Origin of the sequence: Alkalihalobacterium alkalinitrilicum, assembly GCF_002019605.1 — a bacterium.
In the GTDB taxonomy this organism is placed as follows: Bacteria; Bacillota; Bacilli; order Bacillales; family Bacillaceae_F; genus Alkalihalobacterium; species Alkalihalobacterium alkalinitrilicum.
Genome location: NZ_KV917368.1, coordinates 204,823 through 262,493 on the forward strand (window position 1 = coordinate 204,823; position 57,671 = coordinate 262,493).

Here is a 57,671-nt window from a genome sequence, read left to right on the forward strand (position 1 = left end):
GATAAGTAGGGGATAAACTGCCAGTAAGTGCTTAATGAACACAGACTAAATGCGCCACGTCCTTTGGCCACATCAGTGTGACCCACATCGTATGGACCTCACTTATGGAAGTTTTACTTTATTAAAAAAGTTAGTAGGGATACCAAAAAGGAAAATGTTAATTTTTCAGTATATTTTTGTAAAAGTGAAGAATAATAAGCTGGAATATTTAGAAAGGGTGGTTTTTTGAAAAAATTAACAATTGGGGTACTTTCGGCACTTTTTTTATCAATGACAGCATTTGGCCCGTTACCAGCTCAAGCGGAATTTAACGATAAACAAGCCGAAATTCAAGAAGTGAAATTAACGAAAGAACAGAAAGAAGAGTTATCCGTTCTACATAGGGATGTGCTTGAAAAGAAAAAAGAAGTGATTTCTAAGTATGTAGAATTCGGTGTGTTTTCTGAAGAGAAGGGAACTGAAATTATTGAAAAATTCGAGAAGCACTACGCTAAACTCGAAGAAAATGAGTTCATCCCTAAATGGGATCACCACAAACATAAAAGAAATTAAAAAAATCGAATGAATAGGGACATTTCAACTTTTTGTGTTGAAGTGTCTTTTTTTATTAAAAATGTATATCTAAATATAAATTTAATAGTATTAATATAATAATTCAATGAATTAAGCAATAGAGGTATTCGATGACGTACAATAGTTTGTGTAAATGATTTGAAACAAAAAAAGAGGTAGGGTACCCTCTAGTTAACCGCTAAACCAACTGAGAGGAGATGCCCTACCTATGAGTACTAGTATAGGACAAAACACACTTGAAAATCAATTAGATTCTATGGTTCGTGAGTTTGTGAAAGAAAAACTTGAGACTATGATGAAAGAAGAAATGAATAGTTTTTTTGAACATGAACATCCAGAGTTAAAAAACCAGAAGAACGGCTTCTATCAAAGGCAACTAGATACCAAGTATGGAAGGTTAGAAGATCTACAAGTGCCTCGCGATCGTGAAAATGCCTTTCAAACAGAGATCTTTTCTCCTTATCAACGACGTGAGCAGTGGCTTGGTGAAACCATTATCACAATGTATCAAAAAGGTGTAAGCACTCGTGAAATTGGTCAGTTTATTGAGCGTATTTTAGGTCATTCTTACTCGGCTGCAACGATTAGTCAAATCACCGACGTCGTGGCAGAGGATATTGAGTCTTGGCAACAACGTCCACTGAAAAAGCGCTACTCTGTCCTTTATTTAGATGGGACTTATCTCAAACTGCGTCGTGATGATGTTGCTAATGAAGTCGTCTATCTCGTTGTCGGCGTCACGGAAGATGGCTTCAGAGAAATTCTGGGTTTCTATGTTGGTGGCCAAGAAAGTGCGCTAGGTTGGAAGACGATTCTTAACGACCTTTATCACCGTGGCCTTGAAGAAGTTCTTCTAGGTGTATTCGACGGGCTTCCAGGTCTTGAGGAAGCTATGAAAGCCGTTTATCCAAAAGCGGATGTCCAGCGCTGTGTTGTTCATAAGGTTCGTAATGCTCTCAATGCCGTCAGAAAGAAGGATCAGTCCGCTGTAGCTGAAGATCTTAAACCTATTTATAAAGCCAATACTCAAGAGGAAGCCAAGGGAAAGTTCCGTGCTTTCAAGGACACATGGCAAAAAAAATATCCAAAAGTCGTTAAAAGCTGGGAACAAGACCTTGATGTTCTGCTGACCTTTTTAACCTATCCCTCCTCCATTCAACCGATGATTACACGACAAATATCATCGAGCGAACGATCAAGGAGATCAAGAAACGCACCAAAACCATGAACAGTCTCCCCACTGAAAAAGCGGCTGAAAAAATCGTTTATCTTCAATCGATGGACTATAATCAACGCTGGGCAGAAAGAAAGTTAAGAGGCTTTAGTAATGCCTACTCTACTTTGCAGGAGATGTTCAAACAGCGATACGGAACCGAGCGCGAATAGGGATGTGGAAATTTTTTCTGGTATGGCCCCCGAGGGGGCCATACCAGAAACTCCCTCCCCTAAGACCTGAGGAAGTACCCTATTGATTTTTACACAAACTTATTGACACTACCAGGTATTCCGACATGTATATATATAAACAAATGGTATTCTCTCTACATAAAGAACATTGATCTTCTTTTGAGCTTCAAGCTGTTGAACGATCAGAAAAGTAAGTAATCTGATAATATCTCGTAGAAGTGGGTGGTTGTTTGGAGCATCTCGATATGAGGAAAAAAACAACAATTATGATAGCTGTCATGGCAGTAATGTTATTTGCTGCTTTAAATATGACCATTGTTGGTACATCATTACCAAAAATCGTCGCTGATATAGGTGGGATGGAATTTTTTAATTGGGCCTTTATGATTTATATGCTTTGTTCTAGTATAACTGCTATTTTAGTAGGAAAGCTCTCCGATATATATGGACGAAAGGTGTTTATTTTAACAGGGATTTGTTTTTTCATAGTCGGGTCTGTTTTATGCGGATTTTCTACTTCGATCATTCAACTAATCATTTTCCGTGGGATTCAAGGGTTTGGTGGTGGGATGATTATGTCATCAGCCTTTACAACGGTTGGTGATTTATTTTCAGCGAGAGAAAGAGGGCGTTGGCAAGGTTTAATGGGTGGTGTATTTGGTGTATCTAGTTTATTTGGACCAACACTAGGTGGCTTTATTGTTGATAATATGGATTGGTCATGGGTATTTTGGATTTTCATTCCAGTTGGAGTGATTAGTTTTTTTATGATTTTAAAGTTGTATCCTCAATCTGAACGGAAAGAAAAAGAAAAAATTGATTTTTTAGGTTCTTTTGTCTTGTCTATTGTCATTATTTCATTACTTTTGGCGTTTAGTTGGGCTGGTAGACAATATGCTTGGACCTCTCTAGAAATTATGGGCTTATTTAGTATTTCGGCTTTAGCTTTCCTGCTATTTATCTATATTGAAAGTAAAGTCAAAAGTCCAGTAGTCCCTCTTTATTTATTTAAAAACAAAGTTGTTTCAATTTCAACTATTGTTTCGTTCTTATCTGGGGTTGGAATGTTTGGAGTCATTATGTATGTACCATTTTATGTTCAAGGTGTATTAGGACGTACGGCAACCACTTCAGGGTTAGTCGAGATGGTCATGACGATTTCAATGGTTTCATTTAGTGCGCTTTCTGGGCAAATCATTACGAAAACAGGTAAATATAAAAAATTAGCCTTAGTTGGCTTTTGCATTATGGCCATCGGTTTTATGCTCAATGCAACGTTAACTCCAGATGCTTCGATAACAAAGCTGCTTATTCATTTAATTATTACTGGGGTTGGTTTAGGTTTGACTATGCCCATTTTCACGTTAACGGTTCAAAATGCAGTTGAACATAAATATTTAGGCGTAGCTACTGCAACATCTCAATTATGCCGTCAACTTGGTGGAACAGTCGGTGTTGCGGTCATGGGGTATATTATGAGTACGAAAATGACTCGACAAATTAAAGCAGAACAAGAATTCCAACAGAACCAAGGCCAGTTTGGAACTGAGTTGCAAAATCCTGAACTATTAATGGATCCATACGCTATTCAAAATATTAGAATGGATATGCCAGAACAAATGCAACCGATGTTTGATCAATTTGTTATAGCATTAAGGGAAGCACTAAATTTTGGATTGACACAAGTGTTTTTATTTAGTGGGATCGTAATATTGTCTGCTTTTGTTGTAACTTTATTTCTAAAAGAAATTCCGCTACGTACATCAAATGAACCGACAGAAAAACAGAAAGATTTGGCTTAAAGGAAACTTCACTCAGTTGGAGTCTTAGCACTGGTTAAACTGGTTAAGTAAGATAGATTTTTAAGTGTCTGCACTCCTAGTTTGGAATGCAGACACTTTGATTCAGTGTAGAAGGAATTAAAACTTAATGGTTTGTAGCTGATTTAATAAATTTGGTGTAATATCTTCAGCTTCTTCTTTGTCAGGGAGATGAAGCGTAAATTTGATGAGTTGACCATTAATTTTTTTTATAACAATGCTTTGTCGAACTTTTGAGTTAGAGCTAATCATATAGAGTTCGGCTCCTTTATAAAAAGGGTGAATATTTTTAAAGTCGGTAACTTGACGAACATTTCCTGTAGTCTTTAAATAATCTTGTGCATTTTTCTTCAATTCAGCGATTTTGGCTTGAGGGTCAACAAGTTCAACTCTTGCAAAAAATCCGGGTTCTTTTTTTGAAAAGAGTTGATATTTTCCTGGTTCCTCTTTCACAAACTGGTAACCGTTTTGTACGGTTAACTTCACTTCTTTATTCATTGTTGATTTAGAGTGATCGGTAACAGGTTTCCCTGTAACGATTAGTTTTTGACCTGGAAATATTGTATTAGATTTTAGATTGTTTAATTTTTTTATATCATTGACTTTCATATTAAATTTCTTAGAAATGCTGTAAAGTGTATCACCTTTTTTCGCTTGATACGCCGTTGATGCAGAGTCTTTAATTTGAAGCTTTTGACCTGGAATTATAATGGTGCTCTTTAAATTATTCATTTGTTTCAACTCTGTCACGGTCATTTTGTTTTCTTGAGCAATCCGAAATAATGTGTCTCCTCTTTTTACTTCGTACATTGCCGCATCGGCCCCGTGAGCAAAGCCAAGTATTGCTGAAACCCCAACCGATAAAGCCATCATTTTTAATCCATTTTTTTTATTAAACATTTATATGCACCTCTTCGTTTTATGTTTTTATTACATAATTGGAATTAAATTTTCCACTTTTCGTGGAACCAACTTTGCACTTAGCGGGGGCCCACCACTTAGTATGAGTTCACTTTAATGTGAATGTCTGTTTCCACAACATTAGACGGAGGGTGATGAAATAAAGTTACAAAGAAACCAAGCCTAAAAACTAATTTTTTTCTCTTTCAATAAAAACGACAAACTGAAACAAGGTTTAAATTCATTGTTCTCCATAACACGGTTGGGAAGAAATAGATTTTTATTACTTTAGGACAGTTTCACATCTTTAGTGAGTTCAAGTAGAGTAAAAACAACACTAAAATATTTCGTTTAGCTTAATTCCTTGTTTCGAGATATAAGCCTACACGCCTCCACTACAAACGCAATAGTATATATGGACTTTGCAAATGTAGGGAGGCTTAAAAAGTGCGTCAGTATCTCGTAATAGCAGCTGTTTATATTTTAGCCTTTGCTTCCTTTTACTTTTTTATAGTAAATGACGGTTATGAACAAACTCTATTATGCGAAAATGGTCAAATTGAAGAGAGAGAAGAAAATGGGAATGGGAGCAACGGAGAAGAAGAGAACGGTGAAGCTGGAGAGAGCAACGGGGAAGATACAAATGGAGACAATGGTGAAAGTAACGGAGAAGAAGCTAATGGTGAAAACGGTGGGAGTCATGGAGAAGACGGTTCGATAAATGGTAACAGTCAGGAAGACGTTGAGATTATTTGGGGTGTTGATTCCGCAAGTTTAACAACAGAAGAGCTATATAGTTGTGTTACGTCAAATTTTGGTGACCCTAAAATTTGGGGGAGATATTTAGAAGATAAGGAAGGCGTATCATATGGTTTAACGACAGATGAAGTTGAATACTTGCACGAACAAGGCGTATCTATTCTCGTAATCTATAATCATTTCACCGATGGAACAACGTATGATAAAGGGGTTGCTGAAGCAGAGCAGGCAATTGCATATGCAGAAGAGATTGGAGTCCCTGAGGAAGTAGCGTTATTTGCAAATGTTGAACCAGAGTACCCGATTGACTCAGCGTTTATTCAAGGTTGGTATGATACGATACAACCTTCGATCTATAACGCTGCGATCTATGGGTTGTTTGATGAAGAAAGTGATGTTTGGGTTGCTTTTGAAGGAGCTGTTAACGAAAATTCAGAAATCGCTGAAAATATGATCGTCTGGGCAAATCAACCTCAAATAGGTATAACAACAGAAGCAAATGCACCAGATTACGGACCTGCCCCACCGAATGATTGGCTGAACTGGGCATGGCAGTATGGTATTGATGCTGAAACGTGTAACATCGATACTAACTTATTCCAATCTTACATTTTAGACTATGTCTGGCAACCAGAATAAGAGTTTCTTAGAGAAACTTATGCCTAGATAAAAGTACGTTCGCAGTGCTCCAACAGTCATTAGATAATAGATATAAAGAACGAGGTTGTTTGTTGTAGGTCAGCCTCGTTCTTTACGTGATTAATGATTTAATATGTACGAATGATGTAAGTCGGATTTAGTAAGGGCAAGATATTTCGGTTAGTTTCGCGGGTTGAACAATCAATTTTTCTACCTATTCCTTTTAGGCACTTATCTACCTTAAACCCATAGGATGTATAGTGAACGTTATTCTTAAATGGGGGAAAGAATTTATGTATGAAGATAACAAATATTTTGAGTATCGTAGTCAAATAAATAATCAGCTGCACCCAATTCCATCATTCAATTTAAATAGAGAAGCAGCAACGCAAATTTTATTAACGGCGAAAAAGACCCTTCAGTTAAGTTTTGAGCAAATCGCTGATCAAATTGGAGGAAGTAAAGAATGGATTGCTGCAGTAATACTTGGCCAGGAATCGATGACACGTGAGGATGCCGTACTTTTAACAAACTTTTTAAGAGTCAATCCTGAAATAGCAACTATTTTACAAGAACCACCAATGCGGGGTTCATTAAACCGAACACTTCCAGTCGATCCATTAATCTACCGTTTCTATGAAATTACCCAAGTATATGGAACTACATTAAAAGCCTTGATCAATGAAATGTTTGGCGATGGTATTATGAGCGCTATCGACCTAGAAATTCACGTAGATAAGCGGCCTGACCCCGAAGACCCTGATGGGGAACGAGTTGTACTTACATTGGATGGTAAGTTTTTGCCGTATAAAAAGTGGTAGAAAATATTTTGAAGAACAGGAAAAATAATCCTTTAAGCGGAATTACCTCCTAATATAATTTATTAGGAGGAACTTTAATGAATAATAAAAGTAAGGAAATTACCATAAAAATTAATCGAAAAAAAGAGCGCAATGGTACCAGAAAGAGGAAGAGAAAAGCACTAAACGAAAAAATAGAGCATGACATTACCGAGGAAGAAATGAGAGCTAACCGAAAAGATAGAGTATAATACTACTAGAAAAAGGAAGAAATGAGAGCTAACCGAAAAGATAGAGCATAATATTACCAGAAAAAGGGACAATTAAGCGCTAAACGAAAAGATAGAGCGTGATATTACCAGAAAAAGGTAGAATTAAGCGCTAAATAAAAAGATAGAGCGTAATACTACCAGAAAAAGGAAGTAATGAGAGCTAAACGAAAAGATAGAGCATAATATTACCAGAAAAAGGGACAATTAAGCGCTAAACGAAAAGATAGAACGCAATATTGTCAGAAAATGGAATTGATAAGTACTTATCAAAAGATAGAGTGTACAACCCACTCATGGTAAAGCCCTAACACCTAATTGTGCAAATCGCACGTACCTAAACAAAAGTCAAAATAATGCTACATCTTTGAGCTTTCGTGTAGTATTAATTTTACAGAAGAAGTAAAATACATATATTATTACGAAGCGTGCGAATGGTAGTTTGGGGGATTTTTTAGATGGCTGTGTTATTTTCATACTTAAAACGATATCGGCTTTTTATGTTCATTGCAATTACTTTAACATTAGTTGAATTAGCTGTTGAACTTTTGCAGCCATTAATTATGGCAAAAATCATTAATGATGGGATCTTACAGGAAGACCTTACCGTTGTTATCTATTGGGGGAGCATCATGATTGGCTTGTCCATTGTTGCTTTTGCTGCAGGGATTACTAATTCATTTTATGCGGCACATAGTAGCCAAGGATTTGGTCATGACATCCGCAAAGGCTTATTTGAAAAAATTCAATCTTTTTCATTTACAAACTTAAATCGATTTTCAACATCATCCTTAATTACCAGGATGACAAATGATGTAAACATACTTCAAATGACATTGTTTACGGGGTTGCGCATTATGTTACGCGCCCCTCTATTAGTCATTGGAGGATTAATTATGGCACTCATTGTAAATGTGAAACTTGCTCTCGTCTTAGCGATGGCGGTTCCACTGAGCCTCCTTATATTAGTCTGGATATTTAAAAAGGGACGTCCAATGTTTAATATCGTCCAGCAAAAACTTGATGGTGTAAATCGTGTCATGCGTGAGAACTTATTAGGGATTAAATTAATACGAGCGCTACTCAGAAAAAACACGGAAGTTAACCGTTTTACAAAATCGAATCAAGAACTTATGGGAACGACGGTTTCAGCGTTACGTTTTATGGAAATTACGATGCCAATCATCTTGTTGTTAATGAACTTTAGTATTTTAGGGGTTCTGTGGTTTGGTAGTTTTCAGGTGAATGCAGGTGGTGCAAATGTTGGTGAAGTCGTAGCTGTTATCAACTATGCCACTCGAATTAGTGGTGCTTTTTCTGTGTTTTCCATGATTATCATCTTTTTTTCTCGTGCAAAGGCGTCGTCTGAGCGAATTGTCGAAGTTCTAGATACTGAAGTGGATTTAGTTGATACAGAACAATCGGCGACCGAATCAAGAACATTTAAAGGCCACATTAGATTTAGAGGTGTTTCGTTTCGATACCCAGAAACAGAAACCGAAGTTTTAAAAGGTATTTCATTCGAGGTGAAAGCTGGAAGTACAGTTGCTATTATCGGGTCAACAGGTTCGGGTAAATCGTCTCTATTTCATCTTATTCCGCGTTTGTATGACGTGACCAAAGGTGAAGTTCAGGTCGATTACAAGGATATTCGTGAAATAAAACTAGAACATTTGCGTAGACAAATCGGTTATGTTCCTCAAGAGACATTGTTATTTACTGGGACAATTAAAGAGAATATTGCTTGGGGTAAAGAAGATTCTTCGATCGAAGAAATAATCGAAGCGGCTAAAAAAGCACAAATCCATGAAACGATTTCTAAGTTTACAAACGGGTATCAAACAGTACTCGGTCAGAAAGGTGTAAATTTATCTGGAGGGCAAAAACAACGACTCGCCATTGCGCGAGCGCTCGTTCGGAAACCAAAAATTTTATTGCTTGATGATAGTACAAGTGCTTTAGATTTAAAAACGGAAGCGAACATTTTAGAGAGTCTACAAGAATTTTATTGTACGACGTTGATTATTACTCAAAAAATTAGTACTGCTGCTCAAGCGAATAAAATCCTGATTTTCGATGATGGTGAACTAATAGCTGAAGGGACACACGAATCGTTGTTAGCGAGTAGTCCCCTGTATCAAAAAATATATGTGTCTCAGTTTGGAGAGGAGGCGTTATACGTTGCTAAGGGAAATCAGTAAGCCTTTCCAACATAAAAAAATAGTCATTCAATCCTTAGAAGAAGACTATCAAGGAACAAAAAAGAAAGCAAAAAATTGGTCGGGAACGTTAAAAAGAATATGGGGATATTTAGCTCAAAATAAAAATTCATTACGGATTGTCTTATTGTTGGTTACCATTAGTTCTATTTTTGCTTTATTAGGACCATTTATAGTTGGTATGACAATCGATAAATATATTGTCAAATTGAATTTTGATCAATTAATCTATGTGATCTTTGGTTTAGTTGCAATCTATGTTATCCATTCCGCATCGGTTTGGGGTCAAAATTTTGTCATGATTAAAATTGCTCAAAAAACTGTTTTTTCAATGCGTACCGACTTATTTAAGCGGCTTCATCAGCTGCCTATCTCATTTTTTCAAAAAAGGCAGCATGGTGAGTTAATGAGCCGTGTGACAAATGATATTGAGAATGTCAGTTCCACGCTAAACAGTTCAGTTATTCAACTAATATCAAGTGTTCTGACCCTCATCGGTATACTCGTTGTTATGCTTTACCTAAGTCCTTTATTAACATTAATCACTCTTATTATTGTGCCATTAATGGTTTTCGGAATGAAGTGGATTACCAAACGAACTGGGAAGTTATTCAAAGAACAACAACGAAATTTAGGAGAAGTGAATGGCTTTATCGAAGAGACGCTTTCAGGACAGTCCATTATTAAAACATTTTCGCAAGAAGAAAAAGTGATGGCTGAATTCATGACGAAAAATCAGCGTCTTCGTGAAGCTGGCTTTTGGGCTCAAACGATTTCAGGGTTTATTCCAAAGCTGATGAACGTTCTAAACAATTTGAGCTTTGCGATTATAGCACTTGTTGGGGGAATATTTGTAATTAACGGGATGGTATCAATTGGGGTAATCGTCATTTTCGCTGAATATGCAAGACAGTTTACACGCCCCCTAAATGATTTAGCCAATCAATTTAATACAATACTCTCAGCAATTGCTGGTGCTGAACGTGTGTTTGAAGTGATTGATGAAAAAGCAGAAAGTGCAGATGAAACTCATGCTATAGAGTTGACCGATGTCAAAGGTGAAGTCGAATTTCAAACGGTTTCTTTTGCTTATGAAAGTGATGACATTACGTTAAAAGATGTTAGTTTTTCTGTATCTGCAGGAGCAATTGTAGCATTAGTAGGTCCTACAGGAGCTGGAAAAACAACGATTATAAATTTACTTTCTCGCTTTTATGATGCCAATCAAGGTAAGATCCTGATTGATGGATATGAAATGACAAACATCAAAAGGGAAAGTTTACGCCAACACATGGGGTTTGTATTCCAAGACTCTTTCTTATTTGAAGATACAATCCGAGAGAACTTACGTTACGGAAGGTTAAATGCGAGTGACGGTGAAGTAGAAGAAGCGGCCATACTTGCAAATGCGCATTCTTTCATCATGAAGTTGCCAGATCAATATGATACGGTATTAAAACAAGATGGTAGTGGAATCAGTCAAGGACAACGGCAGTTATTATCCATTGCTAGAGCCATACTAGCTGATCCAAAAATCTTAATTTTGGATGAAGCAACGAGTAATATCGATACGATTACTGAAGTGAAGATTCAAGAAGCTCTGCAGAGATTAATGAAGGGGCGAACGAGCTTTGTTATTGCCCATCGATTAAATACGATTCAAAGAGCTGACCAAATTATCGTGTTACAAGACGGTGAAGTAATTGAAAAAGGGAATCACGAAACTCTAATAAAAAAACAAGGGTTTTATTATGAATTAAACGAGAGTCAATTTAGCAAAATTTGAGAAAATCATTCATAATAGAACTAGCTTTAAAAAGTGCTTTTAACTTATACAATTATTAAAAAATTGGGGAGGGTTACAATATGGCGAAACATATTCAAGACACTACGACATTACATAACGGAGTTAAAATGCCTTGGTTAGGTCTAGGTGTTTGGAAAGTAGAAGACGGCTCACAAGTGATTGACTCAGTAAAATCAGCGGTTCAATCAGGCTATCATAGCATTGATACGGCGGCTGTTTATAAAAATGAAGAAGGCGTAGGGCAAGGCATTAAGGAATGCGGTGTTCCACGAGAAGAGTTATTCATTACAACAAAAGTCTGGAACTCGAACCAAGGCTATGAAACAACACTCCAAGTTTTCGATGAAAGTATGAAAAAGTTAGGGTTGGATTATTTAGACTTATATTTAATTCACTGGCCAGTAGCAGGGAAATATAAAGACACTTGGCGTGCTTTAGAAAAATTATATGCAGATAAGAAAGTTCGTGCTATTGGGGTAAGTAACTTTCATGTACACCATTTAGAAGACTTGCTAGAAACGGCGGAAATTAAGCCGATGGTCAATCAAGTTGAGTTCCACCCACAATTAGCTCAACAAGAATTACGCGCATTTTGTAAAAAGCATCAAATACAATTAGAAGCTTGGTCGCCATTAGCGCAAGGAAAATTGTTAGATGATCCAACATTAAAGGCAATTGGTCAAAAGTACGGTAAATCAACAGCACAAGTTATTTTACGCTGGGATCTACAATGTGGTGTAGTGACCATTCCGAAGTCGGTAAACGCTGAGCGAATTGCTACGAATGGAGATATTTTCGACTTTGAGTTAACTATTGAAGATATGGATAAAATCAATGCTTTGAACAAAGACGAGAGAGTCGGTCCAGATCCAGATAACTTTGATTTTTAAAAATATAGTTAGAAAAAGCCAAAAGCTAAGTATTACTCAGCTTTTGGCTTTTTTCGGATAGCGACGGTACAGCGAGAAATACATACCAAATTCTCGGTTTCGTCCATTATTTTAATATCCCAAACCATTGTCGTTCGTCCTTTATGTAATGGAGTAGCTATGGCTGTCACAATACCATCTGTTTTCGAGCGAAGGTGATTGGCGTTAATCTCTAAACCAACAGCAATTTCATTTTCTTGGTCAACAAGGTTCCAAGTTCCCATACTAGCGACTGTTTCAGCTAAGACAACTGATGCTCCTCCATGAAGCAATCCAAAAGGTTGGTGAGTTGGAGAATGCACAGGCATTGTCGCAACAACTTTTTCTTCTGAAACCTCAGTTACTTCTATTCCTAGTGCACCTAGTATTGTTTCTTCTACAGGTTTAATATTCACTTGACGAGCACTCCTTTTCACTTCTATATCTAATAATATCTAATAATTAGAACTATTCTCTATAAATTGAAAAAGTCCTCTAAAAAATATAGAAGTTTAGCGAAAAAAGGAATAATTTGTATTACTTTCCGAAAGGACTCGTGCCGTCTTGAATGACTGTTTTCATAACGTCCAAGTTAGGATAGTCGATCTTTTCATATTGAGCAATAACGGTTTTAGTATCATAAGGGACTCGCTGAATGGCAACACTAAATTGATCTCCTTTTTCTTCCACAATTACATAGGAGGAGAGTGGTTGGCCATCAAAGGGTAAACCAACACTGCCTAAGTTTGCAATGCATTTACTATTAAAATAACGAACGTATGGAAGGTGGATATGAGCATAAATGTATAAGTTAGCATTTGTAGATGTTATTAATTTTTCAGATAGAATAGACGTGTCAGTATCAGGTAAAACAACATCAAACAAACTTGTCGGTGTCGCGTGAAACGCGTATATATTTGTTCCATTCGGTAAGGTAATTTCTAAGTCGGTTGGTAGCTGCTCTAAATAAGATATGTCTTGATCATCCAATTGAGAAATACACCAATCTCTCTCTTTGTTCATCATTTCAAGTAAGTGATCAGGGACTTCGCCTTCATTAATTCCGCGAACAACCCACTCATCGGCATTTCCTTTAATTACTTTTGCATTTAAAGCTTGAACAAGTTGAAGTGCGCGTTTTGGCTCTGGACCACGATAACAAAGATCTCCTAAGACAAAGATTTCATCAACATCTTGCATTTGAATATCGTGTAAAACAGATTCAAGTGCTACTGCATTGCCATGGATATCAGAAAGGAAAGCATACTTCACGTTTTTCTCACCTCGAATTAGTCTATTACCAAAAGTATAGCAATCGTATCTTGGTTTGGCAAAAATAGGGGATAGACATTTTTTAATGAGGAATTTAGTTTAATTACGCTAAAACGATAGAGCAATAAGAAAGCCCTCAATTACTGTTATATCGTAATCGAGGGTTTCATAAAATGGGATTTTTATTGACGTAAAACTGGGAGTGTACAGCAGCGGAAAGACCCTCCAGATTTAATAATTTCAGATATATCCACTTCAATGATGTCAAAGCCACGTTCACGAAGCTTTCCATTAATTTGCTTATTAACAGGTAAGCTTAGGATTTTTTTATTTCCAATCGATAAGACATTTGTTCCCAAAGTAAACTGCTCTTCCTTTGATACTTCTATTAATTCATATCGAGAAGCCAGAATATCAATTTCTTTTTGTTCGAGTGCTTCAGGAAAGATTAACGCTTCATTTGGAGAAATGACGTTAAAAACACAGTCAAGATGAAGAAATTTTTCAACAAATGGAACAGTAATAACCTCAAATTGCGGTAGTAAGTTTCGTAAATGTTCAATTGATGCTTCATTTGTTCGATTACTTAATCCTATATATATTGTAGATCGATCAATCAGGACATCTCCACCTTCAATTTGATCACCAACCAGGTTATAATAGGAAATCTTTTCATTTTTTAACCACGTTTTTAAAATTTCTTCTTCTCCCTTTCTCACGTCATGGGCCATTTCAGCAACAAATATCGTTTGTCCTAGAGTAAAGCCAATATCTCTTGTGAACACTTGCTCTGGGAATTTAGCATGAGGTGAGAGTAAAACTACGTCAATACCGTGCTTCAACAATGTTTCAACGAATTGCTTGTGTTGTTGTAAAGAACGTTCAATATGAATTCCTTCATCTTTGAAATGTTTTTGGGTATCATTAATCACTTCACGAATGGTCATATGTTGTGGTTCACACAATATCACTTTTCGTAATGTGTCATATTCACTCATACAAAATGTATTTTGTTTGGCTTTAGCTTCTGTAGACATATAAATCCTCCCAGTTGTATCATTTCTTATAGTATTGCCTTTAACCAGCTCTGTATGTGTGAAAGGTACAGATGACTAATTGATTCATGATTTATGTCGACTTATGAGGTGGACTTGTATTATTATGTAAAATAAACTAATAAATAAAATATAGGGGTGGATTAGTTTGACTAGTGGTACTGATTGATCATTTTTGTAAATGTAGTATTGCCTGCACTATTAATATTTATGGTAGGTTTTCTTGTTCAAAGATGGAAAAGGATGGATTTAAGATCGATCTCAACACTTGCTGTCTATATTTTAACGCCAGCTTTAGTGTTTAATACATTTTATGATGTTCAATTAGATCAACAATATTTATTAATAACCGTATTTTCTCTTATTCTACTATTTGTGATTATTATTATTAATAAAGTTTATTCAAAATTTCGGAAGTATCCGCGGGATGTTGAGAGTGGACTTATCTTGTCAACTGCGTTTATGAACTCAGGTAATTATGGCGCACCTATCATTTTGTTTGCTTACGGTGAAACGGGATTTGCGTATGCTGTTTCATTTATGGTTTTACAGTCCGTTATTATGAATTTTTTTGGGGTATACTATGCAGCGAGTGGGAAATTAGGGTTTCGAGCCGCGCTCAGAACAATATCTGCTATGCCGCTAACGTATGCCATGATTATAGCGATTGCTTTTAACCTTTTTAATATTCCGCTTTCTGCCAATTTGTATTCTGCAATTGATCTTGTCGGCCAGGCAACGATTCCAGTCGTTATGCTTATACTAGGGATGCAATTAGCTGAATTAAAAGTGGATAAAGTCGTTAATAAAGAAAGACTTATTTATGGTACGACGGTAAGAATGTTTATCTCACCATTAATTGCATTTATCTTTATATTATTGTTTCCTGTAGATCCGCTATTAGCAAAAGTACTTATTGTATTAACGGCAATGCCTACGGCAGTCACAACGACAATGTATGCTTTGCAATTTAATACAACACCTAAGCTCGTTTCATCAATTGCACTTGTGACGACATTAGTAAGTGTAGTAACAATTTCCATTCTGTTAACGATTTTAGGGTAAACTAGATTCATAGTATGAGACTGAAAGGAGAACATAACATGGCAAAGGCATTAACAGGAAAAACAGTAGTTCTAGCTGCTTCGCGTAAAACAGAAGAAATGTCAACTTTGATTCAGAAACAAGGGGGAACCGCGATCGTGCGTCCTCTACAAGGAACCGTTTTTTTAGCTGAAGAACAAGTCGAGCCCGAACTTAAACAGTTAATTGAAGATGGTACCGATTGGGTGATTTTCACAACAGGAATTGGGACAGAAACGTTATTAAATATTGCAAAACAAAATGATTTAGAAGACCAATTTTTACATATAATTCGTCAAGCGAAGGTGGCTGCAAGAGGATATAAAACATTAAATGCTTTAAGAAAAATTGCAATTGAACCTGTTGCTCAAGATGATGATGGAACTACAGAAGGTCTTTCGCGCGCTCTCGCGAATTATGATTTCACAGATCAACGCGTTACTATTCAACTTCATGGTGAAACAGCACCACGATTAACCAGTTTTCTAGAAGGAAAAGGAGCGACGGTAAATCACATTCTTCCTTATCGACATATTGCCCCTGAAGAAGAAACAGTGAAAACATTGTGCGATGAAATTTTCGCAGGTGACGTCGATGCCATTTGTTTTACAACAGCTATTCAAGTTCGCCAACTTTTTCAGTATGCAAAGGAAAAAGAGAAATATGAAAAACTGAAACAATGCTTTAATACTCAAATCGTTCCAGTTGCTGTTGGTAAAGTGACAGCCGAAGCATTCAGAGAAGAGGACATCCACAACTATGTATCCCCTGAGCTAGAAAGAATGGGTGCGATGATTATCGAACTTGCTCGCTATTATGAAAGTCAAAGTGAAGCAAAATAAACATAGAGGCTGGAAACAGTCTCTTTTTTCATAAATGAATGTTTATTGAATAGTTTTATAAGGAGCATATAGTATGTCTATTGATGGTTTGCGTATATTTGTAACTGTGGTTGAACAACGAAATTTTTCAAAAGCGGCTAAAATCTTAAATTTATCCCAACCCAATGTAAGTTTACACATTCGTAATCTAGAAAATGAGTTTGGCTCAGTGTTATTTCATCGCTCTCCAAAACAAGTCAAAGTGACAGAAGAGGGTGAAATTCTTTATGTTCGAGCGAAACAAATTCTTTCACTTTATGATGGAGCAAAACAGGAGCTAAATGACCGAAAACATATTGTACAGGGAACAATAAAAATTGGAGCTAGTTTTACGATTGGAGAATACATATTACCAAGAATTTTAGCTAAATTCGCTAGCGATAATCGAGGAGTCAAATTTGAAGTTACCGTTGGTAATACAGAAGAAGTTATTGAACGAATTCGCGGAAATGATCTTGAGATTGGATTAGTAGAAGGGGAAGTTCCAAATATCGATATGAATGTGCAACCTTTCATGGAAGATGAAATGATTATGATTGCCCCTGCTCATCATACATTAGCTCAGTTAAGAGTGGTTAAGCCTGAAATGTTACAAGATGAAGTTTGGATTTGGCGTGAAACGGGTTCTGGAACTCGTGCCTATAGTGATCGATTTATGAATGAATTAAATTTAAATGTAAAGCACTCGTTTATTTTTAGTAGCAGCCAAGGGATTAAAGAGGCTGTTTCGGAAGGGTTAGGGATTGCTATGATTTCAAAATGGACCGTGCGTAAAGAAATCCAAGCAGGAACCATTAGAAAATTAAATATTAACAATCGTAAGTTCGTTAGACCCTTTTCCCTCGTTCAATCTAAAAATCCGGGTTATTCTAAGGCACACCAATTATTTATTGAAGAGATTGAAAAAGCACCAAGTTATTTTGAATAGATTCAAAATCATCTAAATATGTAGTTAGGTATGAATATGAATGGTCGGTTAGTGAATGATAAACTGAAAAGAAGAGCTTGGTCACTATCCAAGCTCTTCTTTTTAAAGAAAAGGATTTTAATTAGTTTCTAAGTATTTTTCAATGATATTTGCAATTTCAAATGTTGTATGAGAGAGCTCATAGTTTTCAACTGCATATTCACTATTTTCTTTATAAGCCATATCTTCGTTATAATGCTCTATATGGTTTTGAATGACTTCATCTGAATCACCACGTCCATATTGCCGTCTTTTTACGGTTTCCTCATCCGCATATACGAAAATACGGATCACTTTATCACCGTACATATCTTTTAAAATTTCGGCGCCTTCTTTATTCAGTACGACCCAAATACAGCCTTTTTTCTTGAATTTCTCTTCAATTTCTTTTTCTTTAATTCCATAAAGGTTGCCGTTAATTTCTACTTTCTCTAAAAATTCATCATTTTCGTAAGCTTTAAAGAAGTCGTCCTCATTTAAATAATGATAATCGACACCTTCTGTTTCATATCTTCTTTTTGATCTTGTTGTATGCGAGACGACACCGTTCATATGGAAGGTTGCACCAATAAGTTTTGCAATCGTCTTTCTCCCTGAACCATCTGGACCTGTAAAAACAAAAATTCGTTCACTCTCTTTTAAGTTATACATGCACATTCACTCACCTTTCATATGTATGGAATTACTTCTTTATTTTACCTCTTTTTTAAAAGAAAATCGAAACATATCTGAGAACTTTTTGTGCTTAATGGATTTTATAGGTATTTTAATGAACTTATTTCAAAATAATGTTTACCTTTTACTGTTAGAGTCTAATAAAGGGTAGAAGAATAGTTGTTCATTTCACGAATGTTAAATAATTTTCATGCGTAAAAGTTCGTAATTAAGCAAATAGATTCTTGATAAATTGTAATTTCTAAGTTAATATGTTCGTGTATAGAATGAAATTAGGGGGAATTATGTGATGTTTGGTGCACCATTAGGAGAAAATAAGAAAAAAATAATGTTACTAGGTTCTGGTGAACTTGGAAAAGAGGTTGTGATCGAGGCGCAACGTCTTGGTGTCGAGACAGTTGCTGTGGATCGTTATAAAGAAGCACCAGCGATGCAAGTAGCACATCGTTCTTATGTCATTGATATGTTGAATAGTGAGCAACTTCGTCACATTATTGAAGAAGAAAATCCCAATTATATCGTTCCTGAAATTGAAGCAATTGCGACTCATACATTAGTAGAATTAGAAAAAGAAGGGTTTAACATTGTGCCTAAAGCGAGGGCTACACAATTAACTATGGATCGGGAAGGTATTCGTCGGTTAGCGAGTGAAGAACTGGGACTTCCTACAGCAAAATATGCATTTGCAAATACGCTTGCTGAACTTGAAGAAGCAGTAAAGGAGATCGGTTTACCATGTGTCATTAAACCGATTATGAGTTCATCTGGTAAAGGGCAAAGTGTATGTCGCTCAATAGAAAGCATTGAGAAATCATGGAATGAAGCAGTTGAAGGGGGACGAGGGAAGCATTCACGAGTTATTGTTGAAGAGTTTATCCACTTCGAATCAGAAATTACGTTATTAACCGTCCGCTCGATGTCAGGTACTTCATATTGTGCTCCCATTGGACATGTTCAACAAGACGGTGATTATATTGAATCGTGGCAACCACATGCGATGACTAAAGAACAAATCGTCGAATCCGAGAAAATTGCAAAAGAAATAACTGATGCACTTGGAGGGTTTGGCCTCTTTGGAGTAGAGTTGTTTTTAACGCCGAATGGAGTTTATTTCAGTGAAGTTTCTCCGAGACCACATGATACAGGAATGGTAACATTAGCGACGCAGCAGTTATCTGAATTTGCTTTACATGTTCGTGCTTTTTTAGGATTGCCAATCCCAGAAATTCGCTTACTTTCACCTGGTGCAAGCCATACGATTAAAGCTTGGGAAGAGCATAAGGGGTATAAAATAGCAGGTGTTAAAGACGCTTTAATGGAGCCTGATACACAGGTTCGTGTGTTTGGAAAACCTGAAACAAAAGTTGGTCGAAGAATGGCAGTTGTGCTGCATACATCAGACTCAGTGGATATCTCAAGAGAGAAAGCAAAAGAAGCTGCTGAAAAAATTACTGTTACGTATTAAAAAAAGTACCAGGCCCCCTTACTATAAAAATAAAGCAAAGGTGTGTGTCCTGGTACTTTTTTAGTGTATATGCGCAAAAAGCTGTTACCCATCGCTATAAAAAAAGTAGCGCTACGATCGTTGAAACGGTTAGCCCGATAATGACAGGAATAAAGCTTTTTCGAACTAATTCCATAACAGGAATCTTTGCAAAACCTGCAATGGCAATTATCGGGGACCATGCAATTAACGTACCGCCCCCTACCCAAATGGCACCCATTTGTCCAATGGAGGCAAGAGTAGTTCCTTCAACAGCAAGATTTTGACTTAAAGCATCTGATAAAGAACCAATAAGAGGTAAGGCTGAAAATCCTGATCCGTCTAAGCCTGAAATCATACCGAGTAAAAGAATGCCAAAGCCTGTAATAAAGGCATTTTCAGGGATAGCGTGCTGTCCTGCTTGAACGAGATCAAATAAAAATGCGGGCGCTTGTTCAGGGTCTTCTAACTTGAAGATTTTTGCGGCGAAGTCGCCACTCCCAATAAAGAAAAACCCTGCAATTGGGATCACAACCCCCATCACTTTAAAGGCAAACATAAACCCTTTTGTAATATGGTCAGCAACATTTTTTAGTGACGATTTTATATTTTTAGCGAATGCAGCTCCAATAATGAGAATAACGGCGATACCACCAATCAGTGAGGCTCCAGCTCCACTTTCAATAGAAGGTACAGCATTGGAAAATGTTGCGAGGATAACATATGCAATGATCGCTAAAAAAGTAAGAGGAACGATTAGCGCAAATAGGAAACTATATTTTCTATTTACTGGTGCGTTTTGTTGTGGAGGACTAATCGCCTGATTTTGTTCTTGATCGTCTTCATCTGTTTGTTCCCATTTGATTAAGTTTTCTTTTGAAGGTTTTATGATTGACTTACGGATCATAAAATAGGCAATCGAAAGTGCGACCGCACCTGTTATCAGAGAAAGGATAAACGTTTTATCCGTAATTGCACTAACGTCTAAGCCTGCGGATGAAGCGGTCAACCCTGGTGCGACTCGAATGACAAAATCAGAAGACAACGCCATCCCGTGTCCTGCTAATGAAATAGCAATAGCAGCACCGATCGGAGGTAGACCTGCACGGATGGCTACTGGAATAAGGAGGGCGCCGATAAGTGGAACTGCTGGTGCTGGCCAAAAAAACAGGGAAAGTGCATAAGTTACAAAAACGAGTATCCAGAAGGACAAATGTCCATTTTTCATTACTTTTTGAAAAGGTACGATCATTTGTTCATCGGAGCCTATGGCTTTTAATGCGTGAAGAAGTGCGGTCATAATCGCGATGATGAGAAAAATATTAAACAGCTCTGCTGCCGCTGTTAAACTTGCGTTGAAGATGGATTGGACCCCCGTTAAAAATGAACCACTATAGATCCATCCTACGAAAAAGGTCATTAATAAGGCTGGAACAACGACGTTCTGCCTAAAAAGCATAGTGATGATAATAATACATGTACCAATCAGATACATCCAATGAGCTGCGGTTAATTCCATGAAATAGTGACTCCTTTCTAGGAAGGTAATCGTCAAACATTTTCATGGAATACTATATGTAAACGAATAGGCAAAGGTGCTAATTCCCTTTGTTGCATTAAAGAAATAAAGGGAATTAGCACCTTAATTAATTTCAACTTTTACTTTTATAATTCGGCGTTCTTCAGCTTCCTTAATGGTTATACTTAAATGTTCGTACTGAAGTTGCTCACCAACAGATGGAACTTTTTGAAACGCTTCAACTAACCATCCTCCCAACGTGTGATTGGTGCTATCGGGTAGTTCAATTTTCGTTAGTCTTGCGAAGTCATCTAGACCAAAGTCACCGTAAAATTCGTAAATATTTTCTTCTAATTGGTCTACACCTCGTACTTTATCGTCATGCTCGTCCCATATCTCGCCGACAAGTTCTTCTAAAATATCCTCTAACGTAATAATTCCAGATGTCCCACCGAATTCATCAATTACAACGGCCATATGTACTCGATTTTTTTGTAAAATCGGTAAAAGCGTTGAAACCGTTAATGTTTCTATCACGAACATTGGTTTTCGGGCGATTTCTCTAATGTTTACTTCTTGATGCTTAATAAGGTGAGAGAGGAAGTCACGTTCCGATAGGATACCAATGATATTATCAATATTTCCTTCGTATACTGGAATTCTTGAAAACCGTTCTTCTAATAATAAGGCTGTTACCTCATCAACTTCCATTTCAACATCGATCGCAACAACATCTGTTCGAGGTGTTAAAATTTCTACTACTCTAATGTCATTAAAAGCTAAAGAATTATGGAGAAGTTCTTTTTCATGATTTTCGATGACGCCTTCTTCTTCACTAATCGTAACCATTTCTTTTAATTCTTGCTCTGTTATCGAAGGGGTCAAATCCTGCTTCGTAACTAATACTGAAATTCTTTCCTTTAATCGGACTAAAATCCAAGTAAGTGGTTTAAATAATTTCATAAGAAATGTTAAAATACCAGCAATCTTTAAAGCAAATGGTTCCGCATTTTCTTTTGCGAGTGATTTTGGTAGAACTTCACCAAATATGAGGACAAGGATCGTCATAACAATTGTACTGACTAAGAGTCCAGTGTTAGCTCCAAATAAAGTTGTCGCAATTTGAGATGAAATGGTAGCTGCCGCTATGTTGACTAAATTATTTCCAATCAAAATAGTTGATAGTGCATGGTCAAAGTGCTGTGTAATAAAATAGGCTTTCTTTCCTCCAGAACGATTTTCTTCAGCATAACCTTTTAACCGAATTTTATTGGCGCTCGAATATGCTGTTTCGGCTGAAGAAAAAAACGCGGATAAAAATAAAAGAAAAATAAGAAATAGTAATAATTCAATAGGAATAGCAGACAACATGATCGCTCCTAATATGAAAGATATATTTTATAATTTGCCCCAAATCATGAATTTGATCATAAATAAAGGAAATTTATCTATTTTTTTAGAGAGATCAGAAAGGTATATCAACAATTTTTATGTCGTTGAGTAAATTACAATTAAGTGTTTCATTCGAAATTCTAGTATAGGAATTGATATAATGGATGAGGAATTAAAACATGGGGACTTATCATTCCTGCACTTTTCATTGTTACGATAGGCTAAACATAAAAATTGTTTATACATAAGAGGTGTCAAGATGGATTGGAAAATGAAATCGTTTGAAGAACTTACAAATTTAGAAGTACATAATATTTTAAAAGAACGAACGAACGTATTTGTCGTGGAGCAAAGCTGTGCGTATCATGAAGTCGATGGTTACGATCTTCTTTCTCACCATTTATTTAAAGAAAATGCTGGTGATGTTATCGCCTATTTAAGAATTCTACCAAGTAATTCCAAATATGAGGAATGTTCCATTGGTCGAGTCATTGTAAAAAAAGAATATAGAGGAACAGGACTAGCGAAAGAGATGCTTACACGTGCCATCGAAATAATCGAAAACGAGCTCAAAGAAACGAAAATCAAAATTCAGGCCCAACAATATCTTGAACACTTTTATGGTACATTTGGGTTTAAGACAATTTCTGAAGTGTATATGGAAGATGACATAGCTCACGTAGATATGGTTTATTCAAAAGCATAAGTTGTTTCAAGTTGCTAATATAAAGTGGAGAAAAGGCTGTCCTTTTTCACTTTATCTATCTAAAGTAATAAAAAAACAAACACCGCTATGCAAGTCAGCGGTGTTTCCAATTCAACCTTGGAATGATTTTCGTTTTTGTAGAAACTTCGGTTCAAGCCGCAGAAATAATTTGGATTTCGCGAGTGAAAAAATGATTAAAGCAATCCAAATAAATAAGAATGATCCAAAGTGAGCTACTGTAAATGGTTCTTGGAATAACATAATCCCAAGGAATAGCATGATAGTCGGTCCAATATATTGAAGAAATCCAATGAGTGATAAGGATATTCTTCTAGCAGCACTTGCAAATAACAACAGTGGGATTGCGGTTGCAATTCCAGCTCCAATAAAAAGTAACATGAGAATGGGAGAATCAAGTGTGAATGAACTAGTATTTGCTCGACTTATATACACTAAAAAGATTAGTGCAAATGGTGTAATAAATAAGGTTTCAAGTGTCAATCCTGTCATCGCCCCCACTTTAACGACTTTTTTACATAGTCCATAAAGGGCAAAACTTACAGCTAGTGTCAATGCCGTCCACGGAATGCTACCAAATTGAAACGTCATATGTAATACACCGACGAACGCTAATAGTACAGCAACTGCTTGCCAGAATGATAGTTTTTCTTTGAGAACGAGCACGCCAAGTATTACATTAACAATTGGATTAATATAGTATCCAAGGCTAACTTCAATTACGTGATCATTATTAACTGCCCAAATGAAAAGAAACCAATTGATACTAATGAGGAAGGATGCGAATAGGATATTAATCAATTGTTTTCGTTGCGAAAGGATCCCCCGAACTTCTTCTATGAAACTTTTAAACTTTCCAAGAGCAAATAAAATGATAAACATGAAAACTAAACACCATACAATCCGATGGGCAAGTACTTCTTGAGCTGGTACGGCGTCAAGTAACTTCCAATAAAGGGGTAAAATTCCCCAAAGTAAATAAGCGCCAACTCCGAATAACACGCCAAAAAGATGTTCTTTTGAATTTTCTTTTTCCAACATTATTTCCTCGATTCCAATTTTAGTAATTTGTAAGATTATTTTATGGCGGCTACTGGGAAAAAGCAAGACTTTTAGTTACTCGAAGGAAAGAAAGGATGATTGCTCTAAATAATATGAGTGATAAATGAAATGGAAATAACCGTTAAACATCAAAAAATAAACTTGCTTATTCCTAATACAATAAAAATGAAACCTGGTAAAACAGCAAGATAACGGGTGATAAACCTGTTTTTAATTGTACTTCCTTGAACAACACCGAACACAATTGCAAAAAAGAGAAAGATCCCGACAAAAAAAGCAAAACTATAAGAACGTCCAGCCAACCCAGCTTGTACTCCGTAAGCTAGTCCGTCAATATTAATAATAATGGCTAAACGAATTAAAAACGACGGTTGATAAAGGGGAGGGTCACTAATTAATTGATAGGTTCCTATCGTAATGAGCAATATCCCTGAAAAGACTTTTATTGCATACGTTGGAATAAGTTCTCCGACAATATTACCGAAAAAAAGAGCAATGAGCATAACAAATGCAGTAAAAATAGAAATGATAGTTAACGTAGAAATAGCAATCCGAATTTTTTTTAAGCCGAAAATAAATCCAATAATAAAGCCGTCAATACTAAGTAAAAACAATGAAAATATAAAAGCGAGTGCGTCCATCTTGAATTCCTCCTACCACTAATCATATTGTTAAATGGTAAAGTTTATTATCTACTTTTCTTAAATCAGACAAGGTACCTAGGAGGATGCTAGGTGCTGTAACTTTCGTATATACTTAATGGTGGAAAAACCGTAAACTGATACATGTCAGTACTAACGATCATGAACAATAAATGTGTGAGGTTAAAAGATGGAACTTATTATTGCCGAAAAACCTGATCAAGGTTTAAAACTAGCATCACCTTTTCAATATAAACGACGGGATGGGTATATTGAAATAGCGCCTAATCCAATTTTTAAACAAGGGGCTTATTGTACGTGGGCTGTTGGTCATTTAACGGAATTATGCCCACCTGAATTTTATAAGCAAGATTGGAAAGCGTGGGCGATTCAAACTTTACCGATCATTCCAGAAAAGTTTCAATATAAGGTAACAAAATCAAAATATAAACAATTTAATATTGTTAAACAATTATTAAAAAATAATGAAGTGACACGTATTATTCATGCTGGTGATGCTGGTAGAGAAGGTGAGTTGATCGTCCGCAATATTATCCAGTTAAGTGGTGTGAAAAAACCGATGAAACGGTTATGGATTTCATCGCTTACAAATAAAGCCATTATGGATGGGTTTACTAATCTGTTAGATGAGTCGGATACAAGAACAACGTACTTTGAAGCTTATTCAAGGGCATGTGCGGATTGGTTAGTCGGAATGAATGCCTCACGAGTGTATACGTTGTTATTACAGCAAAAAGGTATTTCTGATGTTTTCTCATTAGGCCGTGTTCAAACGCCAACACTAGCATTAATTGTAAAACGAGAAAAAGAGATTCATAACTTTAAATCTAAGCCGTTTTGGGAAGTTATGGCAACATTCAGTTTCAATGGAAAAACGTATCGAGGTAAGTGGCATAAAAATGGAGAAACTCGCTTAGATGAGGAAGCGATGGCAGAGAAGATCCGTCAATTTTGTGATGGTAAAGAAGCGCTTGTTCAATCGGCTGAAAAAGAGCGAAAGGAATATCACCCACCATTTCTTTTTAATTTATCTGCGTTACAAGCGACAGCGAACAGCTTATATAAATTTTCACCACAAAAGACGCTCGAGGTTGCACAAAAACTATATGTAAAGGGAATTATTTCGTATCCAAGGTCTGACTCCAGTCATGTGACGAAAGAAGAAGCGAAAACATTTCCTGAAATATTAGAGAAGCTGAAAAATTTTGAGGATTTAAAGCCATTTTTCCCAGTGCCGATGCCGTCCATTATGAATAACAAACGATATGTTAATGAAAAAAAGGTAAGTGATCATTATGCGATCATACCAACTGAGCAAGTTCCTTTAATAGCAAAGTTGAATCCGGATGAACAGAAAATTTATACTCTGATTGCGAAACGTTTAATTGCAGCGCATTACGATCAAGCGATATTTGATTATACGACCATTCATACGGTTGTGGATAACCGAGCGACATTTATCTCAAAAGGAAAGCAGCAAATCCAAGAAGGATGGCGCAAAGTTATTTATAGTGAGCAAAAAAAGCAAAAACAAGACGAAGATGAGCAAGACCTACCTCTTGTTCACGAGCAGGAACAAGGAAAGGTGAAAGATGTAAAAGTTAAAGAGGGCAAAACCGAGCCACCCAAACGATATACGGAGGGGCAGCTGATTACATTAATGAAAACCGCGGGGAAACATTTAGATGACAGTGAGTTAGTTAAGGTGTTAAAACAAACAGAGGGCCTCGGAACAGAAGCGACTCGCGCAGGAATTATTAAAAGCTTAAAAGATCGAAAATATATTGATGTGAAAAAAAATCAAGTATCGGCAACAAATAAGGGGATTTTGCTTATCGATTCGATAGGGAATAGTCTCTTATCCTCGCCAGAAATGACTGCCAAGTGGGAACAAAGACTTCACGAAATCGGTGAAGGAACAGCATCTCCGAGCGATTTTATGAACCAAGTAAAAAAGCTATCAACCAAATTAATTGATGATGCTAAATTGCAAAGTGAGTCGTGGAATTTTACAGGTTATAATCTTGAAGAATTTAAGAGGCAAAGAAGAAAAGGTATGAAATCAAGAAAGTCCCTATCGACAGGTACAAAAATCGGGCCATGTAAAAAATGTAATGAAGATGTCGTCGATAAAGGAACGTTTTACGGTTGCTCGAATTACACGGCGACAAAATGTAGTTTTACGATTTCGAAAAAAGTATTAGGGAAAACGGTATCGCAAACAAATGTGAAAAAATTACTTAAAGGTGAAGAGTCAAACGTAATTAAAGGCTTTAAAAAAGGTGACAAGACGTTTGATGCAAAGTTAGCATTAGTTGAAGGTAAACTAAAGTTTGTATATTCTAATAGAGAAAATTAGCTTTTTAGTTTAACTAAAATTGAAATAATATTGAGAAGGTGAAAAAATTTGAGTACAAAAAGAGTAGGAATCGTTGGTTTAGGAGTGGTAGGGCAACGACTCATTAAAGAGTTTAAGTCTAACTCTCAGATTGAAATAGATGCAGTTTGCGATGTAAATGAACAATTGGCGCAACAAACGGCTAGTGAATGCGTTGGTGTTATAGCTCTCACAGATTATCAGGAATTAGTTTCACGTAAATCAGTGGACATTGTCTATGTCGCAGTTCCACCAGCTCATCATCACACTGTTGTTCTTTCTTCAATCGAGCATGGAAAGCATGTTTTATGCGAAAAACCGTTAGCCAACTCGCGACTTGAGGCGCAGGAAATGCTAAAAAAAGCGAAGCAAGGAAACATTGTTCACGCGATTCATTTTCCATTACCTTATAATGCTCCCTTTACAACGATGAAAAAGCTAATCGAAAATCAGGAGTTAGGTGAAATTCTGAGAATTTCTATAAAAATGCATTTTGATGTTTGGCCACGAGTATGGCAACAAACCCCTTGGATCGGTACTAGAGAACAAGGTGGTTTCATTCGTGAAATTATGCCACACTATCTACAAATGATCGTTCACTTCTTTGGAAAAGTAGTAGACACCAAAGCGCATGTTGACTTTCCAGATGACGTAGAAAAAAGTGAAACGGGCCTAATCGCAACTTTAACATTAGCAAATGGTCTTCAAGTGTTAGTCGATGGTCTTGTTGGACAAGCTGAGAAAGAAAAAATAGCGTTCACCATCCACGGGACAGAACAAACGATCTCACTAGAAGATTGGCGAGTTGTGAAAAAAGCTCATCGCGGGGAAGAGTTAACAGTTGTTGAACCCGCGGATCTAATTCCGTCTAATGTTAATTTGATTGATGAATTTGTAAAAGCGACAACTGGTGAAGAAGCGTTTTTAATCGATTTTGAAGAAGGGCTACTCGTCCAAGAAGTGTTAGAGACATTACATAATTCGGGTAATCAAGCATAGAAAATATCAACTAGAAGGAAGGCTGTATCCAACTTAGTAGGGGGTACGTCTTTCTTTTTATCATTTTATTTAACCAATTACTTGTTTAAAGATACATTCATATGACATAAAGTAACCGCCCCAACAACCATTAATGATAAAAAGAATAAAAATCAGCGCTTTATTGTGAATGAAAACGTATATTCGATAGTAATGTATAAAAAATGGTAATATTCAATAATAGAAAAAGCTCTAAATGGGATAAATATTGAACCTATAACGAAAGATAAGAAGTAGTACTTTTCGTTTGAAACGAGTGATTACTAGGAGTGGGGTTATGACGGAACAAATTCATGAATGGAAAATAGAACAAGCACGAGTTAGCAATGTGATTGATAAAATTAATGAACGCATTCAAGAACTAAACGATCAACTCGGTGATATTAAAGTAGATGTCGTCGACATTCGCAAGAAGTTTTGGGATGATGTGACAGTGAATTTAGATAATGCTGAGGAAGCAGCTGAAACGTATGCAAGTATTAAACAAAAAGCTGAATTGCTTTCCGAACGTGAACGAAGTCATCGTCATTCGATAAACCAATTACGTAACTTAAATAAATTGAAGCACTCACCATATTTTGGTCGCGTTGATTTTTTGGAAACCGGTGAAAATCAGGCGGAGCGAGTGTATATTGGAACTTCTTCTTTTGTCGATAAAAACGGAGTAGATTTTTATGTTTATGACTGGCGTGCGCCGATTTCGAGTTTATATTATGACTATGGTCCAGGTACTGCACAGTATGAAACACCAACAGGTCTCATTAGTGGAAAGATGGAAGGAAAAAAGCAATATATCATTCGTAATGGTACGCTCTTACATATGTTCGATACTGGAATTACGATTGGTGATGAGATGTTACAAACAGTCCTCGGGGCCCAAGCAGATGCTCAAATGAAAAGCATTGTTGCGACCATCCAGAAAGAACAAAACCAAATTATTCGTAATGAAAAAGGAAAGCTATTAATTGTTCAAGGTGTAGCTGGCAGTGGGAAAACATCAGCAGCATTACAGCGAGTCGCCTATCTTCTCTATCGACATCGGGACACATTATTAGCTGAAAATATCGTATTATTTTCACCAAACTCAATGTTTAATAGTTATGTGTCTAGTGTCCTACCTGAACTTGGGGAAGAAAATATGCAACAGACGACGTTTCAAGAGTATTTGCAGCATCGACTAGGCAGTACGTTTACGATTGAAGATCCGTTTTCACAAATGGAGTTTGTTCTTATACGATCGAAAGATAAATCATACGAGGTTGGTATTGCTGGAATACAACTAAAATCATCCGTATTATTCATGCAAATGATTGATCAGTATCTTCAAATACTTAAAGATGACGGAATTATTTTCAAAGGTTTAAAGTTCAGAGGCCAAGTTTTATTTACAAAGGCGATGATCAAGGACTATTTTTACTCTATAGATCAAAAATTATCGATACCTAACAGGATGAGTTTAACTGCAGAGTGGCTATTAAAAGAGTTGCGTATATTTGAACTAAATGAACGGAAAGAAGAATGGGTTGAATGTGAAATGGAACTTTTGGATAAAGAGGCGTATTTAAAAGCATATCACAAGCTTCAAAAAGCAAGCCAAAATAACAGTGAGTTTTACGATTTTGACCGAGAAAAAGAAATACTTTCAGCGATTATTGTAAAAAAACGATTAAAAAAAATAAGAAAGTATATCGAAGAACTTAAGTTTATTGACGTTCGTGCAACGTATTTGCAATTATTTAAAAAGATCGAGTTTGTTAAAAGCTTTCAGGAGTTATTGCCACAACAATGGTCAGATATCTGTGTTTCAACAATTGAAAATATTGATCAGTTTCATCTTCGTTATGAGGATGCGACTCCATTTCTTTATTTAAAAGGTAGGCTCGAAGGATTACAAGTGAATACGTCTATTCGCCATGTTTTTATTGATGAAGCCCAAGATTATTCGCCATTTCAATTTGCATTTATTAAAAGTTTGTTTCCTCGTGGAAAAATGACGGTATTAGGTGATTTAAATCAATCGATCTATGCGCATTCATCCGTCAATAGTTTTGAAGCGCTACAATATTTATTTAATTCTGACGAGATTGAGCAGTATCAATTGACTCGCAGTTACCGTTCCACCTATCAAATTGTTGAATTTACTAAACATATTATGAATGCTAATATCGATCCGTTTAATCGACAAGGGGGGCAACCAACGATTCAAAGAGCACAAAACAAAGAGGAACTACATTTAAATATTATTCAGAGGATTAAATCCTTACAGGTAAAGGGATTGGAAACGATCGCTATTATTTGTAAAACAGCTGAAGAAACGGAAAGTGTTCATGAGAATTTAAGCAAGGTTGAATCGATAAGAATGATCACAAAGCATTCAACAGGGTATGAGGCGGGAGTACTCGTAATTCCTTCTTACCTCGCCAAAGGGGTTGAGTTTGATGCGGTTATTATTTACGATGCTTCTAGTGATAAGTATAGTCGTGAAAGTGAACGGAATTTATTTTACACGGCCTGTACGAGAGCGATGCATTCTCTTGACCTCTTCTATATGGGGAAAAAAACACTCTTTCTTCAAAACATTCCTGCACACACATATATCGAAAAATAAATTTTAAGTTCAGGCACCTTTGCGTCTTAGTTAAGGTGCCTGGCTCTTTTTACAAGGCACTTTTCTCAGACATTGTTGCTATTTGCTTTTGGACCTGAAGCCAAGTGGGTGACGCTTTCTGATAATTAATAAGATGCTATTTAAAGAATGTAAAAAAGACTCCTAATCTTTGGGGAAGTATCATATATATGAATGACCTAATAACTTGGAGGTGATAGAAATGATTTCAGCCACTTTAATTAAGATTGCGTTGATCATTATCGTCATTCGCTCAGGTTATGTTGCCTTGAATTTATTTATGACACGAAGTAATATTAACATACTAGATCTTTTATACCATATATCGATTATTATCATCGTTTTATCGTTTTTAATCTAGGTTAATATATAGTAAATAATTAGTAAGGACTCCTCATTACATGAAGCAAACTGTTTTCTATAATAAGTAGATGCATTTAAAATCTTAATATAAAAGTGTAAAAGCAATAAAGGTTTCGAATAAAAGGTGCAAAAAAGTAAACAAAGGAGAAAGATAATGGAATATAGATCAAAGCAGCAGTCTTCGTTACTTACTGCATTAATTAAACCACAATCAATAAAGGATTGGGCGCTTCTCATTGGCATAGTTGCTTTAGGCGCAGCATTCTTAATTGGAGCACTATGGAATGAAATCATTTTCCGTTTATTTGTTATTTTATTCCTAGTGGCTATGGGCGTTTCAATCAATCGTAAGTTGAATAATGTTACTACAACACAAGTAGATACTGTCACCGTCCCTGAGGAACAAATGGAAAAAGAACCTGTTGTAATTACAGATCTTGAAGTAGAAAAGAAACAAAGTGATTTAAAAAAGGTAGATCTTGACCGGACCTTATTACTTGAAGAACTCTTTTCAAAAGCAGCCTTAAGTGATATGGAAAAACAGCAATACCGTCAAAAAATCAAACAAAAAGATAACGAGATTTCAACGATTATGCAAGAAATGATGAATGCAAAAAACAAAATACAGCAAGCAGTATTGGAGACAAAAAAGTACTTTATTAAAGTTGATCCAATCAAGGAAATTGCAGCTTCATTAGATAAAGAGTCCGTATTAAATGGAACGATATATGATTTGAATTGGGCACTTGAAGAGATTCGCTCATCATTGCCTGAAGATGTGATACAAGCTCTTGAGAAATCAAGTTATGTTGACAGTGACTTTAAGTTAACACGAAATGGCTATAAGGCGTTAGTAAAGGAAGTTGGAAAGAAGAATGAAGATGAGCTTGAAGAAGTAAAATAAGAGATAAAAAGGCGGACTTTTACACAAGTCTGCCTTTTTATCATTCGTTTGTTTGCATATGATTTAACAGCATGATTTCTTTCAAAGGGACTAATTGTTTATGAGACATTACCCAACGATATTAATGCATTGGTACTTGTCGATTAATTTTCCCATCGATACGCTCAAAAATGTCTTCTAAGCTTTTGCCCGTAATAGTTAAGCCGTGATTTTTGAGACCGATTACAGCTTGAGTAGGGTTGTCCGATTCTCGGACAAGCTGTGCTACAGTTTTCGCTAGTTCGACAGTGCCGCATGGGTAGTTAATTTCTGTTGCTTGGATTCCGTCCATCCATGCGTGAATATGAACGATCGCACCGACTTCAGGGTGTTCCTTATAAATCATCCAATGCTCTATTGCGTCAACTGAAGCCCGTTTTGGTGTTACTTCTGGTGGAACACTTACTTCAATTTTATTGTCATCAGAGTTATATCCTTTAATAAAAAGAATATCTTGACCTATCTTGTTCATATTTGACTTATCAATTCCACTTGCACTCATCCAAAAATGGTTTTCATCTTGGCGTGCACTTAAATTTCCATAACTTAATCCGCCAATTCCATACAATTTATGTAAGTGTCTCATATCTCTAGGTGTTAAATATTCGTCAATAGGAAAAGGAGCAGGAAGAAGATTCATTTCATCGAGCTTCTTACCTGAATGTTTTAACTGCTGACTTACGTCGTCCCCATTCCATAATGGTTCAGGTAAATCAAAGTGAAACTCATTGTCGATAACAAGTTGTGAAGAAGCGAGTGGCTCTAGTCGATCGTATATTTTTTGAAATAATGTTGCTTCATTGTCACCTTGTTTATAGGCAATTTGGTAACACCCTTGTTCAGGTGTTAAGAAAAAGAAGGTAGTGGTTTCTTCGTGATGGTTGATAAACATCAAATGGTTTGAAAGTGATCGAATTAAATAAGGGTATGCTTCTTTAAATACATTTTCAACAGGCCCTCCTTTTTCTAAAACGGAAACGACGAATGTAGCTTGGGCTTTTCTTCTAAATGGTCGGCATTTGTCATGGTTCGTAAAGTTGAGGACGAGCTGAATGTTCTCATCGACCTCCTCACAAAGTGAAAATCCATTGTGAATGAAAGTATCTTTCATTCCTTTTTCTAGCCATTGCATAAACGAAGTTTCACAAGCTCCATTCATTAAAAATGTACTCATGGTGAAGTCCTCCTTAGTTGCTACTGTTTTAGTGTTCAAATACGACTTTCATGACGGAACCTCTACTCTTATTTGTTGCTGTATTAATAGCTTCCTCATATTTTTCTAAAGGAAAGCGGTGTGAAATCATGGGTGATAAATCAACCTTTTTCTGACGAATTAATTCAATTGCGATCTCGAGTGTACGCATTGTTTTCCCTTCAAATTCACCAGTGCTGTAGGCGAAGCTTCCTTTCACCTCAAGTTCGTTTAACCAAACGGCTGTCCAATCGATTCCGTCAATGATACTCGCTAAACCGAGTAGAACAACCTTCCCGCCACTTTGGGTGAAGCGGAGGGCATCGTTTATACTTTGCTTTTTTCCGACACATTCATAGACAATATCAGCGCCACCTTCAATAACAGGTGCACCGTAAATGGGCTTTAATACTTTGGCATTTAAAGTATTAGCCGTTTCATCAATATATGTTCCGTTTCGCGTAAGATAGATGACTTCGTCAGCTCCGAAGGTATGAGCAAGTTCACCTTGAAAGGGGTGTTTAACAAGCGCTGTAATATGACAGCTAATATTAAGAGCACGTATGGCCGCGATTACGGAAATACCTATCACCCCTGCTCCAATGACAAGGATGCGATCTTGTGGTTTAGGTCTGTTTTTTAGAACGGCATGCAGTGCACAGCTAAATGGCTCAATCAGCACTCCGTTTAAGTCATCAACTTCATCAGGTAAAGGTAAAATTTGAGTTTTGTGAGCAACTAGTGAAGGTCCCCAGCTTCCACCTGTATCTTTACAAGCCCCTATAAGTAATCCTGGTGATACGTCTCCTTCAGTCATATGACTACACAAACTATATTCACCGCGCTCGCAAGCTTTACATGGAGTGGAAAAGCCACGGCTCATACATGATAAAATAGGATCGATAACGACACGGTCACCCTTCTTAAGGTGACTAACGTTACTGCCAATTTCTGAGACTTTCCCGACAATTTCATGGCCAATCGTAAAGGGAAATGATGCATAAGGTGATGTTGCTGGACTATCATTTAAAAAAATTAAATTTATATCACTTCCACATATCCCCCCATAAGTAACGTCAACTTTCACCCAGTCGCTTGTAGGAAGTTTCGGTTCTTCGACCTCACGGAGTCGTAGGCAAGATAAACGCGGATGCCAATAGAGAGAAGGTTTCCACTTTCCAACGACCTTACTAAAGACATAGCGTGGAATACTATAATCAAACTGTAGAGACTTCATTTCAAACCCACCTCCTGAGAAGTATGGATATCATTTCCTGAGTATCATATATTTTTAACATTTCTCCCAATTTTATGCAGTTCTGCGAGTAAAATTTACCAATTTTCGTATGAAGTGTAACTTCTTACGAAAACTTAAATAAAGAAATATGAAAGCGCCTGCCTAGCTAAATAGAGGTAATAGAATAAAAGGTTAGATGAGTGAGTTGCTACAGAGAAAGTGGTAGAAGTGATGGTTTATCCCGTAACAACTAAATGAACACAAATGCGCCACGTCCTGTTGCAAAGTCTGTCTCACCCGCATCTTGTAGGCGTCAACTAACCTTCATTAGCAAAGAGGAAAACCCTCAGGATCGAAGTTTCATTTTATGAGGTTATTAAAAAATAGGGTAAGTAATGTGGAGGGGAGTTCATCATTTATAGAGGGGGAATGAAATGAACTCCACCTGTACTCGTTAAATAGGAGGGGGAAGTAAGAATTGGAAAAAATGTTCTTACAGCTTAGCGGTTGAATCATTTTGTTGATTATAAATTGCATCATCGTAAAGAAGGTGTTCATACTCTAACTCAAATAGCGCGATGAAAAAAGTAGTAATTTGTTCTAAAAACTTATTCAAGTTGATTACCTCCTCTAAATTATTCTTAATAATTTGTGTAAAAAAAGAAAATTTATACATAAAAATTGTGGTATTATGAATATTTAAGAATGTTAATTAAGTGAAGAACACGTATTTTATTTTTAGAATAAATAAAACTGAACCGATACTATTTTGAAGGGAGTATCTATGCGTTTTATACAAGTTATTATTTTTTATGTACTGTTGGGTGTAATAGGTACCTTAACGGCGTGCCAATTAGAAAGTGAGCAGTTAGCACCAGAGGAAGTGTTGAAACATTCAATTGAGGTTATGAGAGAAGTTCATACGTATGCATTTGAGTTAGATTCAATCTCCAGTGAATCGGATATGGGTACGATGACCGCTCATATCAGTGGATCTTCAACAGTGAGTCCATTGCATGCCCATATCAAACGAACTTCAAGAGTCGCTGCTTCGACAATGAAAACAGAAGCATATATCATTGAAGACGAGACCTACTTTTTAATGGATGATGATAAGGATCTGTGGATCAACGTGTCACCTGAAGTAGGTACAGTTGACCTTGTAGAAGAAATGGAACTTATTTTAGAATATATTGATTTATTTCATTTTACGGAAGATAAAAATGGCTACCGTTTTTCAATTTCTACGGACGAAGAAGAGATGAATACTTTATGGACAGGACTTTTTCCTTTTTTCTATGTATTCGATGACCCCTTGTTTCACACAATGATGCAAGTCATTCGTCTAGAAAGTGGTCCGTCGTATTTAAACTACGAGATGGTGATTGATAAGGAAAGTTTTTATCGAACATCAGCGATGATGGAATATGCTTATGATATGAACCTTACAGATGATGGTTCTGAAAATAAACTAACTGAAACCCTCTATATGACTTACCATTCGATGAATGAAGTTGATGAAGTTATAGTACCGAAGACTGTTATTGAAAATGCAAGAACGTATGGTGAAATCCTCTTTGGCAATCACGAAGCAGAAGAAGAACAAAAGCTATTTACGCATGAAAAAAAGGGGAACTCGGACGGTAATCATATGAATGGTTCTTACTTTGCCACCGATGGAGTAAATATCTATTATTCTAATTGGATGCAAGAAAGTGGAATATACAAGTTAGCTGATGACGGTATAGAGAAGGAACTTATTTCTGACGTATTGGCCGTTGATTTAAATGTAACTGAAGATTGGATTTACTATTCTGATGAAAAAGACGGGTTTAATGTTTACCGGATGAGCAAAGACGGTTCCGATGTAGAAAAGATATCTAGCGATTATGCGATCGATTTACGTGTAGTCGATGAATGGCTATTTTATAAAACAAATAACCCTTTAAATAATAACCAGCCATTGTATATGGTTCATTCTAAAGATGGTGTGAAATTACAAATCGTTGACAACCTATTCCGTTATACCGTTTATGAAGATCAAGTTCTTTACCAAAAAGAGCCACAAGGTAACCTTTACCTCTTAGAAATTGATGAAATGAGACAAACTTATCCACAGATGCTTGATTACTCAGTTAGAAGGTTTATCGTTGAGGCAGGTTGGATTTATTTTGAAAGTGCTGTAGATGATGGCAAAATATATCGTGTACGTTTGGATGGAACGCAAGTCGAACAGTTGACCAGAGATGAGAGTCAAGGATTTAATGTAGTGGATGAAACATTATATTTTACTAATGTTTCAGAAGGTCACAGCCTTTATCAACTAGATTTAAATACACTAGAAAGTGCAAAACTTGACGAAAGAGGCTCACACATTCACATAATCAATGACCGTCTTTATTACTCTAAACATATTAGTGGATTAGAGCTTGGATGGTTTCAAATGAATTTAGATGGCTCCAAAGCCGAACGCGCTCCATTTTAAATGAACATCTATAATGCCAAGTAAAATACGCTGTGTATTGTGCTTGGCATTTATTTATTACTTCGAATTAATATAAAGTTTTAAGGCGCTGATGATACAATACAAGTATTAATTGGTATAAGTGGAGGAAGTACAATGCCAGATTGGTCTTATCATGTTATTTTTAAACCACTACTTTCACGGCTATCACCTTTTCACTCAAGGGAATTTATACATAGAGGAATGAATCGGATTGCGTCATTTCCTGGTGGACATCATATTATTCATTTTCTAGGTAGAGAAGAGTCATCAAATTTATTAGAAAAAGAAATAGATCAGTTACATTTTTCCAATTCAGTAGGGTTGTCAGGTAAAATTGACCCATTACTCTCAGGAACAAAAGCCTTTGCTAATTTAGGGTTTGGATTTATTGAAATAGGGCCAGTGACCTTGCAGTCGAGAGCCGATGGTAATAGGCCTATTTTTCATCGTAACGAAAGGTTCATAGAATTTCCTGAAAAAGGTGAATCAACTGGTCTAGTAAACACGATTCAGAAATTAAAAAACGGGAAATGGAAGCAACCAATCTTTGTTCATTTAGCAGGAAGTGTAAGTGATCAGCTAGAAATGATAAAATCCCTAACTCCATTCGCAGATGCTTTTATCACAACTCATCTTTCAATTCCTAACGTAATACAAAAAGAGGAAGACATTGAGTTACTTCAACCGATTTATTTTTCAATTCCTGCAACCGAAATCATAGACGAACCATTAAAAGAAATTAAAGACTGTTTTTCTGGGATTATTTTAGAGGAACAACCCAATAAAGATGACCAAACTAATCTCTTGAATCATCTAAAATTGATCCGATATTTAAGAGAGTGCAATTTTACTAAAACGATTATTACTGTAGGAGGAGTACAAGAACCTGCAGATGCCTTGCAATTATTTAATGAACAAGCCGAATGCATCATGCTCTCTGGAGGATATATTTATTCTGGACCTGGTCTTCCAAAGAGAATTAAAGAAGCACAATTGGACCTAATAGAGATAGATAAAAATCCACATCAGGGATGGGGTTGGTATTTTTTATTTGCATTATCCATATTCATAGGTGGTTTAATCACGTTATTGATTAGCATGACAGCAATAATTCTTCCGTACGATGAGTACTTTTTAGAAATGGAACGGCAAGCTATTTATGTATTTAATGAACGAATTTTGTACTTTATGGCACATGACCGAATGACCCTTGCGGGAACGATGATATCAGGTGGTATCCTTTATTTGGCGTTAGCCACGTTTGGTGTTCGTCAAGGATTAAAATGGGCTAAACAAGCCATTGATATAGGAGCTATTACTGGATTTCTTGGTATATTTTTGTTTATAGGGTACGGATATTTTGATTGGCTTCATTTAATCTTTTGGCTCGTGTTATTACCATTTTATGTAACGGGTTTTGTAAAAACAAGAGGGATCAATGGGACACCCACGTCAACTAATCGAAGAAATCATAACCTTTGGAAGCGTAGCTTGTTTGGTCAATTAGCATTTGTCATACTTGGTTTTTCTTTTGTGTTAGGTGGTCTCATTATTTCCTACATGGGGGTCACAAGTGTTTTTGTTGCTACTGATCTTCAATATATCTGTATGCCTCCTGAGATGATTCAAGCGTTTAATGACCGTCTCATCCCAGTAATTGCTCATGATCGTGCAGGTTTTGGCGGGGCGCTATTAAGTGTTGGATTGCTTATTCTTGTGATCGCATTATGGGGATTTCAACAAGGAAATAGCTGGGTTTGGTGGACGTTATTTCTCGGTGGCATTCCCGCATTTACAGCTGGAATAGCAATACATTTTGCGATTGGTTATACGAATTTTATTCACCTATTGCCTGCTTATTTTGCCCTGATGTTGTATGTGGTCGGCCTTGTTTTTTCCTATTCATTTTTGAACCAAAAAAATGAGCTCTAAACCTCTTATTTGCATTCTACTTCATGTTGTTAGAAAATTAACGTAGTCTACGGAATGTCAAAGGAGGAGCTATTTTGAAACTTGAAGGAAAGAAAATTATTCAACTCGTAAGTGATGACTTCGAAGATTTAGAATTATGGTACCCAGTTTTACGATGCCGAGAAGAGGGTGCGACTGTTCATATTGTCGGGGAAAAGGCGAATGAAGAATATATCGGAAAGTATGGAGTACCGATTGTTAGTGATTTTGGTTTTGATGAAGTAGACGCAGAAAACTATGATGCGATTCTTGTGCCAGGTGGATGGTCTCCTGATAAATTAAGACGGTATGAAGATGTATTACAAATGGTTCGAGCTCTAAATGAACAAAATAAGCCGATTGGCCAAATCTGTCATGCGGGTTGGGTATTAATTTCAGCCAAAATCTTACAAGGTAAAACCGTTACAAGTACACCAGGGATAAAAGATGATATGGAAAATGCAGGGGCTATATGGGTAAATGAACCTGTCGTCGTTGATGGAAATCTTGTATCGAGTCGTCGACCACCAGATTTACCAGATTATATGAGAGAGTTTATAAAAGTTTTTTCTTAAAACAAAATCAATAAGCTTTAGAAGCAGCTCTAGTTCTGACTTACTGGAGCTGTTTTTATATATGGCAGATTTGTATGGAATGAGCAAAATTCAAATATAGGAACTCCCCTCAGTCATCCTACACAAATGACACCAAGGAGAAAGAAATGAAGATAGCCAGACGATTGCTCAATTGATTGGTGTCGACTTGAAAAATTACATAATAAACTATATTTAAGATAACCAACCAGTCATTCGAGTTGCTGTTTGTACAATTTCAGGTAAACTAATGCTTTCATGAGGAGAATATATTATGGTTCAATTTTTAGAAGGAGGTGCAGGTTAAGTAAAGCACAATTAAAAGGGACCGACCTACGAGGAGCCAATTTAGATGGAATTGATTTTAAATCATTAGATGTAAATGGCGCCCGTATGGATATAAGTCAAGCGGTTGCATTTTTACGATCATATGGAGCAAAAGTTGAGTGGTAGGTCATAAGCAGTATCCTTTACAGAGATATGGGCAAAAGACTAAACTAAACGTAAGGAAATTTATTGAAGGGCGTGACATGCTATGCAATTAAAACCATTGAAAGGGCAACATCACGTTTCAGCCATTACTGCAGATGCGAAAAGAAATTATGAATTTTTTACGAAAACATTAGGAATGCGATTGGTCAAAAAATCGATTAATCAAGATGATTCATCTGTGTATCACCTCTTTTATGCGGATGAAAGAGGCAATCCAGGTACAGATTTAACTTTTTTTGAGCTACCTTATGCAGGACAAACACGATACGGTACAAATAGTATTAGTACGACCTCGCTTCGAGTTCCAAGCGATGCATCATTGGACTTTTGGAAAAAGCGCTTTGAACAAAACCAAGTAGATCATGATGACATTTCCGAGCATACTGGCAGAAAAACCTTAGCATTTCGTGATTTTGAAGGGCAGCGTTTAATGCTTGTTTCAGACGAGAATAATGTTGGGGTTGCTGGGGGTAAACCTTGGGATAAGAGCGCTGTACCTTCAGAACATGCCATATATGGATTAGGGCCTGTCATGTTAACTGTTGCAAAAGCAGAAACTTCAGCGCAAGTGTTAACTCAACTTTTAGGTTACCGAGAAAAAGGCTCTTACCGATCTATATTTCCAGGGCAGCCAGATGTTAGGATATTTGAAACAGGAGAAGGAGGAACAGGAGCAGAAGTTCATCTTGAGGAACGTTCGGACCTTCCTGTTGAAACGCAAGGGCGGGGGAGTGTCCATCACGTTGCATTTCGCGTCGAAAGTGAAGAAGAACTACGTAGTTGGGCTAATCATTTAAAACAAATACGTATCCCAAATTCTGGTTTTGTAGAAAGGTACTATTTTAAATCACTTTATTTCCGTGAAGCGAATGGAATTTTGTATGAACTAGCTACGGATGGCCCAGGATTTGAAGGAGATGAACCGTTTGAAAGTCTAGGAGAAAGACTTTCTTTACCGCCGTACTTCGAGCATCAACGTGCAGAAATCGAAGCGAAATTAAAGCCGTTAGATACGAAAGAGTAAAGAAAGAAACTAGATAGATAATGCACCATGTTATTATTGAAGAAACTAATAAACAAGTACTTAAGTCAGTATTACTCCTGTTTTAGGAGTATGAGGGAATGTACTAGAAAATGGAATGCACACTTTTTTCGTCGTTTGCATGAAGGCTGTCATGAATTAACAAAACAAGAAGTTGCTATGACGAAGAATGCATTGACCAACAATATAAATGGTAAAAGGCGGCTTGGATAATTATGTTTCAAAACGTGTTAAATTCTTTAAATGTTGCTCTTGATGATTGGGGTATGATGCAACAAACGTCTGGTGATGAAGGAGCAGAACATGCCGAGCGGTTTGAACGCCATTTCTATAATTTTATTGATGAGTTTGAAAAGTGGTTTCGTACGCTCGATCCACAGCCAGAAGAGTTGGAGGACGCGGAAAATTTAGTGGAAGTCAAACAGATTGAAGAGCTACTACCTGGACCGCTGCATCTGAACTTTACGATGGAACTTGAACGGATCTTAGATGGCTATCAGACGACTCGGTTTGATTAAAAGGCAATAAAAGCATAAAGCGTAACAAGTCACAAGTCCTACATTATCGTTGTAGGACTTGTTTTATATTTACTTAGATGGAATTTTAAGTTGAGATCCAATCTGTAATATGTAAGGATCTACATTAGGGTCTGCTTCCTTGAGTTTGTTTAGGAAAATCCCGTGTTCTTGAGATATTCACCATAATGTGTCACCATTTTCAATTTCGGTTACTGATGAAGCTTTGGGTGATAAATAAGTAACTCCACATTTTAAAAGAATAAGAATTCTTGTTGAAAAAAGTAATTATTTGTGGTGAATTGTCATTTTGTAACTGTGTCTAGTGTAAATGTAGAAAGATTATGATTATAAGTAACTTTTTACGAGCAGGTATTATTTTAGCGCTCATTCCTTTTCCTGATCCTACTATGATCATTATTGCATCGTTTTTAATAGGATTTGTGAATAGTAGTTATATGGTTAGTTTTAGTGCGGAGATACCACAAATTTTTGGTGAGAAGAATACTCTTCCCACCAATGCGTTAGTTGCAAGATTAACGTCATTTGCTCTAGTAGCAGGTTTCTTAGCTGCCGCACTCATTACAGATTTTCTTGGCTATAAATTAACATTATTTATTGATGCGACATTATACTTAATTGCGGGACTGGTTCTCCTACGAATTAAATGGGAGTCTCCTATGACTCGAACGCTAGAGGTGGCCAGCGGGGTTAAGGAAAAATTAAAATCGGTTTGGATCGATCTAAAAGAAGTGTATTCATATTTACAAGTCGCGCCGATGTTAATGTTTGTAAATATCGTATTTCTTGTTAGTGCTTTTGCAGGAAGTTCTCATAATATGGGAATTCCATTGTTGGCTGAAACACTAGACCCATTGAGGCAAAGCTTTTATTACGGTATGATTTGGGCCGTTTGGGGTGTAGGTTCTATTTTAGCGACTTTTACATTACCTAAATTGCTGTGGCTCAAAGACCAAAAAGTCTATTTTACTTGCTTTATATCGGCTATTTTAATGTCTACCGGTTTTATTATATTTTTATCAGGTTTAAATCTTTGGGTCATCATGATCTTTGCCTTTTTTACTGGAATTTTTGATGCTGCATTTAATACATTGCATGCAACGATCTTACAACGGGTAGAAAATCATATTCGTGGGCGGATCTTTGGAGTTGGAATGTTGTTAAAATCACTCGGTTTCGCTGGGGGTTTCCTCGTTGCACCGTTTTTTCCTTTCGCACATGACGATGCCCCAAATGGTTTGGCTCATGCACGGCGCCTTAATAACGGTTACTTTAATTATCATGGCATTTGCCATTAGTTTTGTTATGCGAGAAAAGAAAGTACTAGAACCGAAAAAAGCTTCTTAATAGCTATTTAATTCGTTTTATAAAAATAAAAGTTGGGCTGACCCATAAAAGTGTCCTATCATCACATCTTAGGATAGGTAGTAACCTGACCAAGGGGCTACCGCGGTGATGAGTGGAATGCATTTTTTATTGGGCTAGCTCTTTTTTTATTACATAATTTTTTTAATTCTTGTTGTGAACCAGATCGCCAGGTTCTCAATCTAACGTATAGAAAGAAAGGAGGAACGTAATGAATGAGGTAAAAGTCGTCAAAAAAGCTCAACAAGGAGATAAAGAAGCATTTGTACAATTAATTGAACAAAATCGTAACAGCATGTATCGTATGGCAATTACGATTGTCCATTCGAAAGAAGCATGCGAGGACGCCCTATCAGAAGCCATTATGAAAGCATACGAAAAAATAACAACGTTAAGAGAACCGAAATAATTTAAAACATGGTTGATGAGAATTGTCATGAATGAAAGTTACTCTATTGTTCGGGAGCGTAAACGTGTCGTTAAGTTAACGGAGTGGAACCGAGAAGTGGTTATTGAAACGATGACCACTAACTTTGAATTAGAAGAAGTCATTCAACAACTTCCAGAAGATTTAAGAGTAGTGATCGTTCTATTTTATATAGAGCAATGGACGATTAACGAAATGAGTGAAGTATTAAATGTAGCTGAAGGAACAGTGAAAAGCAGGTTGCACCGAGCACGAAAAAAATTAATGCCATTATTAGAAACAAACGAAAAGAGGTGTTCTACAAATGAATGATTTGGACAAACAACTTTCAGAACGATTACGACAAAATATGAAAGAGCCACCAGCTTCAGTCGTTAATCGTATAAATAAAACCCTTAATTCATTGCCAGAACGAAAAAAACGACCACCAAAGAATTAGAGGCCACTGAAAAACTTCCGTTTTTCAAGATGAAAGAATAAACACACAAAAAAGAGACGTTCCTATATCCATTAAATGGATAAGGGTGTCTCTTTTTGCTTATAATTTAAGTCAATCCCATACTATAGTTATCCAATTAACTTCAGAATTCTTTTCAAATTCACCGTAAACATAGCCATGGCTCCCTGAATCTCCATGCCAACGAGACCCGAAGATGACGCTACATCATACCCGTGCCGGTGTTTTAATTCACTATTTTTTGCTTCTATTTTATAACGCTCTGAGGATTTTTCTTTAAAGTAATCACTTTCTTGAAAAGCTATTTGTTCTGTGTGTACATCCGATTTAATTGTAACAGAATATGTTTTGGCTTTTGCTCCTTCCTTATAACAGCCATCTTTTAATGGACACACCTTACATTTTTCTATATCAAAGTAATATGTGTGTTTTTGGTTTTTCGCTACACCTTTTTTTCCAGTTCGTGCTTTCCTGATAGCCATGTGTCCAGCCTTACAAACATACATACCAGCATCTTTATTAAACTCAAATTCATCTTCTTTTTTTCGATTACCTTGAGTGACAACAGGGTTGAGTTTAGCTACTAACTTCATTTCGTTTGTTTTTGTATATTCAATATTTCCTTTTTCCGAATAAGCTGCATCACCAATCACAGTATCAACTTCCATACCTGCTTCCATACTTTTTTCAATTAAGGTTTCTAGTTGCTTTCCGTCATTCTTTTCTCCTGTTGTGATAACTGCTGCAGTAATAATTCTTTCTTCACTTAAGGAAATGTGTGTTTTATAACCAAAAAATGCTGAGTCCGATGTTTTATGTCCTGTTTTAGCATCTTCATCTTTGGATAATTGTAGATGTTCAATATCATCAGCTATCGTTTCTTTAAGTAGGTTTAATGTTTCTTTCACCTTGGGGAATTCACAGATAGTCTCTTCTTTTTCAATGACTTTAATTAGCTTTTCACAATACTCAATTTGATCTTCTAATACATCTGATGTTGTTTTGGTTGGGAATTTACTTTTCATTGTTTCATCTATTTGATAAATGGTCTTTCTTAGATTTTTAGAGCGATCAATCAGCACTTCTTTAGCTGATTTTTGGTTGTAACGAGACTTAGTATGGGTAGCATCTACAATGATAGATTTACTTTTTATAATTTCTTTTTCGATTGCGATCTCAACAGTTTTATTGATTAGCATGTCTAATAAATTTACATCCTTTAATCGCAGTTTTCGAAACTTCGTTAAGGAACTTGGATCAATCACTGGATCTTCTGGCGCCATATCTAAAAAATATTTGAATGACATATCATATTTTGAGCGTTCGACAATATCAATATCTGATACGTTGTGGATACATTTTAATAATAAGTATTTGAACATGCGAATAGGATGGATCGCATTACGTCCATTATCTAGGCAATATTTATCTACTAATTCTTCATATACAAAAGAAAAATCGACTAAGTCATTGATTTTTCTTAAAACATTATCCTTCGGTACTACTATGTCATAAATCGCCATATAAGGACTTAAGTTTACTTGTTGATGTTGAATCATCGTATCCACCCACTCAAATTTGATATTTTAATTATACAGCAAAAAAGATATAGCACTCTCAAATAATTGAGGTGCTATATCTTTTATTATTTCAGGTACTTTTTCAGTGGCCTCAAAGAATTACAAGGTGATTTTCGGTATCGCTGCTGCTACCTTTTTAGTGATAATTATTTCAATGCCGATGTTGCAGTCTGTTGTTCCACAAGGAGTTCAGGAAAATTCGTTAAAGGAAAGTATTTTTCAGTTAGTAGGTGAGGGAGGGCTCGAGCAGCTGAGTGAAAAAGGGTTAACGTTTCCTATGAATTTATCAGCGACGAGTAACGGCATCACGTTAGAAATTACAGAAGCGATGTTCGACGGTACGAGGCTTTATTTCGGCTTCATCGAAACACATCCACAACCTATTGAACTCGTTGCTGTTCCTGAAGAAGATCTAATGTTGAAAGAGTCGCGTTTTTTTATAGGTGATCGTGGCGACTATTATAATATGCTTGGAGGCAAACCAACAAGACAGCTTTCTGGAACGAAACTTGCAGGAGTATTTGGGTCGCCATATGTGGGTGATATTGATCAGCTAGAGGATATAAATATAACGGTTTATCGAGGAGGGGACTACTCAGATGAATGGGAATTTTTGATCGATGAAATACCAGTGATCGAAGATGTAAGCACGTCTATTGTTGACGAAACGTATCTAATTGACGAGAAGTATGAATTTTATGTAGAAAAAGTGGTCCAAACCCCAGTTACTATTGAAGTTTATTATTCTTTTGACTATGAATACGACTCTTTCACTCAGGAACATGACTACTATGAAATGACGCTACGTGATTTAGAAGGAGAGCCTTATGAAGGACTTTATATCGGTGGTTTTGACCAGAACAAGATTTATAGAGTTTTAACAGACGAGCAAGATAAAGGAATTCATTTGCAATTTAATAAATTTATGAATACGGATGATGGAGACAACAACGATATAGTGCAAATTCAGAAGTTAAATGAAGAAGCTGTTTTAGATGTAGTCATTGAACTTGATTAATAAAGGTGCCAAGCACCATTAGCGCAGTAAAGCACTAGTGGTGCCTGGCGTAGTTAATTGTAGTAAGTTCAAAAGTTTATACAAATATTTTGAAAAAATGGTAATATGATTATAGTAATAAAAGTTTTCGTAATTTTCAAATAAATTAACAATAGTAATACTAGAATAAGTAAAGTGTCAACAGGTGGTCTATTTAAATAGGTCAGGGTATATGAAAAAAAAATTAAGGAAGGTGTACATGTGAGGAGAAGCTCAATCATTTTTTATTTAGTTTTTTTAATGACTTTCTTTTTATCATTTCAGTTGTATCGTTCTGCTTATAACTACTATATTCCTTTCAACGGGTTGACCAACTTACTATCTTTATTACTATTATTACTTTTGGTTATTTCTTCCTTATTAGTTTCTATGAAACTAACTGCATTTCTTATTAGCAAATAAGAAAATCATTATTATGATAGAAAATGCACTATTAATAACAGTAATAGTCTAGTACTTATTCATTTACATGAAGTGAAAAAAATCGGTTGGGCTCATATTCCTGCTGATTTTCTTTTTTACTTGAAAGAAATGAGTTTGCTTGTAATTAAGGTAGGCATCAGGTAACATATTTAAAATAGGAGGCGATACAAATGTTAAGTGAAAAAATGTTAAATGCATTGAATGAACAAATGAATTTCGAATTTGAATCAGCACATACATATATGGCCATGGCTGCTTGGTGTTCAGCACAAAGTCTTGATGGCTTTGCAAATTTCTTTTTAGTACAAGCTGAAGAGGAACGATATCATGCGATGAAGTTTTATACGTACATAAATGACCGTGGGAAACGAGCGATTATTACGGGTTATGAGACACCTAAAAATGAATTTGATACGATATTGGATGTTTTTAAGGATGGCTATGCCCATGAACAGTTAGTAACAAAAAACATATATAAACTCTCAGACATCGCGATGGATGAGCGTGAACATGCTACTATCCAATTCTTAAAATTCTTCCTAGACGAACAAGTAGAAGAAGAAGCGATGTTTGACAGTATTATTGAAAAGCTTAAACGAATTCAAAACGATAACAACGCGCTGTTTATGCTAGATGATGAATTTTCAAAACGAACATTTACACCAGAAGAAAATTAAAAACGGAGAACGAACAGTTAGGGACTGTTCGTTTTTTTTTTGCGGATATATCCTATTCTAGTGAGCTTCTTCACATATTTTCCATTTATTTAGGGGAAATTAAGGAAAATGAAATATGGAGGAAGATTATGACAGTGATTAATGAAGACAAAAATAACAAATTTCCGAAATTTCCTGAACCTTATTGGCGTGACGATTTACAGTTCCCTTCATTTCCTACGTTAGAAGAAAATATTGCTGTAGATGTTGGAATCGTTGGAGCAGGTATAACAGGTATTACAACAGCTTATTTACTTAGTCAAGCTGGAGTTAAAGTTGCTCTTTTGGACGCAGGAGTAATACTAAATGGAACGACAGGCCATACGACAGCGAAAGTAACCGCCCAACATGGTTTGATTTATGATGAACTCATCGAACATTTTGGAGAAGAGAAGGCAAAACAATATTTTGAAGCAAATGACAAAGCAAAAGAATTTATTATAGATACGGTAACTTCATTAAATATTAATTGTGAATTTGAAGAGCAGGACGCATATATTTACACAAATTCCGAACAAGAGTTAAATAAGTTAGAAAAAGAAGCAAGGGCATACGAGAAACTTGGAATTCCAGGTTCGTTAGTGAAGTCAATGCCACTACAAATTCCGATGAAGAATGCGGTAGTAATGTCCAAACAAGCTCAGTTTCATCCATTAAAATATCTAGTTCCTCTTGTTGAAGAAATTAAAAATGCAGGTGGGCTTATATTTGAAAATACGACTGCAGTGAATGTTGAAGAAGAAGATCATCCTAAAATTATTACGAGAAATGGCCATCATATTACATGTAAATACGTCGTTTCATGCTCTCACTTTCCATTTTATGATGGGATGGGCTTTTACTTTGCAAGAATGCATGCAGAACGTTCATATGTTGTTGCTGTTAAGTCTAATCAACCTTATCCTGGTGGAATGTATTTAAGTTCTGAGTCACCAACGCGGTCAGTCCGTTCCACACCATTTGGAAACGAAAGCTTACTTCTTTTAGGTGGGGATGGACATAAAACGGGTCAAGGCGTGAATACGATTAAACATTATGAGGCGCTCGCCCAATTTGGAAAAGACGTTCTTGGATTAACGGATATTCGTTATCGTTGGTCTGCTCAAGATCTCTATACATTAGATAAAGTCCCTTATGTTGGGCCGATTACTTCAAGTAAAGAAAATATCCTTGTCGCGACGGGTTATCGTAAATGGGGAATGACTAATAGTACAGCAGCTGCAATGATGTTAAAAGAGCTTGTGATAGATGGGAAACATCAAAATGAAAATGTCTTTACACCATCACGCTTTAAAGCAGATCCGAGTATCAAAGAAATGGTTGTCCAAAATACTGACGTAGCCGTAGAGTTAGTGAAAGGGAAGTTGAAGAACGTTCATAAATTTCCAGAGGATGTTAAAGTTGGTGAAGGCTCACATGTAAAAGTAGATGGCAAAAAGGTTGGCGCATATCGAGATGAAGAAGGAAAGCTATACTGTGTTGACACAACGTGTACTCATATGGGCTGTGAAGTAGAGTGGAATGCAGGAGAACGAACGTGGGATTGTCCGTGTCATGGATCAAGGTTCTCCATCGAAGGTGATGTTATCGAAGGACCAGCTGATCAACCGTTAAAGAAGCTAGAGGTGGATGGATAAACGTTTTAGACTGTAATAATGACAACAATCAGATTAAATACCTACTAAGTTGAAATGAGGATTGATTAAAGAATCTACACAACTCATAGTGTTTAATAGACAAATGATGAGAAAGAAGCTAGGATTACAACAAAATAACAACAAAAAGTCTTTCCTACTTTAATTATATAGAAGGGAAAGACTTTTTTTTTGTAAAAGCAAGCTGTAACGAGTATTCATTTAATGAAACTTGTTTAATACATAAAGGAATTTAGAAAAAGTCGTCGAAATCACTTAATTATACATAAAGAAGGATTACCTTCTTTAGTGGTTTTAACTAAGTAGACACCGATTACGCCAAATTTTAGTGATAACCCGTGAGAAGTACATGGTAAGCAAGGGGTGGTGGAATGTCTGAAATTTATGATAAGCAAGATGCGCTCGGGATGGCTGAGCTTGTTAGAACTAAGCAAGTACATCCTAAAGAGCTTTTAGAAGAAGCGATACATAAGATCGAAACCTTGAATCCATCATTGAATGCAGTTATCCATAAAATGTATGAACAAGCAGAAGTTACAATTGAAAACATAACGCTTGAAGGACGATTCGCTGGTGTACCAATTTTATTAAAAGATATTACACAAGAAGTTGAAGGGGAACCGATTACTTCTGGGTCTAAAGCATTTCAATCTTATCGAGCGAAAAAAGATAGTGAATTTGTACGAAGAGTCCGGAACACGGGCGCTGTTTTTTTAGGTCAAACGAATACACCAGAATTTGCTTTAATGGGAATTACTGAACCTTCGTATTACGGTCCGACTAGAAATCCGTGGAATCCTAATTATACACCAGGAGGTTCAAGCGGTGGATCTGGAACAGCTGTTGCATCTGGTATGGTTCCTATAGCAGGAGCAAATGATGGTGGTGGGTCGATCCGAATTCCTGGTGCTTACTGTGGACTCTTTGGTTTAAAACCGACGAGAGGCCGTACTCCAGCTGGGCCACTGTTAGGAAGGCATTGGCAAGGTGCATCTTCTGATCATGTCTTAACGAGGTCGGTCCGAGATAGTGCGGCAATGCTTGATGATATCAGTGGAATTGAAAAAGGCGCAGCTTTCTATGCTCCACCTTTTAATGGAAGTTATCTTCAATGTGTAAATCAACCGATCGACAGAAAGTTAACAGTGGCTTATTCAACCGATTCTCCAATAGGTACCGATGTTCATCAAGAGTGTATAGATTCTGTCTTAAAAACAGTTAAGCTCTTAGAAGAAATGGGTCATCACGTTGAAAAAAAAGATGCCCCTGTAGACGGTAGAAAAATTGCGACAAGTTATTTAACGATGTATTTTGGTGAAGTAGCTGCCACCCTTTCTTCCTTAGAAGAATTACTTGGACGAAAAGCAAAGAGTAGTGATGTTGAACCACAAACATGGTTATTAGGATTACTCGGAAGAGCGACGACTGCAGAAGAGTTTGTTTTTAGCCTAAGAGAGTGGGATAATGCAGCATTTGCGATGGAAACATTTCATGATACGTACGATCTATATATTACGCCTACAACAGCTTATCCACCTGCAAGAATAGGTGAACTCGAGCCTAAGCCGATGGAAAAATTATTAATAAATACGATTGGAAGTATTGGTTTAGGAGGTTTACTAAAGAAAACAGGAATGGTCGATCAAATTGCGGAACAAAGCTTAATGCGTACACCATTCACTCAGCTAGCTAATTTAACAGGACAACCTGCGATGACAGTCCCAATGCATATAACAAAGGACGGGTTACCTTGCGGAGTACAAATTATGGCAGCAAGAGGTAGAGAAGATCTATTATATCAATTAGCTGGTGAATTGGAGCAAACCGATCATTGGATGGATATCAAGATGTTAAAAGTAAAAGGCTAACTTAATCATTGGCTCTTTATACGATGGTAATTTCATCGTGTTGAACCGTGAGTTGAGTCAGCCTGTTTTTTCATTTTTATCCTTTAAAATATTCCTTTTCAAGTGATTGGAGCATTTCAATTGATTTATTTGCCCAGGCACTTTGATCTGACTCAAGTTTTGTGTACTGTTGTTTTAAGGCTTCCTTAAGTGATTCTTCGTAGGAGGGGACATCATCACTATAAGGTTTTACATAGACTTTTGGAATGTTCGTTTGCTCTCGATAGGCAAGTGCACGTCGTTCGTGAAACAGTTCAACATCTGTTTCTTTAGGGTTATGTAAGTCACCTTGATCAGGGTGCTTTAATACGGCAAGGACTCTGACAACATATTGTTCTGGTCGGACGTTTGTAATTTCACCAATGTACTTCCCTGTTTTATAGATCCCTGTAACGGTTTGACCAATTACTAATTGTTTTTCCATGTTAAAAAACACCCTTTTCTTTCTTTTTTACTAATGATATCATATCTAAGGGCTTTGTTCGAAGCGTACATAATTGAACCACTACTTATATACAACACATAGTATGTACAAGCTCTAATGAAAGGAAATTGTTACTTATTTACATGTAATATAATATGCGTTAACGCCTGTTGGTAGAGCTTATTATTCGTAAAGTGTGTAGAATGTTTAGAAGTAAAGGGGAAATACTTTTAGTAAAGGGGGAAGAAAAATGACAGAGGAACAGGAATCGCATGTAAATGTCGGAGATATTATTTTAATTAATAAGGGGACAGAAAAGGGAGAACAAGCAAAAGTTATTGCTGTTTATACAAATTCTGTTGCCGTAGAGCTAAACAGGAAAGAAAAGAATGGAAACCTAGCACGTACAATCGTAAACCATAGTAAATATGTTGTGAAATCATAATTTTATTACTAAAAAGCAACAACGTTGATAAGCGTTGTTGCTTTTTCGATTAGCTTCGTTTAAAGCCTTCTTCATCTAAGTATGCTACGGCTTCGCCGTAAGAATTAAACGTACCGTCTAAGTTCAAGCCTGCATAAACATTCCACATATCGTCTTCAAAGATTAGGACCAGTGATTGTTTATCACGGTTTATCCATGTCTCTTCTGTTATTTCATTGACTTCTTCTTGGGCGGGTTGGATCTCAGCATCAAGTGAATGGATGGATTTCTCAATAATAGTACGGAGTTCTTCTTCTGTGTAATCACGAATATTTACCATGCCTTTTTGGTCAGTCTTATAGCCTTTTAGGTGACCAGCAAAAACAAAACCATTTCCATTTGGGTGTAAATGATAGACGACATTTTTCTTCTCAGATTGACTTTCCTCATATTGAAAGTTGACTCTGTTAAGAGATACATCTTTTCTTGTTAGTAGGTTATAGGACTCAATGATGGCTAATTTTTCTTCAAATGTTAACATAATTCCTCCATGGTGTTATATGTAGTTTCTCCATTATAGCATAAGGAATTCCTTTTCATAAAAAAACAGGAAGAACTTGATTTTGTGCATGCTTTTTATTAAACGAAGAGAAACTAAACCTTGAAAACAAAACAGATATGGAGGGTTATACCATAATGAAACGAATTCAAGCTGTTATTGTTGCAGTTGTACTTATGGCATCACTATTTTCTGTACAACCAGCTGCAGACGCTCAAATTAAAATGTTTAAAGAACCGCCATTTTCTCATTACAAAGTTTCACGTGGAGACACATTCTGGTTTATCGCCCAGAGATATGGCCTTGATTATCGAGAATTAATGAGACTTAATCCAGATGTTGAACCAAGAAACATGCATGTTGGTGAAGTCATTCGTTTAAAACCAGATGCGGCTCACCATAGCGCGTTTGAAGATCAAGTAGCAGCACTAGTTAACCAAGAACGTCAAAAAAATGGATTGAGACCATTGCAGCATCGAGCAGATGTAAAAAATGTTGCACATAAGAAAGCGGAAGATTTAATTAACTCTAATTATTTTTCGCATAACAGTCCAAACTACGGTTCCCCATTTGATATGTTGAGAACGTTTGGCGTAAGTTATCAATCGGCAGGTGAAAACATTGCGAAAGGACAAAGGACACCACAAGAAGTAATGAATGCTTGGATGAATTCGCCTGGTCACCGCCAAAATATATTAAACCCAGATTTCGATACAATTGGAGTAGGCTTCTATCACGGTGCTTGGGTACAGATGTTTATAAAAGCAAGATAAATAAATTAGTGAAATAGCCTGACAAAATATAAAAGGGTTCAGGTTTAAGAGGAATACTGTTAATTACATGGCTATATAACATAGTAATGGGTCATTAATTAACTAATTTGCAAAAGAAAACGCTCGGATTTTTCCGAGCGTGTTTCACTTTGTGTATAAACTTTTCTTGTTTCATTAAAACTACTCTGCTGACAAAATTGTTGGTCTCTTTTCCCTTAAAAATTTTAGATATTTCCTATTTTTCCAATACTATGTTATACTTAATATACTTTGAAAGGGTGATTAAATGAAAAAGTATACAATTCAATTGCTTCAAATGGTGAAGGATTCTAAAAGAGCCATTTCTTATGAAGGAGCTGCTAAGAAGTTAAAAGCAAGTAACCCGCAACTCAAAGACACGAATAACAATACGCTTGTAACAAGAAAGATATTAGAAATGCTAGTTGAAAAAGGACAAATTAAAAAAAATAAAGCTGGAAACTACCGATAACCAACTTCGTATATTTTATGGTATAAATTGTCATTGCCAAAAGGTAGGAAGTTAGAAAATATAGATTGAAATCGATAGTAAGTAAAACAAAAAACTCATCCATAATGCTAAATAAATATGGAGTACGAATTAAATTTAATTCGTACTCCATTTTTTTGCCTCTCTAACAGATACACTTCAGTTACATGTGTTACTAATAGAAAATAGAGATTTGTCAATGGAATCTAAACCACCTATATTGCATTAATATCGATAGGAGTTTCAGTTTTATTGAATTTAGAGAAGAAAAGTTGGAGGCTTTACGCAGCATCTAACTCTTTTTTTAGTTCGTCCCAATCTTCAGCTGGTAAAATTGATGCAGCCAGTTCACAGGCAGCTTGATAAGCTTCTAGAGGTGCAAACTTTTTCATTCCTACTAGCATTTCCACACGTTCAAAAATATTTTGGCCAGGAATCATATATTTAAAATAATCCATTAATATGTCTTGAGGTATTGAGGAACGAATAGCAACCGTCAATTCCATTAGTTCTTCTACTGATAATTTTTCCCAGAGTACGCCCATTACGTCCACTTCTTCTGTTTGTAAATGATTTAAATAGGCAGCCAAAAATTTATTATATCCATATACAAATTGAATACCGAGTTGTCTACAATTGGCGATATCACTATTATTAATTTCATTCATTAATTTTTCTAGTTCAATTAAAAGGTAATCTGTAGATTGGTGTTCTATTTCCATTTTTTCAGCTATTTCAGGAGCGTACTTTTCGATAACTGGATGTACGTGTTCATCTTCATGTTCCGCGTGAGAGTGTAATACAGCACATAGAGTGTGAAACTCGATTGTGAATTCTGTTAACTTTTGTTCATTTTCAAAGTTTAATTGATTTGCATGATTTAAAAGGTTCCCTAGTGCGAACCTAAGTCCTTTATGTACGGGCATAAATAATTCATATTTTTCCATATTTATTCCTCCTTGTGAAATAATTACCACTAAATTATACTACATTATACCTATAGGTGATACCTGTGTTAATAAAAATATAGAATAAACTGTACTTTATAGAGGAAAAAGTCCCTCTATATGTAGAATGAAATTAAGAGACCAGTGAACCGATATAATTTTTTGTAAATAAAGTATAAGTATGATATGACGAAATAGGGGGCTGGAAAATAAAATATGCTATTTAATTTTGTACTGGGTTTATTATTCCCTTGGATTTTATTATTATATGTTCTTCGTAAACATACGAAGTATATCATTCTTTTTGCACCGATTGGAGCTAGCTTAGCTTTCTTTTTTAACGAGTTAGGTTTTCAATATTTTTGGGGTATGAAACCTATTTACAAGAATATTACCTTTTCTGCGTTACCATTAAATCTAGGGATATATCCAGTTTTGAGTAGTTTTATTGGTTATTTTTTTACTAAACGAAAGGTACATCCGTTTGTTTGGATTTTAGGGTTTAGTTTAACCCTGACGATTTTTGAGTGGCTTTTCGAAGTATATGGTATTGTATTTTACATTAATGGCTGGAATATCTTTTGGACATATGTAAGCTATGTACTCGCATTTGCCTTAATTTATGGATATTATCGGCTTTTAGTTAAATACAGTATAATAAGAGTGGATGATTATAAATAATGATCTCTTTTTACTCATTCAAATTGTGTAAGCGAGCATCATTAAAGTTTTAGTAGCGACATTCTTAGAAGGATGTGGAATAGGGTATAGTGAAACTTTTTTATTTTCTATAGGAGGAGATCGTATGGAAGAAAAAGATCGTGTCATACGTCAGTTTAATGAAACTTCAGATGGTTACCTTACGAGCAACGTCCATGCAAAAGGAAAAGATTTAGCGTGGATTGGGGAAATTGTTCAGAATGTGAAACGCAAAAAAGCATTGGATGTTGCAACTGGTGCTGGTCATACAGCTCTTTTATTAAGTCAATCAGTCGATTATGTAGTCGCAATGGATATTACACCAAATATGCTTCAACTAGCAGAAAGTCAAGCAAAAGAGAAGGGAATAAACAATATATCATTTACTTTAGGCGATGTTGAGAATTTACCCTTTGTAAATGAAACTTTTGACGCTGTAACTTGCCGAATTGCCGCACATCATTTTCCGAATTTATTAAAAGCCGTAGAAGAAATGCATCGTGTGCTATCTAAGGATGGAGTACTTATTATTGTTGATAATTATATCCCTGAGGATAATAGTAATATGATTAATACAATTGAAAAGTTACGAGATCCTTCTCATCATGAATGTATTACTTTATCAAAGTGGAAAGAACTTTTTAATAAAGCAAAGTTCACAAACATCAAATGCTATCAAAAGTGGACTTCTACGATGAACTTAGAAGAGTGGGTAAATCGTGCGAAACCAACAATAGAAAATAAAACGAAAATAAATGAATTAATTGAAAAAGAAAACCTTAATTGGATAAACAAAAAAGAAGTTCATTTAGAAAAAGTAATGTGGGTATGCACGAAGTAGTAGTTTAACGATTAGAAATGGTGGGAGTTATATGTTATTGATGTTGCTGAACAAAAAATAATGAAAGAATAAGGTTGTAATCGTTTGAGGAAAGAGTATAATAGTAATGTTGAAATTTCTATGATAATATAATAATGTTATAATTCAATAGAAATTCCGATTATTATGATCGGTAGAGGTTCTAGGTCAACCCTCTATAAAAAACTAAGAAGAAACAGGACTTCTTAGAGGTGCTGTTTTTTCATATGTAAAGGAGCCTTAACATGATGAAAAATGAAAAAGCAATTGTCGTATTCAGTGGTGGGCAAGACAGTACGACTTGTTTATTTTGGGCATTAAAACAGTTTAATGAAGTTGAAACTGTAACATTTGATTACAATCAGCGTCATGATTATGAAATAGAATGTGCAAGAAAGATTTCGAAGGAATTGGGTGTGAAACACCATGTTCTAGACATGTCGTTGTTAAACCAATTAGCGCCAAGTGCTTTAACTCGAGATGATATAGAAGTAAAAGCAGGAGAGAATGGGGAACTCCCGTCGACTTTTGTCCCAGGGCGAAACTTGATCTTTTTGTCGTTCGCTGGTATTTTAGCAAGTCAAGTTAACGCTAAGCATATTATTACGGGTGTTTGCGAAACCGATTTTAGTGGGTATCCGGATTGTCGAGATGCATTTGTAAAGTCTTTAAATGTCTCTATAAATTTGTCAATGGATCAACAATTTGTTATTCATACTCCACTCATGTGGCTAAATAAAGCTGAAACATGGAAGCTTGCTGATGATTTAGATGCACTGGAATTTGTACGAACTAAAACATTAACTTGTTATAATGGGATCATTGGTGATGGTTGTGGTGAATGTCCAGCCTGTCAATTACGCTTGAAAGGCTATGAAGAATTTTTGCAGATAAAAAGGAGGAGCGAGCTTAGATGATACAACAATTTTATCCGCAAGTACAACATGATTTTCGTTATGAATTAAATAAAGATTTTAATTTTTCAGCCGCTCATTTTATTCCTCATGATGAAGCTGGTCAATGTAAAAATGTTCACGGTCATACGTATTTTGTAAATGTAACTATTGCTGGAGATACGTTAAATGAAAGTGGGTTTCTAGTTAATTTTCAACTCATTAAA

55 protein-coding genes, 2 pseudogenes and 1 riboswitch (1 of these 58 running past the window's edge) are annotated in these 57,671 nt (G+C 36.1%); of the genes and pseudogenes, 41 read left to right on the forward strand and 16 right to left on the reverse strand.

Annotated elements, in window-relative coordinates:
• Positions 1-225 precede the first annotated feature (225 nt).
• From BK574_RS01000 to BK574_RS01010, 3 genes and pseudogenes are all read left to right on the forward strand, one after another.
• Positions 226-552: a DUF2680 domain-containing protein gene (locus BK574_RS01000; protein ID WP_078427111.1), complete on the forward strand. Its 327-nt coding sequence runs from the start codon at positions 226-228 to the stop codon at positions 550-552.
• Positions 553-781: 229 nt separating this feature from the next.
• Positions 782-1,959 (forward strand): annotated as a pseudogene (locus BK574_RS01005) (IS256 family transposase).
• A gap of 251 nt (positions 1,960-2,210) precedes the next feature.
• On the forward strand, positions 2,211-3,782 hold the full coding sequence (locus tag BK574_RS01010) for an MDR family MFS transporter (RefSeq protein ID WP_078427112.1): 1,572 nt from the start codon (positions 2,211-2,213) through the stop codon (positions 3,780-3,782).
• A 117-nt stretch (positions 3,783-3,899) separates the two neighbouring features.
• Here BK574_RS01010 and BK574_RS01015 read toward each other — a convergent pair whose 3' ends face one another.
• Complete coding sequence (locus BK574_RS01015) at positions 3,900-4,700, reverse strand: LysM peptidoglycan-binding domain-containing protein (protein WP_078427113.1); 801 nt, start codon at positions 4,698-4,700, stop codon at positions 3,900-3,902.
• Positions 4,701-5,147: 447 nt separating this feature from the next.
• Here BK574_RS01015 and BK574_RS01020 point away from each other — a divergent pair, with 447 nt between their 5' ends.
• The 6 genes from BK574_RS01020 (at position 5,148) to BK574_RS01040 (ending at position 12,083) form a co-directional block, all read left to right on the forward strand.
• Positions 5,148-6,098, forward strand: a complete 951-nt coding sequence (locus tag BK574_RS01020; RefSeq protein WP_078427114.1) for a glycoside hydrolase domain-containing protein — start codon at positions 5,148-5,150, stop codon at positions 6,096-6,098.
• Between the two features lie 293 nt (positions 6,099-6,391).
• Positions 6,392-6,919, forward strand: coding sequence for a cyanase (cynS, locus tag BK574_RS01025; protein WP_078427115.1), 528 nt, complete (start codon positions 6,392-6,394; stop codon positions 6,917-6,919).
• Between the two features lie 77 nt (positions 6,920-6,996).
• On the forward strand, positions 6,997-7,149 hold the full coding sequence (locus BK574_RS27240; RefSeq protein ID WP_158211471.1) for a hypothetical protein: 153 nt from the start codon (positions 6,997-6,999) through the stop codon (positions 7,147-7,149).
• Positions 7,150-7,625: 476 nt separating this feature from the next.
• Positions 7,626-9,368 carry an ABC transporter ATP-binding protein gene (locus tag BK574_RS01030; RefSeq protein WP_078427116.1) on the forward strand — a complete coding sequence of 581 codons (1,743 nt, stop codon included), beginning with the start codon at positions 7,626-7,628 and terminating at the stop codon, positions 9,366-9,368.
• Positions 9,349-11,172, forward strand: a complete 1,824-nt coding sequence (locus BK574_RS01035; RefSeq protein WP_078427117.1) for an ABC transporter ATP-binding protein — start codon at positions 9,349-9,351, stop codon at positions 11,170-11,172. The genes BK574_RS01030 and BK574_RS01035 overlap by 20 nt, the downstream gene beginning before the upstream one ends.
• 80 nt (positions 11,173-11,252) lie before the next feature.
• Positions 11,253-12,083 carry an aldo/keto reductase gene (locus BK574_RS01040; RefSeq protein ID WP_078427118.1) on the forward strand — a complete coding sequence of 277 codons (831 nt, stop codon included), beginning with the start codon at positions 11,253-11,255 and terminating at the stop codon, positions 12,081-12,083.
• Between the two features lie 32 nt (positions 12,084-12,115).
• Here the strand turns inward: BK574_RS01040 and BK574_RS01045 are convergent, their stop codons facing one another.
• The 3 genes from BK574_RS01045 to BK574_RS01055 form a co-directional block, all read right to left on the reverse strand.
• Entirely contained in the window at positions 12,116-12,517 is a 402-nt protein-coding gene (locus BK574_RS01045) for a hotdog fold thioesterase (protein ID WP_075386249.1), read from the reverse strand.
• 121 nt (positions 12,518-12,638) lie between these two features.
• The gene (locus BK574_RS01050; RefSeq protein ID WP_075386250.1) at positions 12,639-13,373 is read right to left on the reverse strand and encodes a metallophosphoesterase family protein; all 735 of its coding nucleotides are present in this window, start codon (positions 13,371-13,373) and stop codon (positions 12,639-12,641) included.
• A gap of 182 nt (positions 13,374-13,555) precedes the next feature.
• The gene (locus BK574_RS01055; RefSeq protein WP_078427119.1) at positions 13,556-14,410 is read right to left on the reverse strand and encodes a dimethylarginine dimethylaminohydrolase family protein; all 855 of its coding nucleotides are present in this window, start codon (positions 14,408-14,410) and stop codon (positions 13,556-13,558) included.
• Between the two features lie 207 nt (positions 14,411-14,617).
• On the opposite strand from BK574_RS01055, the gene BK574_RS01060 reads away from it, so the two are divergent.
• From BK574_RS01060 to BK574_RS01070, 3 genes are all read left to right on the forward strand, one after another.
• The gene (locus BK574_RS01060) at positions 14,618-15,493 is read left to right on the forward strand and encodes an AEC family transporter (RefSeq protein ID WP_338020624.1); all 876 of its coding nucleotides are present in this window, start codon (positions 14,618-14,620) and stop codon (positions 15,491-15,493) included.
• Positions 15,494-15,531: 38 nt separating this feature from the next.
• Positions 15,532-16,353 carry a uroporphyrinogen-III synthase gene (locus tag BK574_RS01065; protein ID WP_078427121.1) on the forward strand — a complete coding sequence of 274 codons (822 nt, stop codon included), beginning with the start codon at positions 15,532-15,534 and terminating at the stop codon, positions 16,351-16,353.
• A 73-nt stretch (positions 16,354-16,426) separates the two neighbouring features.
• Positions 16,427-17,320, forward strand: a complete 894-nt coding sequence (locus BK574_RS01070; protein WP_078427122.1) for a LysR family transcriptional regulator — start codon at positions 16,427-16,429, stop codon at positions 17,318-17,320.
• Positions 17,321-17,437: 117 nt separating this feature from the next.
• On the opposite strand, the gene BK574_RS01075 is transcribed toward BK574_RS01070, so the two are convergent.
• A complete protein-coding gene (locus BK574_RS01075) occupies positions 17,438-18,010 on the reverse strand; it encodes a guanylate kinase (RefSeq protein WP_078427123.1) in 573 nt (190 codons plus the stop codon).
• 313 nt (positions 18,011-18,323) lie between these two features.
• On the opposite strand from BK574_RS01075, the gene purT reads away from it, so the two are divergent.
• Positions 18,324-19,499, forward strand: a complete 1,176-nt coding sequence (gene purT, locus BK574_RS01080) for a formate-dependent phosphoribosylglycinamide formyltransferase (protein WP_078427124.1) — start codon at positions 18,324-18,326, stop codon at positions 19,497-19,499.
• 94 nt (positions 19,500-19,593) lie between these two features.
• On the opposite strand, the gene BK574_RS01085 is transcribed toward purT, so the two are convergent.
• Together BK574_RS01085 and BK574_RS01090 are read right to left on the reverse strand one after the other, a co-directional pair.
• Positions 19,594-21,036 carry a hypothetical protein gene (locus BK574_RS01085; RefSeq protein ID WP_078427125.1) on the reverse strand — a complete coding sequence of 481 codons (1,443 nt, stop codon included), beginning with the start codon at positions 21,034-21,036 and terminating at the stop codon, positions 19,594-19,596.
• Between the two features lie 123 nt (positions 21,037-21,159).
• On the reverse strand, positions 21,160-22,404 hold the full coding sequence (locus tag BK574_RS01090; RefSeq protein WP_139313821.1) for a hemolysin family protein: 1,245 nt from the start codon (positions 22,402-22,404) through the stop codon (positions 21,160-21,162).
• A 283-nt stretch (positions 22,405-22,687) separates the two neighbouring features.
• Between BK574_RS01090 and BK574_RS01095 the strand changes: the two genes are divergently transcribed.
• On the forward strand, positions 22,688-23,134 hold the full coding sequence (locus BK574_RS01095) for a GNAT family N-acetyltransferase (RefSeq protein WP_078427126.1): 447 nt from the start codon (positions 22,688-22,690) through the stop codon (positions 23,132-23,134).
• Between the two features lie 111 nt (positions 23,135-23,245).
• Here the strand turns inward: BK574_RS01095 and rarD are convergent, their stop codons facing one another.
• The gene (gene rarD / locus BK574_RS01100; RefSeq protein ID WP_238457504.1) at positions 23,246-24,190 is read right to left on the reverse strand and encodes an EamA family transporter RarD; all 945 of its coding nucleotides are present in this window, start codon (positions 24,188-24,190) and stop codon (positions 23,246-23,248) included.
• A gap of 152 nt (positions 24,191-24,342) precedes the next feature.
• Positions 24,343-24,855, reverse strand: coding sequence for a manganese efflux pump (locus BK574_RS01105; protein WP_078427127.1), 513 nt, complete (start codon positions 24,853-24,855; stop codon positions 24,343-24,345).
• Positions 24,856-25,045: 190 nt separating this feature from the next.
• Here BK574_RS01105 and BK574_RS01110 point away from each other — a divergent pair, with 190 nt between their 5' ends.
• The 5 genes from BK574_RS01110 to BK574_RS01125 all read left to right on the forward strand — a co-directional run bounded on the left by BK574_RS01110 (position 25,046) and on the right by BK574_RS01125 (position 32,184).
• The gene (locus BK574_RS01110) at positions 25,046-27,235 is read left to right on the forward strand and encodes a DNA topoisomerase III (protein WP_078427128.1); all 2,190 of its coding nucleotides are present in this window, start codon (positions 25,046-25,048) and stop codon (positions 27,233-27,235) included.
• 48 nt (positions 27,236-27,283) lie between these two features.
• The gene (locus tag BK574_RS01115; RefSeq protein WP_078427129.1) at positions 27,284-28,252 is read left to right on the forward strand and encodes a Gfo/Idh/MocA family protein; all 969 of its coding nucleotides are present in this window, start codon (positions 27,284-27,286) and stop codon (positions 28,250-28,252) included.
• Positions 28,253-28,568: 316 nt separating this feature from the next.
• Entirely contained in the window at positions 28,569-30,899 is a 2,331-nt protein-coding gene (gene helD / locus BK574_RS01120; RefSeq protein ID WP_078427130.1) for an RNA polymerase recycling motor HelD, read from the forward strand.
• A gap of 220 nt (positions 30,900-31,119) precedes the next feature.
• Positions 31,120-31,278 carry a hypothetical protein gene (locus tag BK574_RS27245; protein WP_158211472.1) on the forward strand — a complete coding sequence of 53 codons (159 nt, stop codon included), beginning with the start codon at positions 31,120-31,122 and terminating at the stop codon, positions 31,276-31,278.
• 156 nt (positions 31,279-31,434) lie between these two features.
• The gene (locus BK574_RS01125) at positions 31,435-32,184 is read left to right on the forward strand and encodes a hypothetical protein (RefSeq protein WP_078427131.1); all 750 of its coding nucleotides are present in this window, start codon (positions 31,435-31,437) and stop codon (positions 32,182-32,184) included.
• Between the two features lie 121 nt (positions 32,185-32,305).
• Here the strand turns inward: BK574_RS01125 and BK574_RS01130 are convergent, their stop codons facing one another.
• The 3 genes from BK574_RS01130 to BK574_RS28655 all read right to left on the reverse strand — a co-directional run bounded on the left by BK574_RS01130 (position 32,306) and on the right by BK574_RS28655 (position 35,268).
• Positions 32,306-33,397, reverse strand: coding sequence for a class II aldolase/adducin family protein (locus BK574_RS01130; RefSeq protein WP_078427132.1), 1,092 nt, complete (start codon positions 33,395-33,397; stop codon positions 32,306-32,308).
• A 28-nt stretch (positions 33,398-33,425) separates the two neighbouring features.
• On the reverse strand, positions 33,426-34,652 hold the full coding sequence (locus tag BK574_RS01135; protein WP_075386267.1) for a zinc-dependent alcohol dehydrogenase: 1,227 nt from the start codon (positions 34,650-34,652) through the stop codon (positions 33,426-33,428).
• Positions 34,653-35,145: 493 nt separating this feature from the next.
• Positions 35,146-35,268, reverse strand: coding sequence for a hypothetical protein (locus BK574_RS28655; protein WP_274379385.1), 123 nt, complete (start codon positions 35,266-35,268; stop codon positions 35,146-35,148).
• Between the two features lie 168 nt (positions 35,269-35,436).
• Between BK574_RS28655 and BK574_RS01140 the strand changes: the two genes are divergently transcribed.
• From BK574_RS01140 to BK574_RS28660, 11 genes and pseudogenes are all read left to right on the forward strand, one after another.
• Positions 35,437-37,137, forward strand: coding sequence for a DUF6612 family protein (locus tag BK574_RS01140; protein WP_078427133.1), 1,701 nt, complete (start codon positions 35,437-35,439; stop codon positions 37,135-37,137).
• Positions 37,138-37,272: 135 nt separating this feature from the next.
• Positions 37,273-39,090 (forward strand): dihydroorotate dehydrogenase, encoded by a 1,818-nt coding sequence (locus BK574_RS01145; RefSeq protein WP_078427134.1) that lies wholly within the window; start codon positions 37,273-37,275, stop codon positions 39,088-39,090.
• 74 nt (positions 39,091-39,164) lie between these two features.
• On the forward strand, positions 39,165-39,683 hold the full coding sequence (locus tag BK574_RS01150; protein ID WP_075386270.1) for a type 1 glutamine amidotransferase domain-containing protein: 519 nt from the start codon (positions 39,165-39,167) through the stop codon (positions 39,681-39,683).
• A 312-nt stretch (positions 39,684-39,995) separates the two neighbouring features.
• Positions 39,996-40,154, forward strand: a pseudogene (locus BK574_RS01155) (pentapeptide repeat-containing protein); the annotation flags it as partial.
• 82 nt (positions 40,155-40,236) lie between these two features.
• Positions 40,237-41,217 (forward strand): ring-cleaving dioxygenase, encoded by a 981-nt coding sequence (locus BK574_RS01160; protein ID WP_078427136.1) that lies wholly within the window; start codon positions 40,237-40,239, stop codon positions 41,215-41,217.
• Between the two features lie 90 nt (positions 41,218-41,307).
• Positions 41,308-41,448 (forward strand): hypothetical protein, encoded by a 141-nt coding sequence (locus tag BK574_RS27250; protein ID WP_158211473.1) that lies wholly within the window; start codon positions 41,308-41,310, stop codon positions 41,446-41,448.
• Positions 41,449-41,450: 2 nt separating this feature from the next.
• The gene (locus BK574_RS01165) at positions 41,451-41,753 is read left to right on the forward strand and encodes a hypothetical protein (RefSeq protein WP_075386273.1); all 303 of its coding nucleotides are present in this window, start codon (positions 41,451-41,453) and stop codon (positions 41,751-41,753) included.
• A gap of 341 nt (positions 41,754-42,094) precedes the next feature.
• The gene (locus BK574_RS01170; protein ID WP_238457910.1) at positions 42,095-43,069 is read left to right on the forward strand and encodes an MFS transporter; all 975 of its coding nucleotides are present in this window, start codon (positions 42,095-42,097) and stop codon (positions 43,067-43,069) included.
• A 278-nt stretch (positions 43,070-43,347) separates the two neighbouring features.
• Entirely contained in the window at positions 43,348-43,545 is a 198-nt protein-coding gene (locus BK574_RS01175) for an RNA polymerase sigma factor (RefSeq protein WP_078427137.1), read from the forward strand.
• Positions 43,546-43,557: 12 nt separating this feature from the next.
• A complete protein-coding gene (locus BK574_RS01180; protein WP_338020576.1) occupies positions 43,558-43,875 on the forward strand; it encodes an RNA polymerase sigma factor in 318 nt (105 codons plus the stop codon).
• Positions 43,868-44,002 (forward strand): hypothetical protein, encoded by a 135-nt coding sequence (locus BK574_RS28660; protein WP_274379386.1) that lies wholly within the window; start codon positions 43,868-43,870, stop codon positions 44,000-44,002. The genes BK574_RS01180 and BK574_RS28660 overlap by 8 nt, the downstream gene beginning before the upstream one ends.
• A gap of 128 nt (positions 44,003-44,130) precedes the next feature.
• On the opposite strand, the gene BK574_RS01185 is transcribed toward BK574_RS28660, so the two are convergent.
• Positions 44,131-45,579 (reverse strand): IS1182 family transposase, encoded by a 1,449-nt coding sequence (locus BK574_RS01185; RefSeq protein WP_078427101.1) that lies wholly within the window; start codon positions 45,577-45,579, stop codon positions 44,131-44,133.
• A gap of 127 nt (positions 45,580-45,706) precedes the next feature.
• Between BK574_RS01185 and BK574_RS01190 the strand changes: the two genes are divergently transcribed.
• The 4 genes from BK574_RS01190 to BK574_RS01205 all read left to right on the forward strand — a co-directional run bounded on the left by BK574_RS01190 (position 45,707) and on the right by BK574_RS01205 (position 51,319).
• Positions 45,707-46,618 carry a DUF4179 domain-containing protein gene (locus BK574_RS01190; protein ID WP_218970522.1) on the forward strand — a complete coding sequence of 304 codons (912 nt, stop codon included), beginning with the start codon at positions 45,707-45,709 and terminating at the stop codon, positions 46,616-46,618.
• Positions 46,619-47,250: 632 nt separating this feature from the next.
• Positions 47,251-47,757 carry a ferritin gene (locus BK574_RS01195; protein WP_075386277.1) on the forward strand — a complete coding sequence of 169 codons (507 nt, stop codon included), beginning with the start codon at positions 47,251-47,253 and terminating at the stop codon, positions 47,755-47,757.
• Between the two features lie 128 nt (positions 47,758-47,885).
• A complete protein-coding gene (locus BK574_RS01200) occupies positions 47,886-49,433 on the forward strand; it encodes an FAD-dependent oxidoreductase (protein ID WP_078427140.1) in 1,548 nt (515 codons plus the stop codon).
• A 389-nt stretch (positions 49,434-49,822) separates the two neighbouring features.
• Entirely contained in the window at positions 49,823-51,319 is a 1,497-nt protein-coding gene (locus BK574_RS01205) for an amidase (RefSeq protein ID WP_075386279.1), read from the forward strand.
• A 76-nt stretch (positions 51,320-51,395) separates the two neighbouring features.
• Here BK574_RS01205 and kapB read toward each other — a convergent pair whose 3' ends face one another.
• Positions 51,396-51,782: a kinase-associated lipoprotein KapB gene (gene kapB / locus BK574_RS01210; RefSeq protein ID WP_078427141.1), complete on the reverse strand. Its 387-nt coding sequence runs from the start codon at positions 51,780-51,782 to the stop codon at positions 51,396-51,398.
• Positions 51,783-52,032: 250 nt separating this feature from the next.
• On the opposite strand from kapB, the gene BK574_RS01215 reads away from it, so the two are divergent.
• Entirely contained in the window at positions 52,033-52,227 is a 195-nt protein-coding gene (locus tag BK574_RS01215) for a DUF2187 family protein (protein ID WP_075386281.1), read from the forward strand.
• 49 nt (positions 52,228-52,276) lie between these two features.
• On the opposite strand, the gene BK574_RS01220 is transcribed toward BK574_RS01215, so the two are convergent.
• The gene (locus BK574_RS01220; protein WP_075386282.1) at positions 52,277-52,747 is read right to left on the reverse strand and encodes a hypothetical protein; all 471 of its coding nucleotides are present in this window, start codon (positions 52,745-52,747) and stop codon (positions 52,277-52,279) included.
• 155 nt (positions 52,748-52,902) lie between these two features.
• On the opposite strand from BK574_RS01220, the gene BK574_RS01225 reads away from it, so the two are divergent.
• Positions 52,903-53,538: a CAP domain-containing protein gene (locus BK574_RS01225; RefSeq protein ID WP_169917332.1), complete on the forward strand. Its 636-nt coding sequence runs from the start codon at positions 52,903-52,905 to the stop codon at positions 53,536-53,538.
• Between the two features lie 286 nt (positions 53,539-53,824).
• Positions 53,825-54,028, forward strand: coding sequence for a hypothetical protein (locus tag BK574_RS01230; protein ID WP_075386284.1), 204 nt, complete (start codon positions 53,825-53,827; stop codon positions 54,026-54,028).
• A 299-nt stretch (positions 54,029-54,327) separates the two neighbouring features.
• Here the strand turns inward: BK574_RS01230 and BK574_RS01235 are convergent, their stop codons facing one another.
• Entirely contained in the window at positions 54,328-54,993 is a 666-nt protein-coding gene (locus BK574_RS01235) for a hemerythrin domain-containing protein (RefSeq protein ID WP_078427142.1), read from the reverse strand.
• A gap of 216 nt (positions 54,994-55,209) precedes the next feature.
• On the opposite strand from BK574_RS01235, the gene BK574_RS01240 reads away from it, so the two are divergent.
• From BK574_RS01240 to queD, 4 genes are all read left to right on the forward strand, one after another.
• Positions 55,210-55,674 carry a hypothetical protein gene (locus tag BK574_RS01240; RefSeq protein WP_078427143.1) on the forward strand — a complete coding sequence of 155 codons (465 nt, stop codon included), beginning with the start codon at positions 55,210-55,212 and terminating at the stop codon, positions 55,672-55,674.
• 124 nt (positions 55,675-55,798) lie between these two features.
• Positions 55,799-56,533 carry a class I SAM-dependent methyltransferase gene (locus BK574_RS01245; RefSeq protein WP_078427144.1) on the forward strand — a complete coding sequence of 245 codons (735 nt, stop codon included), beginning with the start codon at positions 55,799-55,801 and terminating at the stop codon, positions 56,531-56,533.
• 169 nt (positions 56,534-56,702) lie between these two features.
• A riboswitch (PreQ1 riboswitch) is annotated at positions 56,703-56,747 on the forward strand.
• A gap of 52 nt (positions 56,748-56,799) precedes the next feature.
• Positions 56,800-57,468: a 7-cyano-7-deazaguanine synthase QueC gene (gene queC, locus BK574_RS01250; protein WP_078430746.1), complete on the forward strand. Its 669-nt coding sequence runs from the start codon at positions 56,800-56,802 to the stop codon at positions 57,466-57,468.
• Positions 57,465-57,671: the 5' end (the start) of a 6-carboxytetrahydropterin synthase QueD gene (gene queD / locus BK574_RS01255; protein ID WP_078427145.1), read on the forward strand. Its footprint extends 240 nt past the window's final position; only the first 207 of its 447 coding nucleotides appear in the window; it begins with the start codon at positions 57,465-57,467; its stop codon lies beyond the right edge, outside the window. The genes queC and queD overlap by 4 nt, the downstream gene beginning before the upstream one ends.

Coding starts and splice junctions, on each gene's coding strand:
- BK574_RS01015 (WP_078427113.1), bottom strand. CDS start 4,700: ATGTTTAATAAAAAAAATGGATTAAAAATGATGGCTTTATCGGTTGGG.
- cynS (WP_078427115.1), top strand. CDS start 6,392: ATGTATGAAGATAACAAATATTTTGAGTATCGTAGTCAAATAAATAAT.
- BK574_RS27240 (WP_158211471.1), top strand. CDS start 6,997: ATGAATAATAAAAGTAAGGAAATTACCATAAAAATTAATCGAAAAAAA.
- BK574_RS01030 (WP_078427116.1), top strand. CDS start 7,626: ATGGCTGTGTTATTTTCATACTTAAAACGATATCGGCTTTTTATGTTC.
- BK574_RS01040 (WP_078427118.1), top strand. CDS start 11,253: ATGGCGAAACATATTCAAGACACTACGACATTACATAACGGAGTTAAA.
- BK574_RS01055 (WP_078427119.1), bottom strand. CDS start 14,410: ATGTCTACAGAAGCTAAAGCCAAACAAAATACATTTTGTATGAGTGAA.
- BK574_RS01065 (WP_078427121.1), top strand. CDS start 15,532: ATGGCAAAGGCATTAACAGGAAAAACAGTAGTTCTAGCTGCTTCGCGT.
- BK574_RS01070 (WP_078427122.1), top strand. CDS start 16,427: ATGTCTATTGATGGTTTGCGTATATTTGTAACTGTGGTTGAACAACGA.
- BK574_RS01075 (WP_078427123.1), bottom strand. CDS start 18,010: ATGTATAACTTAAAAGAGAGTGAACGAATTTTTGTTTTTACAGGTCCA.
- purT (WP_078427124.1), top strand. CDS start 18,324: ATGTTTGGTGCACCATTAGGAGAAAATAAGAAAAAAATAATGTTACTA.
- BK574_RS01085 (WP_078427125.1), bottom strand. CDS start 21,036: ATGGAATTAACCGCAGCTCATTGGATGTATCTGATTGGTACATGTATT.
- BK574_RS01095 (WP_078427126.1), top strand. CDS start 22,688: ATGGATTGGAAAATGAAATCGTTTGAAGAACTTACAAATTTAGAAGTA.
- BK574_RS01105 (WP_078427127.1), bottom strand. CDS start 24,855: ATGGACGCACTCGCTTTTATATTTTCATTGTTTTTACTTAGTATTGAC.
- BK574_RS01110 (WP_078427128.1), top strand. CDS start 25,046: ATGGAACTTATTATTGCCGAAAAACCTGATCAAGGTTTAAAACTAGCA.
- helD (WP_078427130.1), top strand. CDS start 28,569: ATGACGGAACAAATTCATGAATGGAAAATAGAACAAGCACGAGTTAGC.
- BK574_RS27245 (WP_158211472.1), top strand. CDS start 31,120: ATGATTTCAGCCACTTTAATTAAGATTGCGTTGATCATTATCGTCATT.
- BK574_RS01125 (WP_078427131.1), top strand. CDS start 31,435: ATGGAATATAGATCAAAGCAGCAGTCTTCGTTACTTACTGCATTAATT.
- BK574_RS01130 (WP_078427132.1), bottom strand. CDS start 33,397: ATGAGTACATTTTTAATGAATGGAGCTTGTGAAACTTCGTTTATGCAA.
- BK574_RS01135 (WP_075386267.1), bottom strand. CDS start 34,652: ATGAAGTCTCTACAGTTTGATTATAGTATTCCACGCTATGTCTTTAGT.
- BK574_RS01140 (WP_078427133.1), top strand. CDS start 35,437: ATGCGTTTTATACAAGTTATTATTTTTTATGTACTGTTGGGTGTAATA.
- BK574_RS01145 (WP_078427134.1), top strand. CDS start 37,273: ATGCCAGATTGGTCTTATCATGTTATTTTTAAACCACTACTTTCACGG.
- BK574_RS01160 (WP_078427136.1), top strand. CDS start 40,237: ATGCAATTAAAACCATTGAAAGGGCAACATCACGTTTCAGCCATTACT.
- BK574_RS27250 (WP_158211473.1), top strand. CDS start 41,308: ATGAGGGAATGTACTAGAAAATGGAATGCACACTTTTTTCGTCGTTTG.
- BK574_RS01165 (WP_075386273.1), top strand. CDS start 41,451: ATGTTTCAAAACGTGTTAAATTCTTTAAATGTTGCTCTTGATGATTGG.
- BK574_RS01170 (WP_238457910.1), top strand. CDS start 42,095: ATGATTATAAGTAACTTTTTACGAGCAGGTATTATTTTAGCGCTCATT.
- BK574_RS01175 (WP_078427137.1), top strand. CDS start 43,348: ATGAATGAGGTAAAAGTCGTCAAAAAAGCTCAACAAGGAGATAAAGAA.
- BK574_RS28660 (WP_274379386.1), top strand. CDS start 43,868: ATGAATGATTTGGACAAACAACTTTCAGAACGATTACGACAAAATATG.
- BK574_RS01185 (WP_078427101.1), bottom strand. CDS start 45,579: ATGATTCAACATCAACAAGTAAACTTAAGTCCTTATATGGCGATTTAT.
- BK574_RS01195 (WP_075386277.1), top strand. CDS start 47,251: ATGTTAAGTGAAAAAATGTTAAATGCATTGAATGAACAAATGAATTTC.
- BK574_RS01200 (WP_078427140.1), top strand. CDS start 47,886: ATGACAGTGATTAATGAAGACAAAAATAACAAATTTCCGAAATTTCCT.
- BK574_RS01205 (WP_075386279.1), top strand. CDS start 49,823: ATGTCTGAAATTTATGATAAGCAAGATGCGCTCGGGATGGCTGAGCTT.
- kapB (WP_078427141.1), bottom strand. CDS start 51,782: ATGGAAAAACAATTAGTAATTGGTCAAACCGTTACAGGGATCTATAAA.
- BK574_RS01215 (WP_075386281.1), top strand. CDS start 52,033: ATGACAGAGGAACAGGAATCGCATGTAAATGTCGGAGATATTATTTTA.
- BK574_RS01220 (WP_075386282.1), bottom strand. CDS start 52,747: ATGTTAACATTTGAAGAAAAATTAGCCATCATTGAGTCCTATAACCTA.
- BK574_RS01225 (WP_169917332.1), top strand. CDS start 52,903: ATGAAACGAATTCAAGCTGTTATTGTTGCAGTTGTACTTATGGCATCA.
- BK574_RS01230 (WP_075386284.1), top strand. CDS start 53,825: ATGAAAAAGTATACAATTCAATTGCTTCAAATGGTGAAGGATTCTAAA.
- BK574_RS01235 (WP_078427142.1), bottom strand. CDS start 54,993: ATGGAAAAATATGAATTATTTATGCCCGTACATAAAGGACTTAGGTTC.
- BK574_RS01240 (WP_078427143.1), top strand. CDS start 55,210: ATGCTATTTAATTTTGTACTGGGTTTATTATTCCCTTGGATTTTATTA.
- BK574_RS01245 (WP_078427144.1), top strand. CDS start 55,799: ATGGAAGAAAAAGATCGTGTCATACGTCAGTTTAATGAAACTTCAGAT.
- queC (WP_078430746.1), top strand. CDS start 56,800: ATGAAAAATGAAAAAGCAATTGTCGTATTCAGTGGTGGGCAAGACAGT.